Annotated in this window: 66 protein-coding genes, 1 tRNA gene, 2 pseudogenes and 2 riboswitches (1 of these 71 only partly in view); of the genes and pseudogenes, 29 read left to right on the forward strand and 40 right to left on the reverse strand. The window is 32.8% G+C overall.

Features of this window, described 5'->3' with window-relative positions; all coding sequences use genetic code 11:
- Window positions 1-67: 67 nt before the first annotated feature.
- The 5 genes from AC2YJL_RS24255 to AC2YJL_RS24275 form a co-directional block, all read right to left on the reverse strand.
- Window positions 68-187, reverse strand: coding sequence for a class III lanthipeptide (locus AC2YJL_RS24255; RefSeq protein WP_205413786.1), 120 nt, complete (start codon window positions 185-187; stop codon window positions 68-70).
- Between the two features lie 42 nt (window positions 188-229).
- A complete protein-coding gene (gene lanKC, locus AC2YJL_RS24260) occupies window positions 230-2,827 on the reverse strand; it encodes a class III lanthionine synthetase LanKC (protein ID WP_230932239.1) in 2,598 nt (865 codons plus the stop codon).
- A 234-nt stretch (window positions 2,828-3,061) separates the two neighbouring features.
- Complete coding sequence (locus AC2YJL_RS24265) at window positions 3,062-3,208, reverse strand: class III lanthipeptide (protein ID WP_205413787.1); 147 nt, start codon at window positions 3,206-3,208, stop codon at window positions 3,062-3,064.
- A gap of 39 nt (window positions 3,209-3,247) precedes the next feature.
- A complete protein-coding gene (locus tag AC2YJL_RS24270) occupies window positions 3,248-3,394 on the reverse strand; it encodes a class III lanthipeptide (protein ID WP_205413788.1) in 147 nt (48 codons plus the stop codon).
- Between the two features lie 32 nt (window positions 3,395-3,426).
- Window positions 3,427-4,122: a trypsin-like serine peptidase gene (locus AC2YJL_RS24275; protein ID WP_098791399.1), complete on the reverse strand. Its 696-nt coding sequence runs from the start codon at window positions 4,120-4,122 to the stop codon at window positions 3,427-3,429.
- A gap of 353 nt (window positions 4,123-4,475) precedes the next feature.
- Here AC2YJL_RS24275 and AC2YJL_RS24280 point away from each other — a divergent pair, with 353 nt between their 5' ends.
- Window positions 4,476-6,251, forward strand: a complete 1,776-nt coding sequence (locus AC2YJL_RS24280) for an ABC transporter ATP-binding protein (RefSeq protein WP_230932238.1) — start codon at window positions 4,476-4,478, stop codon at window positions 6,249-6,251.
- A 309-nt stretch (window positions 6,252-6,560) separates the two neighbouring features.
- On the opposite strand, the gene AC2YJL_RS24285 is transcribed toward AC2YJL_RS24280, so the two are convergent.
- Entirely contained in the window at window positions 6,561-7,025 is a 465-nt protein-coding gene (locus AC2YJL_RS24285; RefSeq protein ID WP_098792416.1) for a hypothetical protein, read from the reverse strand.
- A 550-nt stretch (window positions 7,026-7,575) separates the two neighbouring features.
- Here AC2YJL_RS24285 and AC2YJL_RS24290 point away from each other — a divergent pair.
- Window positions 7,576-7,743 carry a hypothetical protein gene (locus AC2YJL_RS24290; RefSeq protein ID WP_162871454.1) on the forward strand — a complete coding sequence of 56 codons (168 nt, stop codon included), beginning with the start codon at window positions 7,576-7,578 and terminating at the stop codon, window positions 7,741-7,743.
- A gap of 174 nt (window positions 7,744-7,917) precedes the next feature.
- Here the strand turns inward: AC2YJL_RS24290 and AC2YJL_RS24295 are convergent, their stop codons facing one another.
- The 4 genes from AC2YJL_RS24295 to AC2YJL_RS24310 all read right to left on the reverse strand — a co-directional run bounded on the left by AC2YJL_RS24295 (window position 7,918) and on the right by AC2YJL_RS24310 (window position 9,419).
- A complete protein-coding gene (locus tag AC2YJL_RS24295) occupies window positions 7,918-8,151 on the reverse strand; it encodes a hypothetical protein (RefSeq protein WP_230932237.1) in 234 nt (77 codons plus the stop codon).
- Window positions 8,152-8,257: 106 nt separating this feature from the next.
- Window positions 8,258-8,689 carry a branched-chain amino acid ABC transporter substrate-binding protein gene (locus tag AC2YJL_RS24300; protein WP_230932236.1) on the reverse strand — a complete coding sequence of 144 codons (432 nt, stop codon included), beginning with the start codon at window positions 8,687-8,689 and terminating at the stop codon, window positions 8,258-8,260.
- Window positions 8,690-8,893, reverse strand: a complete 204-nt coding sequence (locus AC2YJL_RS24305) for a helix-turn-helix transcriptional regulator (RefSeq protein WP_116372640.1) — start codon at window positions 8,891-8,893, stop codon at window positions 8,690-8,692.
- A gap of 172 nt (window positions 8,894-9,065) precedes the next feature.
- Window positions 9,066-9,419 (reverse strand): hypothetical protein, encoded by a 354-nt coding sequence (locus AC2YJL_RS24310; protein WP_487375001.1) that lies wholly within the window; start codon window positions 9,417-9,419, stop codon window positions 9,066-9,068.
- A gap of 543 nt (window positions 9,420-9,962) precedes the next feature.
- Between AC2YJL_RS24310 and AC2YJL_RS24315 the strand changes: the two genes are divergently transcribed.
- Window positions 9,963-10,196 carry a hypothetical protein gene (locus AC2YJL_RS24315; protein WP_144635544.1) on the forward strand — a complete coding sequence of 78 codons (234 nt, stop codon included), beginning with the start codon at window positions 9,963-9,965 and terminating at the stop codon, window positions 10,194-10,196.
- Window positions 10,197-11,136: 940 nt separating this feature from the next.
- Here AC2YJL_RS24315 and AC2YJL_RS24320 read toward each other — a convergent pair.
- Window positions 11,137-11,213 (reverse strand) — tRNA-Ile (locus AC2YJL_RS24320).
- Window positions 11,214-11,579: 366 nt separating this feature from the next.
- Between AC2YJL_RS24320 and AC2YJL_RS24325 the strand changes: the two genes are divergently transcribed.
- Both AC2YJL_RS24325 and AC2YJL_RS24330 read left to right on the forward strand, forming a co-directional pair.
- Window positions 11,580-12,158 carry a cell wall hydrolase gene (locus tag AC2YJL_RS24325; RefSeq protein ID WP_251569184.1) on the forward strand — a complete coding sequence of 193 codons (579 nt, stop codon included), beginning with the start codon at window positions 11,580-11,582 and terminating at the stop codon, window positions 12,156-12,158.
- Between the two features lie 600 nt (window positions 12,159-12,758).
- A riboswitch (cyclic di-GMP riboswitch) is annotated at window positions 12,759-12,843 on the forward strand.
- A gap of 19 nt (window positions 12,844-12,862) precedes the next feature.
- Entirely contained in the window at window positions 12,863-12,994 is a 132-nt protein-coding gene (locus tag AC2YJL_RS24330) for an anti-repressor SinI family protein (RefSeq protein ID WP_080963448.1), read from the forward strand.
- Between the two features lie 16 nt (window positions 12,995-13,010).
- Here AC2YJL_RS24330 and AC2YJL_RS24335 read toward each other — a convergent pair whose 3' ends face one another.
- Window positions 13,011-13,163, reverse strand: coding sequence for an anti-repressor SinI family protein (locus AC2YJL_RS24335; RefSeq protein WP_251569183.1), 153 nt, complete (start codon window positions 13,161-13,163; stop codon window positions 13,011-13,013).
- A gap of 251 nt (window positions 13,164-13,414) precedes the next feature.
- Here AC2YJL_RS24335 and AC2YJL_RS24340 point away from each other — a divergent pair, with 251 nt between their 5' ends.
- Window positions 13,415-14,125, forward strand: a complete 711-nt coding sequence (locus tag AC2YJL_RS24340; protein WP_251569182.1) for an AbrB/MazE/SpoVT family DNA-binding domain-containing protein — start codon at window positions 13,415-13,417, stop codon at window positions 14,123-14,125.
- A 434-nt stretch (window positions 14,126-14,559) separates the two neighbouring features.
- Here the strand turns inward: AC2YJL_RS24340 and AC2YJL_RS24345 are convergent, their stop codons facing one another.
- Entirely contained in the window at window positions 14,560-14,742 is a 183-nt protein-coding gene (locus tag AC2YJL_RS24345) for an aspartyl-phosphate phosphatase Spo0E family protein (protein ID WP_224980759.1), read from the reverse strand.
- Between the two features lie 595 nt (window positions 14,743-15,337).
- Here AC2YJL_RS24345 and AC2YJL_RS24350 point away from each other — a divergent pair.
- The 4 genes from AC2YJL_RS24350 (at window position 15,338) to AC2YJL_RS24365 (ending at window position 19,246) form a co-directional block, all read left to right on the forward strand.
- Entirely contained in the window at window positions 15,338-16,519 is a 1,182-nt protein-coding gene (locus AC2YJL_RS24350) for an Alp7A family actin-like protein (protein WP_047751994.1), read from the forward strand.
- Window positions 16,520-16,536: 17 nt separating this feature from the next.
- Window positions 16,537-16,911 carry a hypothetical protein gene (locus AC2YJL_RS24355; RefSeq protein ID WP_251569181.1) on the forward strand — a complete coding sequence of 125 codons (375 nt, stop codon included), beginning with the start codon at window positions 16,537-16,539 and terminating at the stop codon, window positions 16,909-16,911.
- A 319-nt stretch (window positions 16,912-17,230) separates the two neighbouring features.
- Window positions 17,231-18,133, forward strand: coding sequence for an Rpn family recombination-promoting nuclease/putative transposase (locus tag AC2YJL_RS24360; protein WP_025751495.1), 903 nt, complete (start codon window positions 17,231-17,233; stop codon window positions 18,131-18,133).
- A 468-nt stretch (window positions 18,134-18,601) separates the two neighbouring features.
- Window positions 18,602-19,246 carry a hypothetical protein gene (locus AC2YJL_RS24365; protein WP_251569180.1) on the forward strand — a complete coding sequence of 215 codons (645 nt, stop codon included), beginning with the start codon at window positions 18,602-18,604 and terminating at the stop codon, window positions 19,244-19,246.
- A gap of 23 nt (window positions 19,247-19,269) precedes the next feature.
- Here the strand turns inward: AC2YJL_RS24365 and AC2YJL_RS24370 are convergent, their stop codons facing one another.
- Window positions 19,270-19,554: an AbrB/MazE/SpoVT family DNA-binding domain-containing protein gene (locus AC2YJL_RS24370; RefSeq protein WP_251569179.1), complete on the reverse strand. Its 285-nt coding sequence runs from the start codon at window positions 19,552-19,554 to the stop codon at window positions 19,270-19,272.
- Between the two features lie 104 nt (window positions 19,555-19,658).
- The gene (locus AC2YJL_RS24375; RefSeq protein WP_251569177.1) at window positions 19,659-19,871 is read right to left on the reverse strand and encodes a hypothetical protein; all 213 of its coding nucleotides are present in this window, start codon (window positions 19,869-19,871) and stop codon (window positions 19,659-19,661) included.
- Window positions 19,872-20,558: 687 nt separating this feature from the next.
- Between AC2YJL_RS24375 and gntB the strand changes: the two genes are divergently transcribed.
- From gntB to AC2YJL_RS24395, 4 genes are all read left to right on the forward strand, one after another.
- Window positions 20,559-21,545 (forward strand): guanitoxin biosynthesis L-arginine gamma (S) hydroxylase, encoded by a 987-nt coding sequence (gene gntB, locus AC2YJL_RS24380; RefSeq protein WP_251569176.1) that lies wholly within the window; start codon window positions 20,559-20,561, stop codon window positions 21,543-21,545.
- Window positions 21,542-22,447 carry a DMT family transporter gene (locus AC2YJL_RS24385; protein WP_251569175.1) on the forward strand — a complete coding sequence of 302 codons (906 nt, stop codon included), beginning with the start codon at window positions 21,542-21,544 and terminating at the stop codon, window positions 22,445-22,447. Before gntB ends, AC2YJL_RS24385 begins: the two co-directional genes overlap by 4 nt.
- Window positions 22,448-23,068: 621 nt before the next feature.
- Window positions 23,069-24,469 carry an alkaline phosphatase family protein gene (locus AC2YJL_RS24390; RefSeq protein ID WP_285852995.1) on the forward strand — a complete coding sequence of 467 codons (1,401 nt, stop codon included), beginning with the start codon at window positions 23,069-23,071 and terminating at the stop codon, window positions 24,467-24,469.
- Between the two features lie 91 nt (window positions 24,470-24,560).
- Window positions 24,561-25,313, forward strand: a complete 753-nt coding sequence (locus tag AC2YJL_RS24395; protein ID WP_251569173.1) for a hypothetical protein — start codon at window positions 24,561-24,563, stop codon at window positions 25,311-25,313.
- A gap of 159 nt (window positions 25,314-25,472) precedes the next feature.
- Here the strand turns inward: AC2YJL_RS24395 and AC2YJL_RS24400 are convergent, their stop codons facing one another.
- From AC2YJL_RS24400 to AC2YJL_RS24415, 4 genes are all read right to left on the reverse strand, one after another.
- Window positions 25,473-25,808 (reverse strand): hypothetical protein, encoded by a 336-nt coding sequence (locus AC2YJL_RS24400; protein ID WP_251569172.1) that lies wholly within the window; start codon window positions 25,806-25,808, stop codon window positions 25,473-25,475.
- Window positions 25,809-26,211: 403 nt separating this feature from the next.
- On the reverse strand, window positions 26,212-26,559 hold the full coding sequence (locus AC2YJL_RS24405; protein WP_153252725.1) for a YrdB family protein: 348 nt from the start codon (window positions 26,557-26,559) through the stop codon (window positions 26,212-26,214).
- Between the two features lie 6 nt (window positions 26,560-26,565).
- Complete coding sequence (locus AC2YJL_RS24410; protein ID WP_061860265.1) at window positions 26,566-27,159, reverse strand: TetR/AcrR family transcriptional regulator; 594 nt, start codon at window positions 27,157-27,159, stop codon at window positions 26,566-26,568.
- 25 nt (window positions 27,160-27,184) lie between these two features.
- Window positions 27,185-27,898, reverse strand: coding sequence for an MBL fold metallo-hydrolase (locus tag AC2YJL_RS24415; protein ID WP_061860266.1), 714 nt, complete (start codon window positions 27,896-27,898; stop codon window positions 27,185-27,187).
- Between the two features lie 336 nt (window positions 27,899-28,234).
- Between AC2YJL_RS24415 and AC2YJL_RS24420 the strand changes: the two genes are divergently transcribed.
- Window positions 28,235-28,417: an aspartyl-phosphate phosphatase Spo0E family protein gene (locus AC2YJL_RS24420; protein ID WP_061860267.1), complete on the forward strand. Its 183-nt coding sequence runs from the start codon at window positions 28,235-28,237 to the stop codon at window positions 28,415-28,417.
- A 299-nt stretch (window positions 28,418-28,716) separates the two neighbouring features.
- On the opposite strand, the gene AC2YJL_RS24425 is transcribed toward AC2YJL_RS24420, so the two are convergent.
- The 3 genes from AC2YJL_RS24425 to AC2YJL_RS24435 all read right to left on the reverse strand — a co-directional run bounded on the left by AC2YJL_RS24425 (window position 28,717) and on the right by AC2YJL_RS24435 (window position 31,711).
- Window positions 28,717-29,873 (reverse strand): IS3 family transposase gene (locus tag AC2YJL_RS24425; RefSeq protein WP_230932234.1). Its coding sequence is split into 2 segments (ribosomal slippage): window positions 28,717-29,603 and window positions 29,603-29,873, totalling 1,158 coding nucleotides; the frame shifts between segments, so codons are not numbered across the junction.
- A 507-nt stretch (window positions 29,874-30,380) separates the two neighbouring features.
- Complete coding sequence (locus AC2YJL_RS24430; protein ID WP_230932233.1) at window positions 30,381-31,352, reverse strand: HD domain-containing protein; 972 nt, start codon at window positions 31,350-31,352, stop codon at window positions 30,381-30,383.
- A 38-nt stretch (window positions 31,353-31,390) separates the two neighbouring features.
- Window positions 31,391-31,711: a MazG nucleotide pyrophosphohydrolase domain-containing protein gene (locus tag AC2YJL_RS24435; protein ID WP_098598822.1), complete on the reverse strand. Its 321-nt coding sequence runs from the start codon at window positions 31,709-31,711 to the stop codon at window positions 31,391-31,393.
- 99 nt (window positions 31,712-31,810) lie between these two features.
- Between AC2YJL_RS24435 and AC2YJL_RS24440 the strand changes: the two genes are divergently transcribed.
- Complete coding sequence (locus AC2YJL_RS24440; RefSeq protein WP_162213444.1) at window positions 31,811-32,392, forward strand: LOG family protein; 582 nt, start codon at window positions 31,811-31,813, stop codon at window positions 32,390-32,392.
- Window positions 32,393-32,438: 46 nt separating this feature from the next.
- Here AC2YJL_RS24440 and AC2YJL_RS24445 read toward each other — a convergent pair whose 3' ends face one another.
- The 3 genes from AC2YJL_RS24445 to AC2YJL_RS24455 all read right to left on the reverse strand — a co-directional run bounded on the left by AC2YJL_RS24445 (window position 32,439) and on the right by AC2YJL_RS24455 (window position 34,223).
- On the reverse strand, window positions 32,439-32,975 hold the full coding sequence (locus AC2YJL_RS24445) for a cysteine hydrolase family protein (protein ID WP_230932232.1): 537 nt from the start codon (window positions 32,973-32,975) through the stop codon (window positions 32,439-32,441).
- 229 nt (window positions 32,976-33,204) lie between these two features.
- Window positions 33,205-33,552 carry a cupin domain-containing protein gene (locus tag AC2YJL_RS24450; protein WP_230932231.1) on the reverse strand — a complete coding sequence of 116 codons (348 nt, stop codon included), beginning with the start codon at window positions 33,550-33,552 and terminating at the stop codon, window positions 33,205-33,207.
- Window positions 33,553-33,587: 35 nt separating this feature from the next.
- Window positions 33,588-34,223: a class I SAM-dependent methyltransferase gene (locus tag AC2YJL_RS24455; protein ID WP_230932230.1), complete on the reverse strand. Its 636-nt coding sequence runs from the start codon at window positions 34,221-34,223 to the stop codon at window positions 33,588-33,590.
- Between the two features lie 108 nt (window positions 34,224-34,331).
- Here AC2YJL_RS24455 and yeiL point away from each other — a divergent pair, with 108 nt between their 5' ends.
- Window positions 34,332-34,994 (forward strand): transcriptional regulator YeiL, encoded by a 663-nt coding sequence (yeiL, locus tag AC2YJL_RS24460; RefSeq protein WP_230932229.1) that lies wholly within the window; start codon window positions 34,332-34,334, stop codon window positions 34,992-34,994.
- Window positions 34,995-35,149: 155 nt separating this feature from the next.
- On the opposite strand, the gene AC2YJL_RS24465 is transcribed toward yeiL, so the two are convergent.
- From AC2YJL_RS24465 to AC2YJL_RS24495, 7 genes are all read right to left on the reverse strand, one after another.
- Window positions 35,150-36,316: a phosphoribosylaminoimidazolecarboxamide formyltransferase gene (locus AC2YJL_RS24465; RefSeq protein ID WP_230932228.1), complete on the reverse strand. Its 1,167-nt coding sequence runs from the start codon at window positions 36,314-36,316 to the stop codon at window positions 35,150-35,152.
- Window positions 36,317-36,364: 48 nt separating this feature from the next.
- Window positions 36,365-36,443: riboswitch (ZMP/ZTP riboswitch) on the reverse strand.
- 162 nt (window positions 36,444-36,605) lie between these two features.
- Window positions 36,606-37,517, reverse strand: coding sequence for a DMT family transporter (locus tag AC2YJL_RS24470; RefSeq protein ID WP_230932227.1), 912 nt, complete (start codon window positions 37,515-37,517; stop codon window positions 36,606-36,608).
- The gene (locus tag AC2YJL_RS24475) at window positions 37,507-37,911 is read right to left on the reverse strand and encodes a MerR family transcriptional regulator (protein WP_372586398.1); all 405 of its coding nucleotides are present in this window, start codon (window positions 37,909-37,911) and stop codon (window positions 37,507-37,509) included. The genes AC2YJL_RS24470 and AC2YJL_RS24475 overlap by 11 nt, the downstream gene beginning before the upstream one ends.
- A gap of 484 nt (window positions 37,912-38,395) precedes the next feature.
- Window positions 38,396-38,530 (reverse strand): hypothetical protein, encoded by a 135-nt coding sequence (locus AC2YJL_RS24480; RefSeq protein ID WP_269067566.1) that lies wholly within the window; start codon window positions 38,528-38,530, stop codon window positions 38,396-38,398.
- A 161-nt stretch (window positions 38,531-38,691) separates the two neighbouring features.
- On the reverse strand, window positions 38,692-39,285 hold the full coding sequence (locus AC2YJL_RS24485; RefSeq protein WP_230932225.1) for a hypothetical protein: 594 nt from the start codon (window positions 39,283-39,285) through the stop codon (window positions 38,692-38,694).
- Window positions 39,286-39,943: 658 nt separating this feature from the next.
- Window positions 39,944-40,654: a CPBP family glutamic-type intramembrane protease gene (locus AC2YJL_RS24490; RefSeq protein ID WP_407818445.1), complete on the reverse strand. Its 711-nt coding sequence runs from the start codon at window positions 40,652-40,654 to the stop codon at window positions 39,944-39,946.
- A 320-nt stretch (window positions 40,655-40,974) separates the two neighbouring features.
- Window positions 40,975-41,133 (reverse strand): hypothetical protein, encoded by a 159-nt coding sequence (locus AC2YJL_RS24495; protein ID WP_179212638.1) that lies wholly within the window; start codon window positions 41,131-41,133, stop codon window positions 40,975-40,977.
- Between the two features lie 1,127 nt (window positions 41,134-42,260).
- On the opposite strand from AC2YJL_RS24495, the gene AC2YJL_RS24500 reads away from it, so the two are divergent.
- Window positions 42,261-42,701, forward strand: coding sequence for a YaiI/YqxD family protein (locus AC2YJL_RS24500; protein ID WP_028409936.1), 441 nt, complete (start codon window positions 42,261-42,263; stop codon window positions 42,699-42,701).
- A 189-nt stretch (window positions 42,702-42,890) separates the two neighbouring features.
- On the opposite strand, the gene AC2YJL_RS24505 is transcribed toward AC2YJL_RS24500, so the two are convergent.
- A complete protein-coding gene (locus tag AC2YJL_RS24505; protein WP_230932223.1) occupies window positions 42,891-43,031 on the reverse strand; it encodes a hypothetical protein in 141 nt (46 codons plus the stop codon).
- A 431-nt stretch (window positions 43,032-43,462) separates the two neighbouring features.
- On the opposite strand from AC2YJL_RS24505, the gene AC2YJL_RS24510 reads away from it, so the two are divergent.
- Window positions 43,463-43,735, forward strand: a complete 273-nt coding sequence (locus tag AC2YJL_RS24510) for an HU family DNA-binding protein (protein ID WP_230932222.1) — start codon at window positions 43,463-43,465, stop codon at window positions 43,733-43,735.
- A 107-nt stretch (window positions 43,736-43,842) separates the two neighbouring features.
- Here the strand turns inward: AC2YJL_RS24510 and AC2YJL_RS24515 are convergent, their stop codons facing one another.
- Both AC2YJL_RS24515 and AC2YJL_RS24520 read right to left on the reverse strand, forming a co-directional pair.
- Window positions 43,843-44,124 carry an AbrB/MazE/SpoVT family DNA-binding domain-containing protein gene (locus AC2YJL_RS24515; protein WP_230932221.1) on the reverse strand — a complete coding sequence of 94 codons (282 nt, stop codon included), beginning with the start codon at window positions 44,122-44,124 and terminating at the stop codon, window positions 43,843-43,845.
- Window positions 44,125-44,305: 181 nt separating this feature from the next.
- Entirely contained in the window at window positions 44,306-44,524 is a 219-nt protein-coding gene (locus tag AC2YJL_RS24520) for a hypothetical protein (RefSeq protein WP_230932220.1), read from the reverse strand.
- A gap of 437 nt (window positions 44,525-44,961) precedes the next feature.
- Between AC2YJL_RS24520 and AC2YJL_RS24525 the strand changes: the two genes are divergently transcribed.
- The 3 genes from AC2YJL_RS24525 to AC2YJL_RS24535 all read left to right on the forward strand — a co-directional run bounded on the left by AC2YJL_RS24525 (window position 44,962) and on the right by AC2YJL_RS24535 (window position 46,107).
- Window positions 44,962-45,438: a DUF2975 domain-containing protein gene (locus AC2YJL_RS24525; RefSeq protein WP_230932219.1), complete on the forward strand. Its 477-nt coding sequence runs from the start codon at window positions 44,962-44,964 to the stop codon at window positions 45,436-45,438.
- 10 nt (window positions 45,439-45,448) lie between these two features.
- Complete coding sequence (locus tag AC2YJL_RS24530; RefSeq protein WP_098315267.1) at window positions 45,449-45,664, forward strand: helix-turn-helix domain-containing protein; 216 nt, start codon at window positions 45,449-45,451, stop codon at window positions 45,662-45,664.
- A gap of 98 nt (window positions 45,665-45,762) precedes the next feature.
- Complete coding sequence (locus AC2YJL_RS24535; protein ID WP_230932218.1) at window positions 45,763-46,107, forward strand: hypothetical protein; 345 nt, start codon at window positions 45,763-45,765, stop codon at window positions 46,105-46,107.
- Between the two features lie 94 nt (window positions 46,108-46,201).
- Here the strand turns inward: AC2YJL_RS24535 and AC2YJL_RS24540 are convergent.
- A pseudogene (locus AC2YJL_RS24540) lies at window positions 46,202-46,679 on the reverse strand (L,D-transpeptidase); the annotation flags it as partial.
- A 2,329-nt stretch (window positions 46,680-49,008) separates the two neighbouring features.
- Between AC2YJL_RS24540 and AC2YJL_RS24545 the strand changes: the two are divergent.
- Window positions 49,009-49,584, forward strand: a complete 576-nt coding sequence (locus tag AC2YJL_RS24545) for a MerR family transcriptional regulator (protein WP_230932216.1) — start codon at window positions 49,009-49,011, stop codon at window positions 49,582-49,584.
- A 482-nt stretch (window positions 49,585-50,066) separates the two neighbouring features.
- A complete protein-coding gene (locus AC2YJL_RS24550; RefSeq protein ID WP_230932215.1) occupies window positions 50,067-51,368 on the forward strand; it encodes a replication protein in 1,302 nt (433 codons plus the stop codon).
- Between the two features lie 66 nt (window positions 51,369-51,434).
- Here the strand turns inward: AC2YJL_RS24550 and AC2YJL_RS24555 are convergent.
- A pseudogene (locus AC2YJL_RS24555) lies at window positions 51,435-51,519 on the reverse strand.
- A gap of 160 nt (window positions 51,520-51,679) precedes the next feature.
- Here AC2YJL_RS24555 and AC2YJL_RS24560 point away from each other — a divergent pair.
- The 4 genes from AC2YJL_RS24560 to AC2YJL_RS24575 all read left to right on the forward strand — a co-directional run bounded on the left by AC2YJL_RS24560 (window position 51,680) and on the right by AC2YJL_RS24575 (window position 54,134).
- Complete coding sequence (locus tag AC2YJL_RS24560) at window positions 51,680-52,462, forward strand: ParB N-terminal domain-containing protein (protein ID WP_230932214.1); 783 nt, start codon at window positions 51,680-51,682, stop codon at window positions 52,460-52,462.
- A gap of 43 nt (window positions 52,463-52,505) precedes the next feature.
- Window positions 52,506-53,000: an SMI1/KNR4 family protein gene (locus AC2YJL_RS24565; protein ID WP_230932213.1), complete on the forward strand. Its 495-nt coding sequence runs from the start codon at window positions 52,506-52,508 to the stop codon at window positions 52,998-53,000.
- A 71-nt stretch (window positions 53,001-53,071) separates the two neighbouring features.
- Entirely contained in the window at window positions 53,072-53,491 is a 420-nt protein-coding gene (locus AC2YJL_RS24570) for a hypothetical protein (RefSeq protein WP_230932212.1), read from the forward strand.
- A gap of 196 nt (window positions 53,492-53,687) precedes the next feature.
- Window positions 53,688-54,134, forward strand: a complete 447-nt coding sequence (locus AC2YJL_RS24575) for an RDD family protein (RefSeq protein WP_230932211.1) — start codon at window positions 53,688-53,690, stop codon at window positions 54,132-54,134.
- A 163-nt stretch (window positions 54,135-54,297) separates the two neighbouring features.
- On the opposite strand, the gene AC2YJL_RS24580 is transcribed toward AC2YJL_RS24575, so the two are convergent.
- The 3 genes from AC2YJL_RS24580 to AC2YJL_RS24590 form a co-directional block, all read right to left on the reverse strand.
- Complete coding sequence (locus AC2YJL_RS24580; RefSeq protein WP_269067565.1) at window positions 54,298-54,429, reverse strand: hypothetical protein; 132 nt, start codon at window positions 54,427-54,429, stop codon at window positions 54,298-54,300.
- Between the two features lie 194 nt (window positions 54,430-54,623).
- Window positions 54,624-54,788: a hypothetical protein gene (locus tag AC2YJL_RS24585; protein ID WP_176526189.1), complete on the reverse strand. Its 165-nt coding sequence runs from the start codon at window positions 54,786-54,788 to the stop codon at window positions 54,624-54,626.
- A complete protein-coding gene (locus tag AC2YJL_RS24590; protein ID WP_230932210.1) occupies window positions 54,775-55,296 on the reverse strand; it encodes a hypothetical protein in 522 nt (173 codons plus the stop codon). The genes AC2YJL_RS24585 and AC2YJL_RS24590 overlap by 14 nt, the downstream gene beginning before the upstream one ends.
- A gap of 259 nt (window positions 55,297-55,555) precedes the next feature.
- Here AC2YJL_RS24590 and AC2YJL_RS24595 point away from each other — a divergent pair, with 259 nt between their 5' ends.
- Window positions 55,556-55,743, forward strand: partial view of a helix-turn-helix domain-containing protein gene (locus AC2YJL_RS24595; protein WP_230932240.1) — the 5' portion only. The gene runs 40 nt beyond the window's last position; only the first 188 of its 228 coding nucleotides appear in the window; the start codon lies at window positions 55,556-55,558; its stop codon lies beyond the right edge, outside the window.

The following is a 55,743-nucleotide window of genomic DNA, read 5'->3' on the forward strand; positions in this document are numbered from 1 at the left end:
AATTTCTATAATCTATGGTAGGATACCGAATAATATTATTCAGTAATCTTTAATAGAAAATATAAAATTAGCAAACCGCAAAACTAATTGTGCTTACTACTTTGCAGTTAACACTTAAAGATGAACCTGCACGTAGCTCTACATCCTTCTTTGAATCTAAAACTTGAAGAGATAATACCTTTTTCACAAAAATCACCTCCTTTTAGTTAATAACTTTCCATTAAAGCTATTACGCCAATACATTTAACTTTTGGCTACTCAATGAAGAAATGATTTTTGTAATTTCTGGTATAGGTAACCAAGAGTACATTCCTTTTGATTTGGTATCATGTAAGGCGAGTAACATACCAGCAGAACCAGAGAAAATATCTCCAGAAATTCTATAGCTGTAATCTCCTGGCACATAATACCTTCCTTCATTTTCAAGAAGGTAAAGGTTTAACGTTTCTAATGCCTTGTCTATACGATTCTCTTTTCCCTGAAGATTAAATTCGATATCAATAGCATTTGCGGTAACTATAAGCCCTGTCAATCCTCTAAATAGACCTGAACTATAGAAACATTTTGATTGAGTTAGAAGACCAATACCACTAAGTTCTCTTTCCCATTTTTTCTCATGAAGTAAATTTCTTAATTCAATCATTGCTAAGCCAATTCCAGCGCTTCCTCCTGCAAGATAAGGTACAAATCTTGAGGCATCTTTCACTTGATATAATCCCGATTCCTCAAGAACACACTGTTCCATATCTTTATCGATAGCTAAAATAGACAGATTTAACCATTGTTTATCATTTGTAACATTATATAAAGAGCTAAAGAACAATGAAACTCCAGACCATCCATCGATCAATCCAATTGGTACTGCATCAAAATCACTTGGTCTTATTTTAATATCCTGTGCAAGAAGATTTTCTATTCGATAAGCAATAGCTAATGCTTTATCAAATAGGTACTCCAAATCCGTTAAGGTCGATGCTGATAAGAATGCTAAGCCTATACCTGCTAATCCAGTTGAAAGCGAGATGTCTTCTAAATCTAAATGATTTTCAATGGAGTCGTATATTTCTTTAGCTTCAGCTTTCATTCCTATTTCATAAAGGATGCCAGCAATACCAGCTTTTCCAGAGAAAAGTCCATCATCCAATTGTTCTATATATTCATTTTGCCCGAACTTTCTAGCCCACTCTCTAGCTTTATCAGGTAAATTACCTGTACGTGCTAGAGCCATTATTACCCCAAATCCACCTGTTAAGACGTTAAGTAACCCACTAGATGTCTCAAACTGGCGAATATCTCCTGGTAAAAGTCGCTTTTCCTTACTTAGATCATGAACAATAGCATCTCTAATCTTTGAGATTATCTTTGGAAGATCGCTTTTTTCAAGATAGTTATTAGGGGAGCTAAGAACACTATCCATTGGTCTCGCGTCCCTTTTGTTACACTCATACTGAATTTCGGTAATCAAATTGATAGCCTCTTGTCCGAATTTCTTAATGATCCATTTATCATGTTGAATAAGTATATTCTCAGCTAAATCTTGCACAGGTCCAATAGGAAGAAAAGCATGTCTAGCTATACGTAGAAGCGCAAACCAATCGGCTTGTTCCCTAGTTGATTTTGTTGATCCCGTAAACCCTGGTGTCATAAGTCCTGAATGCTTAGCATCTGTTAAATCACTTGCCGATTCAAAGTCAATAATCTTCACATCTTCAGATTCTGATATAATGATATTAGATGGCTGTAAATCTCCCATTCCAATTCCACGTGAATGAATATCTTTAACTGCCTGTTTCAGCTGGTTTAGAATGTTAATGACCGTTTTACAATATGATTCTGAATCCTGTTCATCAGAAAAAGGATAATACGCAGCTAACCATGTGTTTAAAGTTGTTCCTGGTAAATATTCTTCTACTAGAAAAGTGTGTTCCCAAGCTTGGAATATTCCCTCGTATTTTGCAACACAATTCAATCCTTTTAAACGTTCTAATACGATTGCTTCTTGTTGCAATCTTGCGACGGCATCTCTATTCTGTCCATCAAGACCAGACCCGGGGCGACCTTCTTTAAGCACAAACTTCTCATTGTTTTCTCTATGGTTAGCCAGGTATACTCCACCACCATTACTAAAGTGAAGAGCTGATTCAATATCATAGTTATCTAGTTGAGAATGTTCTGCTAGAACCTTTTCTTGCGCTTCTGTCATCTCACGAATTACTTTTGGCTCTTGCACAAAATCAGGTACGACATAGTAAGCACCTCGAGAATCTGGAATATATCCTCCATCTGGCGTCCTAATAGCCGGAATCTTGGCTGCACCTTCCTGAATATACATTTCTCCAAATGCTCCATATCTAAAATAAACATTCCCATCAAGCCATCGCTTATCACTTAGAATATAAGGTCCTTGAGGTGTATCTTTTAAAATTCTATGTAATTGGTTTAATAGGAAGATAAATTGCTCTTCATCTTTAGGATAAACTGTAATAAATTTACCTGAACTTCCTCTATCACCATATTTCGAATTTTTAAGGACTAATTCCCAAATGTTAGATACGTGTTTAAAAGGTATACACTCACTAAAAAGAAAATTAGAAGTTAAATCTAATGTATTCTGGGCTTCATTAGAGACTGTAGTAATATGAATTTTCCAACCTTGAATAGGAAGTATAGTATTACTAGGAAAATAATAAGTCCAATGATCATCTTTCTTTTCTTTCCAAGATGTCGGTATATTAGAAACCTTTAAAACTGATTCATTTGCTTTTTTTTCAGGAGGTTGATAATATTTTTCTCCAGGTGTAACATACCTTAGATATCTCATGTCCATTTTTTCTACCTCCAATGATTAACCAAAAAATATTAATTTAAATTAACAAACTGCAATACTCAGTGTGCTTGCTATTGTATTTGGCCAACATGCAAATGCACTTGAAGTTGACATAGCAGGGTTAGTTAGTGAATTTCTTGTAATATCCATACTTTGTAATTGAAGAACGTTAGACATTTGTTTGTTATAAGACATTTTCTCTTCTCCTTTGTAGTTGAAAGTTTTCAATCAAAATTATTGTCCATTAGGTAAGCACAGGAAAAAACTAATAGTACTCTTTTCTTTGCATACTACACTTAAATTTGAAGTAAGATCTAATGAAGATGAATTCTTCATTTTTTGCAATTGAAGAACATTAGACATTTGCTTGTTATAAGACATTTCCTTCCCTCCTTTGTAGTTGAAAGTTTTCAATCAAAATTATTGCTCATTAGGTAAACACAGAAAAAAACTAATGGTGCTTTTTTCTTTGCATACTACACTCAAGTTTGAAGTAAGGTCTAATGAGGATGAGTTCTTCATTTTTTGCAATTGAAGAATATTAGACATTTGTTTGTGATATGACATTTTTTTCTCTCCCTTTTATCCCATAGAATTAATTAATACTTGTGCACTAGTACCGTAGAATCCCCACTTAACTCTCCAGAAGCCACTTGATAAGCAGCCTCAATAGTTTCCCCCCAGTAAGGGCCCCAAAGCGTATTTTTTACGGATTTCATGCTAAGGCTAGAATTAGAGTTTTGTACATATCTCCCCTCGATTTCTGTAAACCAGGGCCCCCCAGACATACCACTCTTCCCTTTGCTTGGTACTCCTTGTAGGGAAGAATGCTTGAAGGAATCTGCACAAGCTACCCCTCTACTAAAAAGTGGTTTTTTAGATGGTAGTAATACATTCTGGAAACCTGATATGACGTATTCCAAGTTGCGAGACATATTAAAAGCGACTGGAATTCCTTTTTCCTCAAAATTAATTACATTTGAAGCTTCTGGCTCAAGTACCAAAAATCCAGTATCGTAATCTACTACTCCATTTTTAGCCCATTCCTTAGGAATGGACGCTAACACTGGCTTAAATGCAACCTTGAAACCTTCCGAATATGGCAGGAATCTTATGTGTTCATAAAACTGTTTAGATTCCCAATCATATACACAATGAGCTGCAGTTGCGATAATTGGAGCATTTACAGATTTTAAAATACTTGCACTTCCTAAAGATCGCTTTCCATTAACCCAAAACTCTACCTTACCTAATTTACTTAGTAAATTATTATCATATTTGTCTAATTTACCCAACAAAAGACACCGCCATTCACTCTCTAAATTACCTAAATAAGGATAAAAAAGATATTTAGAACTAATATGGCAAAATTAAACAAGTTATTAATTTACAAATAAAGTATAATATACCTAAAAAATAAGTCAACAGATTTTTCGGAAAATATTATAAAATATATAAAATTGTATTATTTTGTAGATTTTTGGTTCGATTAACCTTATAATACAATATTAGGAATTATAATTGGAAAATTAAGTAACTTTTTTAGACTAAAGATATAGTCAAAACAACTATGAAATTCAAACTATTTAATTATCCATTATTGTTTTTCTTACCTATAATTCGTAGTTTTTTAGAAAGGAGAAAGAAGTTGAGTAACAACAATAAAAAGAAAATAGGAATTAAAAGCTTTTTAAAATTTATTCATACCTTCTTGCCAGAAAAGTCGATTCTAATATTAGCTGTTATACTCATTCTGATAGAAACAGCCTTCTCTTTAATAGTTCCTCTTCTTACTAAAGATTTTGTAGATAAGATGAACTTTCATGGTCTCAGTACAAAGACCATAATACTTCTATCGATTGTTTTCTTAGGACAATTAGTTATGTCGGGGTTGGCTGTTTATACAATGACATACATAGGTCAACGTGTGGTACTTACTTTACGTAAAATTATGTGGAAACAAATTTTACATTTACCAATATCATTTTTTGATCAGAATTCCTCTGGAGAAACGATGAGTCGAATGACTAATGACACATTGGTCATTAAAGACTTCATTACGTCACATTTAATTCCCTTTGTCACTGGCATCATTTCTATTGTTGGGTCTGTGGTTTTACTAGTAATTATTGATTGGAAAATGACAATATTAATGGTTTCAGCCGTGCCAATTGCAATTCTTTTAATGGCACCTTTAGGCAGAAACATGTATAAAGTATCAAGATCTCTTCAAGATGAAACAGCACTATTTCAAGGAGATTTAGGTAGGGTACTATCAGATATTCGTCTTGTAAAGTCATCTTTAGCAGAAGAACATGAAAAGAAGACAGGCTTACATAGAATGACTTTACTTTTTCAATATGGGCTAAAAGAGGGGAAAATTCTCGCTGTTATTCAGCCCTTAACAATGACCATAATGCTATTGTTATTGGTAGCAATATTCGGTTACGGAAGTAGTCGAGTTGCTTCAGGAGAAATATCTGCAGGTGCCTTAGTAGCTATTATTTTTTATTTGTTCCAAATTTCTGTTCCTTGTTCACAATTGGCTAATTTCTTTACTCACTTTCAAAAAGCTTTGGGAGCAAGTGAACGTTTAAATGAAATTCTATTAGCAGACTTAGAACCAGATATTTTTAACTCAGTTAGTATTGATGAGCAAGATTATTTATTATCGTTTCAAAATGTATCTTTCTCCTACTCTGAAGAAAAGGAAACTTTGAAAGTAATTAATTTCAATGCACCTATAGGTCAAACCACTGCTTTTGTAGGTCCAAGTGGTGCTGGAAAAACAACACTTTTTTCTCTTCTCGAACGATTTTATGAACCTACTGAAGGATCGATTGTATACAAAGGGCAATCGATTGAAAATATAAAATTAGCTGAGTGGAGAAAAAAGATAGCGTATGTATCACAAGATTCCCCAATCATGTCAGGTACTATTATTTCAAATCTAACTTATGGTTTGGATGAATTTTCGCAAGAAAAAGTGAAGCAAGCCGTAGCTGACGCAAATTTAGAAAGCTTTATAGAATCGTTACCGAACCAATATGAAACAGAGGTAGGAGAAAGAGGAGTTAGATTATCAGGCGGGCAACGTCAGAGGTTGGCTATTGCGAGGGCTATGATTCGTGATCCAGAAATTTTATTATTGGATGAGGCTACTGCACATTTAGATAGTAATTCAGAGAAACTTGTCCAAGAAGCATTAGAATCTCTAATGACAGGAAGAACAACATTAGTAATTGCCCACCGTTTAGCAACTATTAAAAATGCAGATAAACTAATAATCTTGGAAGATGGTAAAGTAACAGGAATGGGTACGCATCGAGAGCTGTTAGAGTCTCATAATCTTTACAATGATCTTGTTAAACAACAACTCTCTCTGGAATGGCAAACTAATGAGCTCCAATTAGCTAGCAAATAAAAAGAATGGTTGGCATAATAGCCAACCATTCTTTTTATTTTTGTAAGGAATGTATTAATTATTAAAGTAATAATTAGCCAAGCTCCAAACAGTTTAAGAAGGAGCTTATTAGGATGAAATTAGTGTAAAGAAGATGGTGTAAAAATATTTACTCTTCATGGCTTCATAAATCTGAACTACTTTAATTCTATATATCAAAATTATTTGATAGACATAAAACCTCTATTAGAAAATCCTAAATTCAATTTTTAAAAAACAAACGAATGAATACAATAATTAGCTATAACTTCACCACTTATGTATGGTTAATCATTTCAAATGACTTTGATTAGAAAGATATTCAGCTACATCTTGTGGAACTTTAAGATTAAAGTTTAAACCTTTCGTTTGAAAACTAACATATGAACTATTTTTATAAGTTGTAATTGTACCTACTTTTTGGAGTTTCTGTTCACCTTTATTTGATTTATCTCCTAATTTTATTGTTTCTTTTTGATATAACTTGTAAATATCTTTTTTATTAGCATTTGAAGGGATTTCAGCAGTATTCCATTTGTTCACTCTCAACTTTTTTATAAACGTATTTACATCTTCTTTTTTATCAATAACGGCTAAAACTGAATTTGGATCTTTTACTGATGTAACTTCAATTCTCTGAGCTTGATCAATTCCTATATCCAGATTATTCTTCATGTCTTTTTCCTTTTGACTGCATCCAAACAGAAATGTAGACATACTTAAGATTACTATAAGTACAAAGTAAAACCTTTTCATGAATATTCCTCCTATTTAAAACCATTAATTTACATAGAAAATTTTAACATCTAATTCTGTGAATTTCTATACGTCTAGAGTCTTATATTAAAACATTTTATTCTATATATTATTAATACTGTATACAGGTAAATCATCTTTTATTAAAGAAATGAAAAGCAAAAAATAAAAACAATGAAAAATAATAAACATTATAAGAAATTAGAAAAACATTATAGTTGTCGTCACTTGGTTTAAATAGTAAAACATTAATGATACATAAAGCACTTTAGTATTTACTTAACGAATGGTGAAACATAGGTGAAAGAGAAAGGTTACTCTTTTCTAAGTAGAATCAATTACAATATTTATTTTTAAACTTATATGTATATAAATCTATAAATCTGGCCAGACTATTAACGTATTCCCCCCCTATTCCAATAAATTTGAAAATCCTTTGCTGATATGGGCAAAGGATTACTTTTTTTGGGGTGATTTTCCTGTTATTGGTTGTTGATATAGATAAACGGGAATTAGGTATATTAATAGCACACAAAGGAGATATGCATTGGTGATAAATTACGGGTACTCTACTGGATCCCTGTTCGTGAGGGAATTAGAACGTTTAAAAGAAGAATATATTCAACTTGAGCTCGGCGAGATGAAAGTAATGATGAAAGAAGACATTTTACTTTTAGAAAAAGAAATGGATATGTTGTCTAGGAATAAAGTGTATTAAATTGAGCAAACTACCCAAGACGCCGTGAGGTATTTACTACTAAAACCATATTCGTATTCCCAACAGAACAACCTACTGTACAGGAGCAGTAGGTTGTTCTGTCTTATAGCTATATTTTTTATGCTTGTTTAGTTAACATATAACGAATTATCGGTAGAAATAAAAAACAGACCTTTAATTAAAGATCTGCTTTTTTTCTTTAGCAAAAACTAAGTAAGTTCTCACTATAAGCATAATGCCCAAAGCTATGCAAATTAACCAGTACGTTAAAGGGAAACTATATGAAACTGTCATAACTCTAGTATTTCTATCCAATACTCTAACGATAAAAGGAGTATAAATCATCTTAATAGTTAAGTACGTTAATACAGCTTGAGCAATAAGAAATATCCCTATTGCACGTTTCATAACCTTGCCTCCAGACTCATACATGTTTCTATGTACACTGTAACATAAATAGGCTTACTTATTAATTTTAGTTACCACAATGTTCCTTATGGGAAGTATTTATAATTTATTCTTCCTCGTCTTTAGAACGTTTTTTTATTAAAAAATAACCAAATGAAAAAGTTCCTAAAAAACATAAAAATATAACTGAACCAATTATTATACTATCAGCCAAGCTACTATTAGATGTTATCTTTGTTAGTAGACCAAAGAAAACTCCGGCAGCTAAACAACATAATACTAATAAGTAATAGGGCATTTTTCTAATTCGTTTCTCATTTTCATAGGAGTCAACAGAAATACTTAAGTTCAAATACCCTAATATAACACTGGTAAGTATCAAAACTAGCCATATAGGATTATTGGTAATATTATTGAATCCTTTCGTAATACCGTCATATATTACAATCCCCACAAGTGCTAAAGTTTGAAAAGCAAACGCAAAACGAATATTTTTTAAATTTTTTATAACAAGTCTTTCGTCTGTTATTACTTTCATTTAAATCTCCTCCTGACCAACCCAAAAAATCTCATCTAAGGTTTTATTGACTGCATAACATATTTCTAAGCAAAGTTTTAATGTAGGATTATATTTTCCTTTTTCAATTAAACTAATGGTTTGACGAGTAACACCAACTTTTTCAGCCAATTGATGCTGAGTTAAATCAGCCTGTACACGAAATATTTTTACATTGTTTTTCAATATAAACCAATTCCTTCCTGGTCCCAGTGTAACATATACATTACATTATTCAATATATATATTACATTATCCTTGAATTTAATTTACTTAATACGGCTTATTGCCACTAAAAAAGGATCTTTCGTTAGAAGATCCTTATAACTGCTTATTTACTTTAAGTGTTTTTTAGAAATTAAAGATAAAGTGTTGATACAACTAAATAAGTTAATGAGAATAAACTTAATAGAAAAACAAAAGAGGCAAAAAGTAAAACCTTTGACTTTTTATTAATTGTTATACCATTTTTGAATAAGTTAGAGAACCCTAATAACAAGCCTCCCAAAATTGCTACTAATCCAAACAATTGGTTAACTGTACTTCCCATCCATACCCCTATAACAAGAATTATTAAAGCAAAGAATGGATTAAAAATAACATTCACCGTCACATTAATCAGCCTCTTTCTAATTCGGTTACTATTAATTACTATTTTATCAGAAAATGGATCAAAGAAACGGTGTATATCATATATATCTTTAGTCAACATAATGTCTCTTTCCGGAAAATAGCATAAAAAAGAACCCTTGATGCAGGACGGTTCTGCCAAGGGCCCTTTTTCTGGAGTATGCAGCTTTTTATACATCGTTTGTTTTTCAATGTTTTCTTAGTAGGTGGTTGAGAAACTAATGTATAAGAGGTGCACTTTGTATACAGATTCTCGCCCCTATAAAAATAGTATTTTTGGGAAAAATATGATATTGTTTACATGCGGTTATATTTTGGTACTTTATAATTGTGAATCCTGATAAAAAGCTACCTCGCTTGCCAATGCTGGGGGAGCTTTTTATTTTTGCTACCTTTCTTAGAAAGGAGTATTTGATGTTATTAAAACGCTAGTTACAGCAATAATTTGAAGTTTTTAACAATTTTAGTGAAATTATTCACTTGATAGAAAACTGACAAAGAAAATACAAACCATGTTATACATAGCTTTTCCTATTCTATTATCCTCTTTATCATACTTCTAGTTATTAAGACCTTCACTTAAGAAAATAAAAACAGCTAATATTTTTAAATAAGGAGTTTTTAAATGAGTAATTACAAAAAAACTAAGACTAAAAAAAATATAATTTTAGGTATTATATATGCTCTAATTATAATATCTGTATATGCATTTAACTTACCTCTACAGATAGCTTTCTCTATACTTACTCTTGTCATAATATTTGAACTTGTAACTTCTATAAAAGAAGATGACAAAGCTAAGAATGTTATAAACATTATTACCCTATGTTTATTTATACTTGGAATTGTTCTTCTCTAACTAATACTTACTTACAAATAACAATACAAAAAAGAGCAAAGGCTTCTTTATTTTCAAATCAATCAAGAAAGTACCATTTTAAATTCTTCAAACACGACCCATTCATATTTTCCTGATATATCCAATATATAGAATATCATTCATCAAGAAGACCGGTCTAAAGCCATATTAATGCTCTCACAGAGTACTAATTCTTATCCCCTAACACAACATCTGATTTTACAAACAAGTAACAACTTATTCGGGAATTTCAAATGTACGATCCAATGGAAAGATGGTATAGGTCACCTGGTATGTACGGAAGCCAAAAGTATTAAGGCTTCAACTATTGCACTTTCATCGGTTAAAAAATCTTTAATAAACACCCAAAAATGGTTAGAAAAATCAGAAAAATATTTAGACAATGTTGCTAAAATAATAAATATAAGAAAACACTAATTTTTTGTTTTTCTTACATAATTTTTTCTACCTGGAGTAAACTAAACAAGACGCCGTGAGGCCTCTATCCAATACTTTAAAATCCTTGTTGTTTTAAACAGAAAAACCTACTGGTGCCGGATGAACCAATAGGTTTTTCTGTTTTATAACTTTATATCTCATAAACGTTTAATTAACATAAAACGTATTATCAAATGCTTTTCTTATCTCCATTCTAATAACATTTAAATTAGTTTCACATAATGGATTGAAGCAATTCTCTTATACAATAAAAAGGCAGCTTGCTTTATCAGCAAACTGCCTTTTTGTAACGACCCGTTCGGGATTCGAACCCCTAACCTTTTGATCCGTAGTCAAACGCTCTATCCAATTGAGCTACGGGCGCTTCCTAAAATGGCGCAGATGAAGGGACTTGAACCCCCGCGGACTTTGACACCTTTGTCGGTTTTCAAGACCGATCCCTTCAGCCAGACTTGGGTATTCCTCCATATTTCAGGGTCACTGGTGGACCTTGTAGGACTCGAACCTACGACCGGACGGTTATGAGCCGTCTGCTCTAACCAGCTGAGCTAAAGGTCCTTTCTAAGGCATATCCGGTGTATTTTCTGCCGTTTATTACGATTCTGTCTTTGGGTGTCTTCACTCAAATAGGACTTTTTACACTGTTCTAAATTAATATTAGCGTTAAAATTAATCACTTAGTTACTAATATTAGGATGTTTCCTAAAAAACGGTTTCAAACTCTTTACTTTAAGTAAGTAAATATACTACCCAGTTTTTACCCTATAACGATCTATCCTCTAAATATAAACAGTCTTCTATAATGTAGTACAAACATTTGCATTTTTTAGTATGAAGACCTGTTTTTAATAATCATTCAAATAAAGGAGAATTTACATGCATTTTTTAAAGAAACTAACAATGGGATCTTTGGGTATCTTCCTCGTGGGTACTTTATACACTCAGACTTCTGCATACGCTTCTGATTCGTTACAATCAACCAGCCATAAACAAGAAATAACTTCATTGCAAACACAGCTAGTCAATATGGGATATTTACACGTGAATCCAACGGGACAATACGGCTCGTTAACTCGAGAAGCCGTTAAGAATTTCCAGCACGATGTGGGCCTTATGCAAGACGGACTTGTAGGTCCCGGTACATATACACAAATAAATAACGTAGAAAAAATGGCACACGTGGTTTATGGAGAGGCACGAGGTGAGGTCTATGAGGGGCAAGTAGCTGTGGCAGCTGTCATTCTAAACCGTGCTAAAAGCCCAGATTTCCCACAAAGTATACTTGGTGTTATTAGTCAACCAAATGCGTTTACGGCTTTAAATGACGGACAATACGCTTTGACACCAAATCAATCTGCTTATCGAGCAGTAACGGATGCTTTTAAAGGATGGGATCCTACTAATGGAGCAGTCTATTATTATAATCCTACAACTGCAACAAATAAATGGATTTATACACGTAAAGCATATAAGAAAATTGGTAGTCACGTTTTTGCTTATTAATCCAACTAGTTAGAGTATGAATAATATAACGTACTTTCAGCTATGTTATAATCCTTATTTACCAGCATTCCTGCTTCCCTAAGAATGATGAAATGCTAAATTAATATTCTGTTTTCTATACATATATTTCAAATTGAAAACACTATATAATTGGTTCACCCTCGATTTTAATACATTTTATACATATGAATCGTGACAAAAAGCTACTTCGCTGCTATTGCTGAAGTAGCTTTTTATTTTGCTATTATTAAGAATAATTCAGTATGGACACTTTAAAATTTAAATATGTTTAGTTTAAGCAAAACCAAATAGCTAAATACTGTACATTAGATTTCCTTCTAGTTAACACAATGATAGTTTTTAATAGTTAGACATTCAAAACTATAAAAAACCTTTTAGAGGCTTATTTAGAATGCCTATTATAGAACCAACCGCAAGATTAATGTAAGGGTAAATATATATTATCTTAAAGGAGAATTTAATTAGTTCGGAGGTTGGAAAAAGAAAATCTTTGTCAAAGGAATTAAAAAATAAATAATAATCCTTATTTTTACATGATTTTAAATCCATTATATAGTAATATATTTATAAAATTACATATTATGATAAAGGCAAACTAGTTGAAAAACTAGGACGCAAAGCTACAGGTCTAAGGTTAAATAGCTATGGCAGCTGAGCTCCCTGAATATCTGGAGGTAATTTTCATGGATGGTAAACAACAATTGATAGAAAAAGAATTAGATCAAGAATGGGTTAAACTTATAACAGAAGCTAAGGAATTGGGATTAACTATTGAAGAACTTAAAAAGTTCTTCAAAAAACAAATAACCCCCTAATCACAAGCAACACTAGTCATATTTGGTCTTGTTTATAATCATTCAATTTCTGGGATTTCCTATTTAAAAACTCTTTAAACTCCTCTTTGGTAACGCTAGAATTCATGGCTTCTTGGACTAAAACTAGCCATTTATAGGAAAGAGTAGTTTCATAATTTGAATTATTCATTATAATCTTCCTCCTTTACAACTTGTCCTATTATAAAGCAAATTGATTTGTAATATAAGCTATAATGATAAAATTATTACTTTTTATCCGTTTTTTTACATAAACTGTTATTCATAGGGTCTTATTCAGTTGTTTAGCTTATGAAGATCGAATTTAATAGCCTAGGTAAAGTGTAAACTCATGAAGATATAAAATGAATATAAGTAAATTTATCCTTTGTTTATAAAAGTGCATTTGAAAGGATTTTATTAGTGAAAGAGAAAGAATCATCCAAAGATTACTTAATAATTGATAATATGGGGAGAGTAAAGGTACCTTCCCAGCTTCTAGAGCATGCCAATATTCACTCATCTGCTGCAATACAATTCTTCAACTACAAAAATTACATTGTCATGAAGCAGGTTGAATTTTCACCGGTTCTTTTGGAAGAAAATAAAGATAAGCACTTAATTAGGACTATTGATAATTTAGGCTACATTGTAATTCCGAAGATACTTCGTGAAATACATGATATAGATCTACATGATGAAATAGAAGCGAAAGTCCTTAACGAGAGCATTATTTTTGAAAAGAAAAGAGAGCCTAATAAATCTCGAGCTCTAATAAAGAAAGATATAGAACCTGAATTAAGTGAGTTATCTTTACTTGAAATAAAAGCAGGGAGAATAAAACTTCCTGCTTCTGTATTAAAATCCTTGGATTTAGAAGGACATATGCAATTACAGTTCTTTATCAAAGGACGAGATACTATTGTTGCAAAAAAACATAGCTATAAATTTCTTACAGAAGGAAACCTTTTTTTTACTGGACAATCACGCGTGATAAAGAAAGATAACTACTTAAACATTCCTAAAAAGCTAAGAATTCATCTAAACATTCATAGTGGCGACATCCTAGAAATCAAAACAATAGGCGACAAATTAATTATAAAAAAAGCAATTGAGAATGATATTCTTGTTTAAAATAAGTAAGCGCAGTTGAAATAATTAGCTGCACTTACTTATTCGCTGTCACTGAGAGTCATTTTGTAAAAGAACTAATCTTTAGAGATACATCTTTCAAGGAATTTCACATCAGTGTCTCTTTTATTTTAAGAGTGCCCGAAAACCTAGACACCTTTTCTTTAAGCGAGTGGGTTTATTTAATCTAATAATCCTTTTTTCTATTTTATCCTTGAAATATCATTGATTATTGTACATTTTTACCACTTCTAGCTTAAACGAGATTGTAAAAGATTGTCCTTAGTGACCCATTAATCCCCTCCAAGTATAGTGTAATTCTCTTTTTATTTACTCCATCCACTTAATCGGGCGCATTACATATAAATAAACCCCTACAAAAGACGCTTTAATTACTAATATCCAAGTGTATTATACTTTCTTCGTAAAAATAAGAACTAATCAGTCATAGAGGCCTCTTCTAATTGGTTTAGAAGTTGATCAACGAATTGACTGATTACAATGGTGTTCTTACTGGTGAATCCTTCTTCTAAACCAACTTGAATCATGAGTTCTCTTCCTGTCTCTATATCTACAAGTAAAGCTTTTATTAAAGAATCGTTCTTTATATATACTTGCACTTATCTAATCACCTATTTCTCTAATTTGCTACTTTTTATTTAACACTAACTATATTTTGGCTTTCTAACAATATTTTTTCCTGTAAAATCCAATTAAAAGCTCGGAATCCCCTTTTTAGGGTTTGAATAGCTCATTTTTTATATCTAAGGCGTGTTACAATACGTTTTGTAGATGCAAATAGAAATTCCATTCCTAATTTCATAGTTAAGAAAAGTCCTCAATTCATGAGGACTTTTTTTATAATTAACACAGAGATACTTAATTTTCAAATTAGAAATTAAATATTTACCCTTCCATTAGAATGACAAAAAGGACAAACATTATGACTTGTTTGTCCTTTTCATATCGAGAAGAGTCTTATATTTCTTACGCATTCTTTCTTATTATCATCTACTTGTGACCTTCATCTTCTCTAACCAGAACTCTCATAGTACTGTTTTTTTACTCCTTAATAAGTTCAACTAGATGAAAAATAATTGTTGATATATGTAAGTTTTTGAAGATAAATTAGTTGAACTAAAGGATTGAATTCCCACCCTTTTTCTTGTATAATAAGTTCAACAGAAGTTCAACTTAAAAATGAGGTGTATAAACATGAAAATTTCACGTTTTAATAAAGACTGTGGAAACTCCGTTGATATGAACATCATTGATGGATATCTATTTGATTTCCCAACCAACGTTGTAGAACTACAAAAAGATGTGGCTGATTCATTCTTTACAGATGCTGTGACAGCACCAGAAGAATTTAAAAAGCGTATCTTACTATCTACAACAATCGGTGACGAAGAAAAAGAACGTTATTTCTTAGTAGGTGACATCGCAGCAAGCCAACAACTTGCGAACAATCACATCAATCGTTTACATAACAAAATTACAAGCCATATTCCTTATGTAACATTTTTAGCTGCTATTGCATACTACCATGCGTTGCATGCGAAAGATCAAAAAGATAATAGCATCGAGATTGACTATTTCTCTACGATGTTGCCAATTTGGTTACTGAAAAAAGAAAGTACGTTTGGCGAAGCGCAAAAAGCCATGGCTACTCGCTTCCTAGGTGACCATACATTCCGTATTCATACTCCAGGGTTTGAAAAAGAATTAAAGGTAGCTGTGGACGAAAGTGCTTGCCTGAAAGAAGGCGAAATCGCGCGCTTTGCGTTGAAGAAAGACCTAACACTTCAAGATCGTGAAGATGCCAATGAATATGTGGAATGTGAAACCGTAATGGTTGATATCGGTGGTGGCTCGATTGATGTCGTCATTTTACCGGAAGGATTAAAGGCTGCGAATAGCCGTGAATCCTTCCAAAGTATCGAGGGTATTCCCTATTTAGCTCATATTGATAAGTTACGTAAAGAGAAGTTCCCAGAGCTGTTTACCGATTTACGTGCTTTTGACCAATTTATTTTAGATAACTATAGTAAACAAAAATTCGAGTTAAAAAATGAAAACACAGGCGCAGCCATTGATTTAACAGCTCAAATTACATCTTCTTTAAAAGAGTATGTGGAAATTTTACTAGCGAAGTTAAATGATGTGGCTCCACCACCGGCAAATAAAATCCGTAAATACGTATATAGTGGTGGTGTCGCTCCAACACTAGAAGTAGCGATTATGACAAGCATGAATGAAAAGATTGGTGAAGAACGTACAGAGAAATATCATAAAGTACCAGCAGATAGCCGTCACTTAAACTTATTTGGCCTAGAAATCCGAAGCATCGGTTATCTTCAAAAGAAACAAGCTGAGAAGAAAGCCGTTAAATCCTAACAGCGTAGGTGATAACCATGTCAGAGCGTCAAAATGCCTTTACGATTAAAACCAACCAGTTGAGTGATGAAGTCTATGGCGTACTTGCAAAATATGCGAAGTCTCGAAAATTAGGAGACTATATTTCATCTTTAATTGTTCGGGACCTTCATCGTTCATCTAACGATCAAGTAGACTCATGTCATAGAACAGAAGAACTTCTTGAACATATCAATTCAGAACTGAAGGAATTAAAACAATTGGCTAAGGCTAATGGCTTTGTAGTCAAGCAAGAGGAGTTAGAAGACAAACCTTCAGAAAGTCAAACCTTAAAAGAAGGTAAGATTGCAGATTTAGAGCAAGTATCTGGTTCTTTAGACGACGATGATTTGGAAGAGTATAGCGATTTTTAAAACACTAAGCCACTAGGATATCTAGTGGCTTTTTTGCTTTACATGTTTTATTAATTTTTAATGTATTTCCATATGTATAAAGAACCTGATTGGACTAAAAGAATCATCATAATGAAGATTTTATTTATGAGCAATAACAATCAGCACGAGTACTTCTATTTATTCTAAATCCCCTCCTTACTTCTTTGTCTGAAGAACATTAATAATTAGGTGTAACAGATACTGTATTGATAATAAAATTGCTCCTAAAGTGTTAGATAGAAGGAATCGGTACAGTCATGGTATACTAATAACAAACATGGAAATGATGGAGGATATTATGACAAAACGATTAGATTTGCGTGTCGACTTTGCATTTAAATCACTATTTGGCACACATGGAAATGAATCTATTTTAGCTGCTTTTTTGAACGCAGCACTCCGTTTTCCAGATGATAAAAAAATTCAGACGGTGCAGTTATTAGATCCGCATTTCAATAAAGAAAACCAAGAAGATAAACGCTCTATTTTAGACGTACACGCACAGTTAGAGGATGGAAGCCGCGTTAATATTGAAATTCAGCTTAATAACAAACATGACATGGAAAAACGAACACTCTATTACTGGTCTAAAATGTACAGTAGTCAAATGAAAGAAGGCATGGACTACGGAGAGCTTTGTAAAACGATTACCATTAACATTGTGAACTTCCGTTATTTATCTCATATTCATGATTATCACTCTACCTTTCAGTTATATGAGCGAGAGCAGAAATTACTCTTAACGGATATGCTGGAGATTCACTTTATGGAGCTACCTAAGTTATTAATAAAATGGCGTAACAGAGAGGTAGATCCACGGGAAGATCAACTTGTGCGATGGTTATTATTACTTGAAGCATCCGAAGATGAAGAAATCACTCAGGTATTGGAGGAGATTGCGATGCAAGAAGATCAAGTATTAAAGAAAGCGATGGACGAGTGGGAACGTGTTAGCCAAGATCCGGAAGTGCTATTAGCATATGAAGCACGAAGAAAAGCACTATTAGATGAAAAGTCAGCCTTAAGAAGAGCTGAAAAACTTGGAGAAGAAAAAGGAAAACAAATTGGTGAAGAAATAGGCGAAAAGAAAGGTATCATAAAGGTGGCTTTAAGTATGATCCAAAAGGGTTTAGATAACCAAACAATCGCTGAATTTACAAACCTTACACCAGAAGAAATTGATAAACTACGTCACCAATAATCATATTTTAAAAAGAGACTGCCTAATAAATTAATTTATTAGGCAGTCTCTTTTTAAAATTCTTCGTTATCAACTCATCTAATTTGAAGTCTATTGTAAGTGAGTTAGTTTATATTTATTTTATCTTTATTACGCAGCGTACTATAGTAGAAAAATATAAGTCTTATATTTTTTGTTAAATTGAAGACCTTTTCTTATATATTCCCTTTTAGGTTGCACTAGCATTTTTCTTTTTTTTCACAGGCAATCCGTACTTATTAGAGTTTTCTTTTATTTTTTTTACGATTTCTTGTGCTTCTTCTTTCGTCATTTTCATACAAAAGACTCCTCTCATGTTCTACTATTATAAGTTTTTTCCACTATCACAAAAAAATATACATGCTCCTCCCTCCCCTGCCATATACATGTTTTAGGTATGTACAAAAAGTCATTGTCCTAGAGGTAATTTTAGATTTTAGGAGTGATTATGTGAGAGTAGAAGAGAAGAAAAGAAAAATTCGAAGTGACAAAAAACGAGATGTAAAACCATCACTTCCCGTTGATCTTAAAGAATGTGTTTATCGATTGTCTTACATTACAAATACACCTGTGAAAAATGTAGTTGAGTCCATTTGTATATCAGGCCTTGCTTCTTCAAAAGTAATGGACTACCTATCAAATTATTTTAGAAGAGGATTTAGCTTTGGCAGCACTGTGTATATGGGGGATATGTCCAATGAGCCAATTAGACACCTATACAAAAATATTGAGAAAGAGCGTGTCTCTACACGCTTAAAAGATGGGCATGGAGAAACGTATGATATCCTGAAACGCTTAGCTTATGCTTTAGATTGCTCTCCTGCATTAGCAGCATCTTTTTTAATTGAAGCGAGCATAAGAAATTCTGATTTTGTTGATGACTATATGACTCGGCATTTAGAAGAAGAATTGGATCAGGGAAGAATAAAGGAGCTAAAAGAGGTGTTAAAATTCATTAATAAAAATAACCCTTATAAGGAAGAGTACAGTTTACACAATTTAATTTCTTATATTATGGATGAACTAAAGGTAGGAGCAACTAGCTTAGGTTCTTCTGTACAAAGCTGGTTAGAAAGTATACAGGATAAAAAATAGTTTGATCTAAAAAACCTTTGAATTTACGATTCAAAGGTTTTTTGTTTGTCCTTTATTTCGTTATATAAGATTTTTGCTCCTAATGGACTTAGAACTAGATTATTTGCATATCTATGGTTTTGAGATGTTATCTCACCTGTAATCAGACATTCATTAGATTCTTTATATTTTTTTATCTCTATATGATCATCTTCCAATAAAATCTCTACTTCATCAGCTTTATCTATATCCAGTATCTTTCTTAGCTCAATAGGAATTACTATACGCCCCACTGCATCTATCTTTCTTAACGTACTTAGTCCCTTCATGCTGACTCTCCTTTTATATGTTCATAAGCACAACTTTCATATTATACTATAAATGTATAAATTGACCAATATTAATTTTACAAACTAGGTTTTAAGATACAGGTTTAGAACTTTTTCTTAGGTTGCTCTTGTACGTAAGTACACGTACGTGCATGTTCATGTGAAAAGAAATGATCTTGTTTATGATAAACTTTCACTCCGCAAGAGGGGCAAGCAAAGAAACCCACTTTAGGACCTTGAGTCACTTCATGTGCATAAAACTCACCAGCTGTTTCAAACATCACTACATGGTTCGCTTTCTCAATCTTAGCTCTCATACAAGCATCTCCCACCTTATTTTGAGTTTAATTCCATAATAAGGTTTAATATGGTGAATTGTAAAAGAAAATGTATAAGTATATACCTATATCTGCAGAAAAAAGCAGCATTCCCCTGCCATTTACACATGAGAATGCTGCTTTTCTCCATCTATTTCTTTTGGTAGTTAGTTTTCTCTCTATAAATAAAAGAGCTGCTTACAAATGAGGTGTTCTTTAAAGTTCCTATGCTGTATTAAAAGCTACTTTTTCCTTCTTCACATGACGGGATGCATAATCGTTTGCATATCGTTTTCATTACGTATATGTGCGGTATACTTGTTTATTTGTATGCAAGGCTTCAATTAAGGTGAAATTCATCTGTTTCATTTGCTCTTCTATTAAAGTAGCTGCTTAATTATAAATTTCTGTAATTCTATATACTACTTAGCGTTTCAACTCATTCAAAGTTCTTTATAAGTATAAATAAACAACTTCCTACACTATTTATTGGTTATTTACAGTTATGAGTGACAAAGAAAAGAATTGTAAAAAAAACCTTTACTTCTAGATTTATAATATGTTTAATTTTTATCTCTTTATTATTAATGAATAAATAACCACAAAGAGGAATTTTTATTATAGACAAAAATGCAAAAATTATATAATATTAGTAAATGTGTTAAAATTTATCAGGGAGGTTTTAAATTGGCTAGTTACGAATACCACAATTTCTCTAAAGAAGTAAGAGATGAATTAAGGCCATTGTATAAGTCAAATAACTACAGGGGTATAATTGGTATTTTGTATGATTACCTTATCATTAGTGCATCTATATTATTAGGTCAGTACAATATATGGCTTTATTTAATTGCTGTACTTATAATTGGCTCAAGACAAAGGGCTTTAGCAACAATACTTCATGATGCATCCCACCTATGTTTAGCCAAAAATCGAAAGCTAAATTACATATTAGGAACGTATTTTTCAGGTTATCTTATTGGACAAGAATTTAATATATACAAGGATTCTCACGTTAAGGGTCATCATACTTATTTAGGAGACCCCGATAAAGATCCTGATTATCAGTATCATATAGAAGCAGGCTTATATAAGTTAAAAAACAGCAATCATTTTCTTATTAAATATGTATTAAGGCCTCTCTTTCTACTAAATATCTTAAGCTACGCTTATTATGTTTTTAAATACAGAATGCTACAGCTTAAACAGTACCCTAAACAATTCACTGCTATGATTGTAATGTGGATTCTAATTGCTGGTGTACTTGCATACTTTGATTCTTTAAAATATCTTCTTCTATATTGGATTATTCCATATTTCACGTCTTTTATGGTGATTGGATGGTTTATAGAAATGGCAGAGCATTATCCATTAGTACTAAATAATAAAAAAAGTATTAAGATGACCCGTAATAGATATAGCCATTGGATTGAAGCATTCTTTTTGAGTATACATGCAGAGAATTACCATTTAACCCATCATCTTCAAGCTAGTATACCTTATTGGAATATCTCTAAAGCACATACTATTATGATGAAAGATAAAATGTATAGAGACCTGAATGAAAAAATGGGAGGAGTTTTTATATCTTCTAACTCTAATTCACCCTTAATTTTTGATTTGATAAAAAATAATAAATTACCCATTATAAAAAAATCGAGGAAAAGCGCATGAAAAATACATACACTCTAGGGATCATTTTGGCTTTAGGAGCAGCTATTTTAAATGGTACCGTAGGAATATTAAGTAAGGGTTTATTTTCAAGTAGCTTAACGCCAGCAGCTGTCTCATTTTATAAATGTTTTATTGCTTTTGCTGTCCTTTCTACATTTGCTATTTTAAACTCTAATTTCAGAAAAAATATTATTATGTTGACGAAAAACGTTAAGGCTATTTCCCTTTGTTCCTTCTTAGGAATATTTGTTTTATACTTTTTCGAAACAACTGCTTATAAATATGCTGTTGTACCTTTTGTTGTATTCATTTTACTAGGTTCATCTGTTCTAACAACGTTTGTATTTAGTTCGTTATTATTAAAGGAAAAAAAGAATAAATTAAAATATGTAGGACTAATCTTATTGATAATAGGTTTAATAATAATGGCTCTTGCACAAGGTGCTACTGGAGGGCTTTCAACGGGAGCAATACTTGCTGGAATTGCAGGTATTGGCTATGGTTTATTCCTAGTATTAACCAAAAAATTCTCCTTAGAGGGCGGTTTATCATTAATTTGGTACTTCATGTTATTTGGAGTCATTTACTTATTCGTTCCCTTCTATAAAGAAGGCATAGTAATGCCAGAATTTAGTTCAATGCCATCTTTAATAGCTTTGGCAATCTTTCCTACTATAGGGGGATTTTATTGCACAACAAGAGCTCTTAACTACTTAGAAGCTAATAAGGTTCAATTTTTAGAGTTAAGTGAACCAATATTCGCTACTGTATTTGCTTTTATTGTCCTTAAGGAAACTGTCCAAGGAATAGAATGGTTAGGTGCCTTTTTCATCTTAATTGCAATTTATATATCGGAGTATTCACCCAAACCCAAAGAGAATTTTGGGCATCTAGACAAATAGTTATACTATTTTGAAGCAAAATAAAAAAGGAACCCTAATTCCTTGGGACTGACCCCTTTTATCCTCTTAGGTACTGTTTTAGAAAGGCTACTCAAATGAGTAGCCTTTCCTTGTCAAATTTGGAGAAAAATCACTCGTACTTTCTCGTTGTTTCCAAGTTAGACAAATTGTACATCGAAGAGCTGACTTAAACTGATTTTATTCTTTAACTTAGATAAGTTATCAATGAAAATAAATGAATCCCCAAGAGAATCAACAAACTGAATGAAGCCTGTCTCTGTAATGCATTGGCCTCTCTTATAATAGGTAAGGTACACTTGTTTATTTGTATGTAAGGTTTCAATATAGAAGATTAATAAATTAGGAATTACAAAAAATACGTAACTATAAAATTCATAATCGTGATAATCGGTTTCTAAAACACAGCAAATTGATACTCTTTACAACAACTCAATATGAAAATTAACCCTTATTTGTTAACATAGGGATTTTTTTCGTTTTGTAAAGGGCATTATTTCTATTTTTAACACTTAGTTTACAATTTATCAAAAAACTATTAATAAACTTTCTCTATAATTCTCTTTAGTACATAAATCGCGATAACAAATGGAGGTAACAACATTGTTTAAAAAGAAGTTAAAGAAAAAGTTATTACCGGTAGCTGTTCTTTCAACAGTTGCTTTTAGCAGTTTACTTGTTGGTTTCTCCCCTGCAAGCGCAGAGGAATCTACTAAGAAAAAAGGGACTAATAATGGGAAAATTAAAAATGTCATTGTTTTAATTGGTGATGGCATGGGAGTTTCTTATACTTCTGCTCATCGTTATCTCAAAGACGATCCATCAACAAAAGTTGTTGAACCAACAACTTTTGATCAGTACCTTGTAGGTCAACAAACAACTTATCCAGAAGACCCTGAACAAAATGTAACGGACTCTGCTTCTGCAGCAACTGCTATGTCTGCAGGTATTAAAACATATAACAGCGCGATTGCCGTTGATAATGACGGATCAGAAGCAAAAACAGTTCTTGAAGCTGCTAGAGAAGAAGGAAAAGCAACAGGTCTTGTTGCGACTTCGGAAATTACACACGCAACACCTGCTTCTTTCGGATCACATGATCACAGCCGTAAAAACATGAACTCAATTGCCGATGACTATTTTGACGAAATGGTAAATGGTCAACATAAAATCGATGTTCTTCTTGGTGGAGGTAAAAGCAACTTTGATCGAAAAGATCGTAATTTAACAGAAGAATTCAAAAAAGCTGGATACAGCTATGTGGAAAATCGTGAAGATATGTTAAACGATAAAAACAGTAAAGTACTTGGTTTATTTGCTGATGGTGGACTTCCAAAGAAAATTGACCGTACAGAAGGAGTTCCTTCATTAAAAGACATGACAAACACGGCTCTTTCAAAATTAAACAAAGATAAAGATGGGTTCTTCCTAATGGTAGAAGGAAGCCAGATTGACTGGGCAGGGCATGACAACGATATCGTTGGAGCTATGAGTGAAATGGATGACTTTGAACAAGCATATAAAGCAGCCATTGAGTTTGCAAAAAAAGACAAACATACCTTAGTAGTAGCAACAGCTGACCACTCAACTGGTGGATACTCAATTGGTTCAGACGGTATTTATAACTGGTTCAGTGAACCAATCAAAGCTGCAAAGCGCACGCCTGATTTCATGGCTGAAGAGATTGCTAAAGGAGCAGGCGTTGAAGAAACATTAAAGAAATACATTGATCAAAATACCCTTGCCTTAACAGAACAAGAAATTAAATCTGTTGAAGCAGCAGCTAAGACAAAGAAAGTTCTTGATATCGATAATGCCATTGAGAATATTTTCAACAAGCGTTCTCACACAGGCTGGACAACAGGTGGACATACAGGTGAAGATGTTCCTGTATATGCATTCGGACCATCAAGTGAAAAATTTTCTGGATCAAATGATAACACTGATATTGCAAAAAATATTTTTGATGTCTTAGATTATAATATTAAAATTCAAGATAAGTAAGAAATAATTAGATAAGATAAAGTGTATCCCGTTGCTTTAGTTCAAGTAACGGGAACTTTTTTAGAATATAGAATCATACGGAGGCATCATCATGAAAAAGACTCTTTCTATATTATTTTTAATCATGCTGCTTGTTGGCTGTTCATCCAATACCAGTCCTGAAAACAATCAAACAAATGCAGCGAACAAAAATCAAACAGAAAATAATGATGACGAAAAAAATGATGAAACGAAACAGGAAAAGAATCAGAAACAAACTGAGAGCAAAATTGACAAATATCAGCCTAATTCTCAAGTAACAGATGACCGTTCATTGCAAAAAGTCGGTCAGACATATGCAGATGAAAAAGGTGAGACTACATTAAAAGCAATCAAGCCTATAAATAAAACTTATAAACTTGGTGAAATCGAGTTAACAGTAAAAGAAATGAAACTGATTCACTTAAGACCTGATTATAGTATGATCGATTATTTTCATGTCTTAACACATGACGAAGAGTTTGATTTTGTTAAAGTTTTCATTGAGATCAAAAACAATTCTTCAGAGAAAGTGAATTTTGCACCAATTGCCTTACTGAAAACGAGTACTGGTGAAACATTTGATTGGCAAAAAGATATTTACCTTGAAGAGTTAAATGGTGAAATTGAAGGTAATGGTACGAAGTTTGGAAACATTGGTTTTATTGTGAATACAACAGGTGGTCATGCCCACAAAGAGGGGCAAAACGAGTCGGATCACAAGGAAGAAAAGGATATTAAGTGGATTGAAATAACCACAAGTGATGTATTTGATAGAAACGAGAAAAAAATCAGCGAAGCACAAAAAATTAAAATAGAATTTTAACAAGAAAGGTAACAAAACAGGATATGTTATCCCCCTTTTGTTACCTTTTTTAATAATTGTTTTTTTATTACCTTTATTTTCAACAGTAATGTATTCTTCTGTTCCTTTGACTGAATAAATTTTTGTACCAACTTCATGATAGGTTGATTGATTATTTTCTCACACATCATTCGCTTTTGTTTTCTTTTCTACCGTACCAATCTGTTCTCCTATTTCTTTACTTTTATCTAATTTATCTTCAGTTCCGTTATATTTATTATTTTGAACCACAACAATTACAGCGGAACTTCCTTTATCAGTACCTGTACTTTCCTGATTACATGCAGTTAATATAACTAAATAAGCTATTGATAAGAAAATAATAATTTTTTTATATTGGCCTCTAAAGATTATTTTATGCACAATTATCTTTTGAATATTAAATAAATTAATATCCCTAATAAATTGTTCTTCACCTATATAAAATGAGATTTTGTATAGTAAACCTTCATTCATTTCCTAAATTAATAATTTCTACGATTAAAAGGTCTTTCCGTAGCAAACGAGATCCCCCAAAAATCTTCCCTTGAATGCAAGGCTTCAGGTATAAAGTTAAAAATCTAATGAAAGAGGACTGGAATTAGTCCTCTTATATGTGTTTTACTCCTTATTATTCCATAAAAAACGTTCGCAAAAGTGCGTGTTCTTAAAAAGACGTTCGTAATTCTTTTTTAACTTAAATGAACTTTAAAAATAATAAATTTTCTATCCAAAAGAAAAGTCCGTAAAAGTATACCTTTGCGAACTAATTAAAAGCTACCTTATGTAACACATAGGGTGTAAAAGAAATTTACCAAAAAACGATTACTCTAATCTGAGTAATCGTTTTTTTGATTTTAACTATCTATACATTTTAGTATCATTGTTGCTGCCAGATATACATTAAAATGCGATTTATTATAGCAATTGTAATATAAATAAGTGCCAGAGAATGCTTACCACTAGTGTATAGAGCAACAGAAGGAAGCCCGAATACAAGCAGTTCAAGCAATATATGCATAGGGGTAGATAGTTGAACGTAAGAACGAGGAGAACCAAAAATCCCCCAAACTACTGCAATTATTAACGGAGCACCTATTGTTAACAATACTCTCATTGACCCTTTTCCAGTTTGGAATCCCCAGTAAGCTAGTGAGCCAAGTGCGAACAATTCCAAAGAAAATCGCAACATTAAATTTAAAGTTTTGATGAAAGAAAGAAGATTCATATTAAATTAATCGTCTTCATTGTTTTTACTCTCTTGTTTCATCGCATTTATTCCTCTTAAAAAAATATCTACTAACATGAGAAGACTTACATCAAGATCATGGGGGAGACCAAATCCTTTTTTCTGCTCAAGTGAAGCAAAGCCGTGCAAAATACTTCGTAGCCCTCGTGCGGCGTGTAAAGTTTGCTCCTCCCCTAAGCCATATTCATTAAGTACTCGAATAACAATATTAATGGTTTCGTTTTGTATGTGCTTAAGTTCTAGGTCATCAGAATTAGGAGAACGAAGCATTGCTTCATACAACCCTGGATGATTACGAACAAAAACTATGTAAGCTTCCCCTAGTGCACGAACTGCATTATCTTGTGAACGTCCTACCGTTGCATGTATTAACGCTTTATAAAGTTTTTCGTAACCATAAACAGCAAGTTTTTTCCTTAATGCTGGTAATCCATTTACATGGTTATATAGAGAAGGTGGACGGATATTGAGTTTTTTAGCAAGTGAAGCTAATGTTACTTCGTCTAACCCTTGTGTATTTGCCATTTCTGTGGAGGCTTTTAAAATAGTGTCTAAATCAATTCCTGGTCTTGTGGCCATAGTTAGACCCCTTTCTTACTATAGGTTAAATGTGTTTTAAATTTAATCTAGCTTTTGTAATAGCGTTATTTATAGCTTTTTCTGGTTGTATTATCATTTTCCCATGCCCTACAGCAAGCAATGAAGGCTTGTAATCCAATAACTTGTGAGCGCTATGAAGTGCAACTTCCTTATTCCATGTAGCCATTGCTGGAAAGGGAAATAAAGGCTGAAGCTGGCCAGTTACTGCCATACCACCCCTTGTCTGAAAGGCATCACCAGCAATTAAGGTATTATTGCGGGTATCAAAAAATGCCATTGAACCTGGCGTATGTCCAGGAGCAGCTATCGCAATTAGTGAACCAATTTGATCACCATCTTGTAGTAAAACATCTGCTCGGGTTTCTAAATTTTTAGGTACTCCGCCACGGATAGGAGTATTCGGTTCATTAGGATCTAATGTAGTATCTCCACCCATTAAACGGGCCTCTCTACTTGAAATATATACAGGAACATTAGGAAGTAATAGCTTTATTCTATCAAGTGCTCCTACATGATCGTCGTGTGCATGAGTTAGGAGAATATGCTTAATAGGTTTGTTAATCTTTCTAGCAACTTTTAATATTTTTTTAGCACTGTAAGGAAGCGCAGCATCAACTAATGTTAAACTATGCTCCTCTTCAACTAGGTAACAATTTACTGGGAAAAACCCCGGTAGAAAAGTTAATTGATGTAAGTGTGCTTTATGAATAACCCTCATAAGAACATCTCCTTCGTATATTAGCTTAAAAACTATTTGTATTTACATATTAACTAATAACATTAGTTTAGACAAGGTTATATGTATAAATTTGTTTAATTTATATAAATAACCAATTGATTAGAAGAAGATTTTAAACGTTAAAACGAAAGAAAACTGCAAATACATCTACTTTTATGTACTCCTCTACGTTCTATAAATTGGGGAATTCAATCCCTAAAAGACGCATTTCATACTCTTAATTAGATTTTACAGGAACAATTATTGTTATAGGGTAAAAATCCAGTTACTGTTAAATAAAGACTTAACAACTTAGAGGGATAGGTGACTATATAATTGCAAAGATACAGATATAACAGTACTTTAAGAAAGGCTTTACTCGTAGATATAGAGGCAGCAAGAGAACTTATGATTAAAGTGGGATTAGAAGAAGGATTTACTAGCCGTGATACCATTATAATCAGTCAATTTATTGATCAATTGTTAAACCGATTAGAAAAGATTACTTCAACTGATTAGTTTTTGTTTTTAACGAAAATAAAAGCAACCTCATTCTCTAATGGCATTGGAGTGAGGTTGCTTTTTAAGGTAACTCTATAACTGTAGATAAATAGTAACATATTTTTTCTATATAGACTATATTTTCCGTACGAGCATATGTATAAAAGACAGCTTTTTTATACCTTCTTTCTTTATTTATTCCTCTGAGAAAGCCTTTCATATCAAGGATGTATAAAAAGCTGTATAAACGATAAAGAGGACCTCTTGAAGAATCCTGGGACTGCACCCTGTTTGTGAGACAGGACTCAAAGCACCTTTTAAACAGCCAGCTGCCGGTATTGTACTGGTGACTGGTTGTTTAGTTTCGTTTGAATACGGGCATTGTTGTAATAAGTAATATAGTTTTCGACGATTTGTTCGACGATGGTGGTCGTCGTATATGTTAACTCGTCGAGGTAGAACGTTTCAGACTTTAGCGAGGAATGAAACGATTCAATGGAGGCATTATCTGCGGGTGTCCCTTTACGGGACATACTCATAGTAATGCCTCTTTCTTTAATTTTTTGTTGATAGAGATGCGAGGTGTACACAGATCCTTGGTCACTATGCAACGTACATCCTTTAGGTAAAAAAGGAAGTTGGCTTAACGTATCTAAGACAAATTCTACATTTTGGTGATCACCAATCGAATATGCAATGATTTCCCCATTAAATAAATCTTGAATACTTGAAAGATACAACTGCTTAGGTCCAAAAGGCAAGTAGGTAATATCCGTTACTAATTTCTGAAGAGGGCGATCAGCTTGAAACTCACGATTTAATACATTCTCTGCAACCTGATAAGGTTGCCCTGTTTGCTTTCGTTTTTTTCGTTTTACGCGACATTGCCAACCGTATTTCTGCATGACACGTTGTACAAATTTATGGTTAATTTTCATCGTTCGATTGAGTAATGCTGTAATTTTTCGATAGCCATATCGAAACTTATGTTTTTGACATTGATCACCGATCTGTTGTTCCATCCATTTCTTTTTCTTTGTCCGTTCTGATTGTTCCTGTTTCCTCCGGCGATAATAAGTCGATCGAGGGATATCAAGGTGCTGACAGATTTGATAGACTGGCATCTTATCTTTTAACTCTTCTACTACGTTCACTACGATTTCTGGGACCACTTCCTCTCCAATTCCTTGTACTTTTTTAAGACCTCAATCTGTTGTGTTAAATACCGGTTTTCTGCTTTCAATTTGGACATTTCGTCTTTAAAGCCAGGTCCCTTTCCGTATGAATACTGCTTGCCTACAGGCTGTTCAAATCGATGCATTTCTCCATTTTTATACCATTTCATCCACCTTTTTAATTGGGTGTAACTGCGAATATTTAATTGGGAAAGCACTTCTTTGACAGGTAGACCAGCTAATCTCATCTCAATAGCTTTTATTTTTATCTCTGCTGGATAACTAACTCTTGTCCCCATAGAAAAAACACCTCCAAGTGATTGTTAGGTAGTATATACCCGTTTTTTAACTTAAAGGTGTTTTTTATTTGTCTCACTATTAGGGGTCAGTCCCAATGGTTCTTGATGAGGCCTTGTTTCTGCTTTATGCAGCTTTTTATACATCCTTGATCTAACAGGTTTTTCTCCTCAGGTGATTGGAGATAAGATGTATAAAAAGTGCACGCTTTATAATATGAAAAATAAGAAAAATATAGTAATTATGGTAAATATATGATATTATTTACTTGCGGTGCTATGCATTCTTCAACGAGTATGAATGACAAAAAGCAACCTCCTTCCAATGCCATGGGATATGAGGTTGCTTTTTATTTTGCTTACCTTTTGACTGGACAAATTATAACCTAATCCTATATTTTAAATATGTACATGTATATTTCACTTTTATCAACTATTAAAAGCAGCTATGATCAACCACACATGTAAGAAAAGCACCTTATTTAACTAAATAAGGTGCTTTTCTCTTTACTAAGTATTAAGAACTCTTATGAATGTTCCTTTTAAAGACTTTTCTAGAGCATACTGATTTAATTCTCTTACTTTGGTGGAGAGCTCTGTTGCTTTCTTCATTCGGACGTTCCCTACTAACACAAAGGGATCAATAATCCGTACCTTTTTCTTTTGGTGTATGTCATAATCTACCTCATCATTTATTACTTTTTTGCTCATATCTTTCATTTTTTGTAGCACTTCATGGTCTTTGCTGTCAATTAACTTTCTCCAAACTGTTTCATCATCCGATAATAAGTCATCAAAATGAATAATCTCCTTGGCCATTGCGATCTTTAATATATCCGTTAGTATAGCATACCCATATACATTTGATGGATGAAGAAAGAAGTCAATGACCTCCGTATAATAAGCTTTAACAAACCATTCTGCAGCCTCAATTGTTTTTAAAAAAATTTTGCCGTCAACCACTCTTAATTCATCTACAAATTTACAAGCATTGTCTGAAGAAATCATATTATAGGTAGATAAATCACGAAGCGTATAATCGATGCGGTCTGCACACAGCAAAGGAAGAGGTTGTTCTAATAAGGACCATTTCTCAATAGGCAATATAGACAAAATATTAAATCCATGCTTTTGTAAAACAGAAGGGATTTCTGATGATTGAATTATTTTGTCAAATATTTGATCGTGAAAATCCTGTTCTGGATTATTTAAAACAAAATCTATGACATGAGAAAAAGCTGTATGAGAAACGTCATGTAATAAGCCAGCTATTTGTTCTTCTATAGATCCACCTAACCTTCTAATCAATAGCATGACACCTACAGAGTGTTCAAATCGTGTTACATTCCACTTTGGATTCACTAAATAACTTGCGCCACCTTGGTGAATCTTTTTCAGCCTCTGAAGGGGCTCAGTATGTATTAATTCTGCTAGGACTGGTTCTAAGTGAAAAGATCCATAAATGAAATCATGAATTTTCATAAAACGACTTCACTTTCCCTTCTTTTGTCACATCTATATCATTTAGTAGAATAACGCTCTGCAAGCTTCTCTTTATGCGAACTGAATATTTCTTCTAAAGAAATATCATATTTGTTAGCAATAACAATCAAGTTACCTAACACATCTCCTAGTTCTTCCGTTAATTCTTTCTTATTTTCTTCCAAAGTTCCAGTTACTTCATCTGGTCGATCCCTTCCGATTTCTAAAGCCCTAATAGCTCGTGCTACTTCACCTGTTTCCTCGGCAAGAAAACCAATTCGAATAAAGATATCTAAATCTGACCAACCTCTCATTTTGTAGTAGTCCTTTACCCATTGTTGAAATTCTGTTACGTTCATTAAATGGTTCCACCTTCCTTTTTTAACTTCAACTAAGTTTACCAAATCATCCATTATTATGTATAATCAATAACGGTGATTACATAGGAGGGGATCTTTATGAAAAGAATAGCTGTATTTTGTGGATCAAGTAATGGAGCATCTGACCTTTATATTCAAGGTGCAAAGGACCTGGGAAAAGAACTTGCTAAACGTAATATTTCGCTCGTATATGGTGGAGCAAGTGTTGGAGTAATGGGTGCTGTGGCTGATGCCGTGTTGGAAGCTGGCGGACATGTCATTGGCGTCATGCCTACTTTCCTTGAAGAAAGAGAAATTTCTCATAAAAACCTGTCAGAGCTTATCGTTGTTAAATCTATGCACGAGAGAAAAGCCAAGATGGCTGAACTTGTAGATGGATTCATTACATTACCAGGTGGTCCAGGTACACTAGAGGAATTCTTTGAGATTTTCACATGGGCTCAGTTAGGGTTACATCAGAAGCCTTGCGGATTATTAAATATTAATGATTATTACACACCACTTATTTCTTTATTTAATCACATGACAGAAGAACAATTTCTACAGGAAAAATATCGTTCTATGGCTCTTGTAGATACAGAACCACAAGGTTTATTAGATCAATTCAATACATATCAACCTCCTTCAGTTAAAACATATATCACAAAAGCACAAAGCTAACAAAAAAACAGGATTAGACACTATCTAATCCTGTTTTTTTGTTAGCTTAAAATATAATTTCGTTTACTTCTTTTAATGTAACGAATCTGCCACCTAGCATATTATTATGATGTTCTACTATTTTAGAAGCTGAAAGCACAGCCGTATCAAATGTGCTATGGGCATCTTTTACTAAGATATTCTCTTTATACCCTAAGCTATATGCTCTCCTACAAGTAGTATCCAAACAAAATTCAGTTTGCATACCTGCAATGACTAATTTTCCGATTTCAAGTTCCTGAAGTTTTTTGTATAAAGTTGTTTGATAAAATGCGTCCCAAGAAGATTTTTGAATAACTATATCCGTTGGTATGGGGCCGACATCCTGATGGATTTCCCATGTGACTTTTCCTTCACTAAGCATACTATCCGAACTGGGGTCTGTATGCTGTATATAGATAATTGGCACATTAGATTTGTGTGCTTTTTCCCTTAGAGAAGTAATATTTTTAAGTACTTGTTGTTCATTACATAAAGATCCACCTTCATAAGAAAACATGATGTTTTGAACATCGATAAGCAACAAAGCTGTTTTTTCACTCATTTAATTGTATCCCCCTATTGAGTTTTGTGGTAAAAAATTCAAAATAATATTATATCAAATTAAAATCTCATATTATATAGCTTGATCCTGCAAAATCTAGCTTTCTTTGAAATGTACATAGTATATAAATGTAGTTACCATAATGTTTTTATCGGGATTTATCTGTATATACGTAAAAGCCATTTAAGACCTATCTTAAATGGCTTTTACAGTGGTTATGTTATTTTATTTACTCATCAATAATTATCGTATCAGCATTTATATCTTCAAAACAAAGGTTTACTGTTCTTTGCTTCGCTCTGGTTCTATGTACGGTTCCAGCTGGTATAAGTAACGTATCATTAGGTTTTAAAACAGCAGTATCCTTACCTTTAAAATCAATTAAAAGTTCTCCCTCTAAAACCATAAAAAGCTCATCCGAATTAGAATGATAGTGCCATTTGTATTCGCCTGAAAATACAGCTATACGAAGGCAGTGATTATTAATATTCGATACAGGAAAATTCACGTGTTGATCTTTAATATCTTTTGTAATTTCTTGAAGATTAATCTTTTCTAGCTCTAATTTCTCTACCATTACAATTCTCCCTTTATATTTTCTTTGTAATAAATTCAATTTAATTTCCCCATATACACTAAACCATTTGAACGATTTCTATTCATAGTTGTATATTCTAATTTCTTATATGCTAAGGTTTCAAATTGATCTATCCATTCTTTCACGCGTTCTTCGCTATGATGACGTAAAATAGCCCCATCTGGTAACTCAAAAACCCCATATGTATGATACTTAGTGAGTCCCTTTTCATAACGTAATTTATTTCTTTCATCGCTATTTAGTAGAAAATCGTTGATGTAAATAATACCTCCTGGCTTTAGTACCCGTTTAATCTCATTTAAAATAGCGTTTTGTTCCTCATTTTTATGAACACATGTTAAAACTGCAAAAAGTAAGACAGCATCCAAAGAATCATTAGGAAAAGGAAGCTTCCCACTTTGAATAACTTGAAAATCGATTTCTGAGTTATGAAACTTAGCTCTTTTAATCATTTCTTCTGAAAAGTCTACACCATGTAAATTGTTATAATCGTAGCTTCTTAATTCCAATAAAGTCCGTCCATACCCACAACCATAATCTAATATGACAGCATTGTGATTAACATGTGTTAGGAATAATTCAGGTTGAAAAGGCGTAGTAAATTCTTTTTTATTAGCTACTTCATTCCAATATTCATCTTGTTTGATCATCTTTATGAAACATCTCCCTATTGATCTATCAACTTTGATTGCATCATAGCATGTAAAAACATAAAATAATGTGAGATATCTCATATTTTTATAATAGTAGGAGAAAAAATGAAATTTTTAAACGACCCTATGCAAAGTTACTATGTCGAGAAATACTCTATTCAATCACTTTTTTCCTTTCCAATTACTCCATTTATTCAGGTCTGCGAATTTGAACGTGGTGAATTTATTTATAAGGAAGGATCCTATCCTCAATATATTTATTATCTTGTTGAAGGTAAGGCAAAACTCTATGTTACACACGAAAATGGGAAAGTGTCCTTGATTAATTTTTTACAAGCTCCAACATTTATGGGGGAAGTGGAACTATTAAATTCACAACGATATGCTAAAGCCATACAAACTATCACAAAAACCATTTGTTTGGCTATTCCTATTGATACCTGTAAAAATAAGCTCTTAACAGATGTTATATTTCTCAGATATTTATGCAGTTTTTTAAGCGAGAAAGCAACTAGAATTTCAGCAAAGTATACACAAAATCAGGCCTATCCACTTGAGAACCGTCTTGCTGCTTTTATAATGTTGTCGGCTGATGATAACTTTTATAAAGAAAAACATACTGAAGTATGCGAATACCTGGGTGTATCATATCGCCATCTACTCCATGTACTAGCCCAACTATGTAAATCAAATACTATTGAAAAGCAGTCACGAGGCTACATTATTAGAGACAAAGAACGTTTGAAAAAATTAGCTGAATTAAATTAAAGACACTCATAATAACCTCGTTTCATAAGAAAGATAATTATATGTATATGATATAAAAGGTAGTTACCATAATCATATGTATCGAAAACAGTTTAAAAGAGCCAGTCCCTTTATAAGTCTTGGCTCTTTTGGACTAATTATATTTAATTCATAGCTCAATGATGGAATACACGTATACCTGAATGTGCCATGATCATCCCGTATTCATTTGCTGCCTGTGTAACTTGTTCATCTCGTAAAGAATTACCTGTTTGAACCACATATTTAACGCCACTTTGAGCCGCACGATCGATATTATCACGGAAAGGTAAAAAAGCGTCGGATGCATAGGAAACGCCTTTTAACCTTTTTAGCCATTCTCGTTTTTCACTCTTACTTAGCCTAGCAGGGACCTCCTCAAAACATTGTTTCCAGTGCTCATTTTCTACCTCAGTAATATCATCATTAAGCCATCCATCAATTGCATTATTCACTTCTACACGAGAAATGCCTTCTCTGAACTTCATGTTAAGGGCCCTTGGATGTTGTCTTAGCCACCATTTATCAGCTTTTTCAGCAGCCAACCTCGTACAATGAATACGGGACTGCTGTCCAGCACCAATTCCAATTGTTTGGCCATCTAATGCGAAACAAATGGAGTTTGATTGTGTATATTTTAATGTAATAAGAGCAACAAGAAGATCTCTCTTTGCATTTTTAGGAATATTACATTGAGTAGTAACAATACGATTAAAAACTTCTTTCCCAATCTGTACATCATTTCTTTGTTGTTCTAGAGTAATTCCAAATACCATTCTTTTTTCAATTGGGTCAGGCACATAGTTTGAATCAATCTCTAAAATTAGATATTTTCCTTTCTTTTTCTGTTTCAAAGCCTCTAATGCTTCTTGAGTGTAGCTTGGTGCAACAATCATATCAGAAACCTCTGTTTTGAGGAGAGTAGCTACAGTTATATCCACTTCATCACTAAAAGCAGCACAATCTCCAAACGATGACATCCTATCTGTCCCACGCGCTCTTGCATAAGCAATCGCTAAAGGAGACAGGCCTAGGCCTTCAACAAAATAGGATCCAGTAAGTGTCTCATTTAGTGGAGAGTACACAGCTGCACCTGCTGGACTTACGTGTTTAAAAGATGCAGCTGCAGGTTGACCAGTCGCCTGTCGAAGCTCTCGGACCAGTTGAAAAGCATTTAATGCATCTAGGAAGTTAATATAACTCGCCTCTCCATTTAAGATTTTAATAGGCGTGTTCTCAGCATTCTGAACGTTAGCTTTACTTTGATTTGGATTCATCCCATATCGTAAACAAATTTCTTTCACTTAAAAATCTCCTTTCTAAATAAAAAAAGTATTTGAACTCATGTTCAAATACTTTGCCCAGGCGTACGGCCGTTATCTATGTGCTTCCTCATGGTCCTCCATGTTTACGCCAGTAACACATAGTCTGTTTTATAAGAAAATTTTACATAATAAAAATAATTTTAACAATACCTTTATCCAAATTTTTCTTTTTTAATTATATATCATATACAAATCTAATTTACACAACAGGTATTACCGGTAGTAATAAAGTCTATATATTTTCTATATAGACTTTACCAATTTATTCTTATACTGAGGCTGAAATCTTTTGTTTTTTTCGTAAGCGTAAAAAGCCAGAAGCTGTTAAAACACCTACAATAACTAAACACGTACCTATCACTTGAGGTAATGTAATAAGGGCACCCGTTAAAATAGAAAGCATCATGGTGACGACTGGAACTAAATTAAAAAATAAAGACGTATTACTTGCACCAATCGTAGCCATTCCTTTATTCCACCACAAATAGCCTAATACACTTGTAAATAGAGCCATAAAGAGAATAGCTCCCCAAGCTGACCACGTAACGTGAGACAAGGGCTGAGGGCTTGGTGAAAAAGCTCCTAAGATTAAAAGACAAAGAGAACCAACAATCATTGTATAAGTAGTGGTCTCCATCGAAGAACTACCATTCAAATATTTTCTTCCTAATACACCATATAAAGCCCAACATAGATTCCCTGCTAAGATAAGTAAATCACCTTTAGAAATGGATAATGTTTGAATAATTTCTAACGAACCTTGCGTAAGGACAAGAATAACACCTACTAAAGCAAAAGAGATACCTACCATCTGTTGTTTTGTAATAGAATTCTTTAAAATAAAATAAGCAAAAATTGCAGTTACCAAAGGGTTAGTTCCCATGATGAGAGCCCCGTTTAAAGGAGACGTATATTGCATTCCTAAAAAGAAAAAAGCATTGAACCCAAAAATCCCTATGATGCCAAGTAAGATATACATTTTCCAATGAACCTTAATAGTTTTTGACTTTATTTGTTTCTGTAATCCTAATATAAGAACCATAACGAGTGCAGCAATGCCAAATCGCCATGCCGCAGCACTTGCAGGGGAGAAATACTGAACAGCATACTTAGCCAGGTTGAATGTAGCACCTGTAAATATAGCGAAACCTATCAACATAAGGTATATTCTACTTTTCATTTTTCAAGTCTCCAATCATTGTTTCATACGTCCCTAATTTCTCTTTTGTTACGTTCATAACTGTTTCAATCTCTTGTTTTTGTTTTTCTAGAAGAAGTAAATGTTTGTTTAAAATATCTGCCCTCGTTTGAATTTTTTTTAATTGAATGGCAGAAGAACCAATATTTTCTAGGAGACATCCATCCTTTAAAAATTCTTGAATATCCTCTAGAGACATTCCTGTTTGTTTTAATATTTTCATAAATTTGAGTAGACGAATTTCACCTTCCGTATATCTTCTTTTTCCACCTTTTCTTAATGGTGAAGACAATAACCCAATCTTTTCATAATAACGTAGCGTATGAGCTGTAAAACCTGTTTTCGTAGCAACTTCAGATATACTATACAATTCTATTTCCTCCTTTATTTAGATGTTACAACTTAGAGTTAGCTCTAAGTCAATGGTTAATTTGCAAACAATAAAAAAAGACTCAGATTTTTTCTAAGCCTCTTCGTTTAATTAACATAATGTGCCTTATCGGAAACCAATAATAAAAAGCCTTTAGATACTTATTTCTAAAGGCTTAAAGATACGTTTTTTATTTTTAACTTACTACCATGTTGTTTCTTCTTTATCTGTTAGTTTTACAAGAAACGGAAAAAAAACAATAAAGAGTATAGCAACTACTCCACTTAAATAGCCTAGTCCTATTAAAGGACTAGCACCTTTAAAAGAAACAAATTGTCTTTTATTACATTTAGGACACTTCTTACCATTCTTAGAAAAACCCAGTAACCATACGCTCTTGGCATTCCATTTGTGTTTACAATGATTGCAACAAGCCATCTAGATGTACCACCATTCTCTTAAAATCACATTCCTATGTACAAAGATCTTATCAGTTTTTATTAAAACGCTTATTTTGTTTTCTAACATTAATAACTTTCCAGACAAACAAGCCCATAGAAACTAATAAAATTAACCAAAAAATTTGGAAAGATATATCTGCCCAATTAATACTCGATGTATTCATATTATCCCCTCCTGATAATATATACGAATGAATTCCATAAAAGTTACATATTTTCATTATTTATACAAATGCATCTTTGAAAACCTATTGTATACGACATTATTGTTAACATAATCCACATTCTAGGAAGTGAAAAGAGGAGCTAAAGCTCCTCTTTATTTTTATAAATCTTGATTAAAAGTCTCAGCAATAAACATAAATTCTACATCGTCTTTATGAATAAAAAATGTAGTACATCCATCAATATCCGTGGTCCTGTTTGATTGAGAACATATAACGTCTACCTCAACTAGTTCAAAATTAACAGCATCAGTACTTTCAGTATCCAAACCAGTTGTTAAATAGTGAACACTATCTCCAAAAGACTTGAAAACAAGCCTTCTTCCTTTTAGTTCCTCATCGTTCACCTCAAAATAATCGTTATTCAGTATGCCTTTAAAGGATGCCATTTTTGGAAAGCATTCAATATGATGGATACCTTCATAACACCTTAAGCTAAACATATAAGCGTGTGTTTCATTTGGCTCAATCTCAATACCGTATTTATAAGTAAACGTCTTATAAACCATTTCATAAAATAATGGAATGACAATATCGTCCCAAGCATCATAAGCATGAGCATGTATGGGAATTAGATGAGGGTATAAGCTCGTAATTGCTTGTTGGAAATTCAACAAAATGTCTGTGTCAGTAAGTTCACTCAAAGCAGCATCTACTTCATGATTCTTAATCTTAGATAATCTATTATCAATCATTAAGCCATCCCTCCTTATAAGAAAAGTGTTACTCTTTAATTATACCTTTATCGGGATTAATAACTGTATACCATATACATTGCTAGTTTACATAAACACTCTTCTCAGCACAAAAGGAGCACCTGATTACTTATTGATGCTCCTTTTCTTTCTATTAGTTATTAACAAAATTTATCTATGAGATTATCCTTTTATAATGGTTTTCTATTCTTTTTAAGGAGATAAGAATATGAGGTTGTTCGGAGGGTGTAAAGAATTTTAAGTCTTCCTGATAGTCATCAGGAGAGAAATACAATTTACCCCACTTTTTTAAGACCCATCCTTTAACCCCTTTAGGAATAATTCCATATTGATCTGATTTTAGATTGTTTATATCTAAAATACTAGAGTTTCTAAATCTCATTAGTGAATTACTCTCATATATCCGACAAGGCTTTATAAATTCAATTCTGTATAATTTTTTCTCTTGTAGTAGCATGTTATCCCAACCCTTGATGTCAATATTTATCTTAAATTTTGCATTGAAGTAATACTAATTAATACTCTTTCCTTTAATCCACTATAACTAGAATTCTATTGAGCTTGATTTGTAGTTAACGTAATTTGCCTTTTAGGAGGTATTTATAATTTATTCGAGTATTTCTCGACAATAATGATTTTAATTTTCTTTAATTATACTTGAAGGGCTCTTTTTGTTAGGCAAAAAGACAAACTTCGAATCAATAATGAAATGTAGTCCGATAGGAACCCATAAAGAGCCTGTCCCCACAAAAAGAAAAAACATAATACCACCTAAATAGGAAGTGAATAGCACTCCTTTCCAGCCTTGGTACAGATGAACAATTCCAAATAACAGACTTGAAATAATTCCAATCGCAACGATAGATAAATCAAAAGGTAAGTGGTCGAAATAATGAAACATTGCACCACGAAAAATAATCTCCTCGCAAATTCCTGCTGTAACTGCTATCAAAAGGAAAAACAGCCTTTCCTTGAAGTTTGATGGCAACAAGAATTGAATACTCTCATCACTTAATCCTTCGGAAATTTTCTCTCTAGCCTTCTTGGAAAAAGAAATCATAAAAACAATTATTGCAATACTAATTCCTGCCCCCACTCCCGCAGACAGTAAAAAATCTTTATCTAAAGAAAATAAAGGTTTTTTAATAAAAAATAAGTTGTTAAACGCGTGTTTAGTCAAAAGCCAATAGACTAAAAATATGATGACCAATATCCATTGGGTAATAACAATTTCTCCGTACATTCGCCACTTGTTTAGTTGGTTACTTTTTATTTTCTTTAAATAAAAATAGTCCCATACTGGATACCCTACAATAATTAATAATAAAAACAGAGTAAGAAATATCATGTTTATCACCTCTTAGTTGTTAATTATTTTCAAACCCAATTTATTATAACATTGTTATTTTTAGTAATTAGAATAAATTATGTTTTATTTTCCAATTGTAAACAATTAATACTGTAACCATTTTTGTATTGGACACTAACAAAAGAGAGGTGTTAACGTTGAGACATCTATCTAGGATCCTTATTCGATGAGCAAGAAAGCGCCCTCCTCTTCCAAAAGGTAATTTCTTTTATTTTTAAGTTTTGTTTAAACTTTTTCATACCTCTAGTTTTCATAAAACGAATTCTAGGAAACAAATAAAGACAGCAGCCAATATAGAATTAGCTGCTGTCTTTATTTGTAGGTTTAGTTTTCATAAAAATCCCTGCTAATCCAATGAAAATAGCAGATACAAGTAATGCAGTTACTCCCTGCTTTAAAATAAAGCTAAAGACCATTACAGAAAGTAAGCTTAACAAAAACATTGATTTAACTAACATATTTCTCTTATCCATTTATAATCATCTCAATTCTGCGTACGGATAACATATAAAATTAGTGGCGTTTCTCTCTTTGTCCAACGATCCAAGCTAATACTAAAATAGAAGCTGTTACTACAAAAGCTGTAAGCATAACTATATTCACCTCTTATTCCTTATAATTACATTTTAACACATTATAAAGAGGGCGAAATAAATGAATACGATATACAAAGCTAGTTTACATAAACACTCTTCCGGAATACATCATAAAAAGGAACCCTTCTGGGAGTAAGGGTTCGAAAGAGGTCTCAATTATGAGTTATGCAGCTTTTTATACATCCTTGATTTATTAGGCTTTTTATTAGAAGGACCAACTAAATCGATGAATAAAAAGCGCACCTTTTATTCATATACTTCAGACCCCAAAAATAGCATTTGATACCATAATATGCCACACTACGGGTCAGACTATTTTTACAAATTTCAACGTAGCAAAAGAGCAACCTCTGCAGTGGACGAGAGGTTGCTCTTTTATTTTGTATATGTAGCAACACATTCAAATTAGTGCTTAATTACAGAACATGGTAATCTACTTATGTTTCATACTTCGGATACGTATGGACAAACCCTTACAAAAAAAGCAACCTCGTTCATTGGCCAATGCCGAGGTTGCTTTTTATTTTGCTTACCTTTCAGGACGCTTAGTTACGTATATTTTATATGTATAAGGTATTTAATTCTCCCTCTTAAAACTCATGATTCATACTCCTTTTCTTCATCAATCCATCTATCTTCAGTCAATAGTCCACACTTAGGGCATTTATATTTCGTATCTATTTGAGTTGTTATTTCCTCAACATTACAAAGTTCACATAAATGAATTAAAAACAAATATCACCACACTCCTAATAAATAGAAAACACATTATTATTATGGGTTTCATAAGTGATAATAACATCTTTTTCATACTTTAGAAGGTTACGTGAGATAAAATTAGCTTCTCAGTTTAAAAAAGAGAGCATCAAACGCGTGCTTTAATACAACAACTGTTTTTTAATAATTTTAGGTAAAATATCTTTATCGTTTGACAAAGGATAAGTCTTCCATTATCATCAACTCAAACTTATTTACGGGGAGAGTTAAAGATGAAAATTTATGTTGATGCAGATGCTTGTCCGGTAAAAGATATCATTATTTCTGAAGGTACGAATGCTGAAATTCCTGTTATCCTTGTTACTAGCTTTTCTCATTTTTCTAATGTGGAACAACCATCAGGAGTGGAAACCATTTATGTTGACTCTGGGGCAGATGCTGCGGATTATCGGATTATGGGGTTAGTAGAAAAAGGAGATATAATTGTTACGCAAGATTATGGTCTTGCTTCGCTAGGTTTAGCAAAAGGGTGTGTGGTACTTCACCATAATGGGTCTAGCTATACAAATGAAAACATTGACCAATTATTACAAACGCGTTATTTGAGTGCAATGGCTCGAAAAAGTGGAAAGCGTACAAAGGGGCCAAAACCATTTACACCCGAAGACAGAGAGAAATTTAAGGGGCTTTTTAAAAGAGCAATTTCACGCTGAAAAAGAACCATCTATTTTCAAAAAAAAAAACCAGAAAAACAAATTGTCCAAATATTAAACTAACCTGCTCTGTTAGCTTAAGTAGAAATACCAATAGGCGACCTATTCTTTCTGCTCAGAAAGATAAAGTCACCTACACGATTTTTCCGTTCATTATTATTTACCCTTTCTTTTTTCCTATTTATACATTTATTGTTTTACATATTTCTGTTCTAACTGATTTACTACATCTTCCTGACATTCATTGATAAATAAATAAGTAAGGTATGAATGTAAATCAAATCGCTCTTCATTAATAAATGTAGAGAAAACCTGTTTATATTCGCTCAATAGTTTGACCTCCTTTATGCAAGTCCCTATTTTTTATTATTGACAAACTAACAATCTCTTATACATACAAATTAACAAAATATTTAATAGGATAAGCTGTTTTCATCTTGTACTGGCCCCGCCTACGTTATATACAATGATAGCAAGCTTATTTCCATTGTACATGTAATCGCTTACAAAATAAATTAAAATAATTGAATACTCTGTTTTTAAATCGATATTAGGGGCAGTATGGAAAATTCTATATGTAGCTAAAAATTAAAGAAAAGTCCGCAAAAGTATAACTTTACGGGCGATGCATTTTAGTTATTTTGTATTAAAATATACTATTTCTTTAATAAAGAAGATCTACAAGAACATATGTTTGACTTTTTTAAGGTGGCTATGATATGTTTCTTATCTATACATAGTAGAAAATGAGGTAATTAACTATGAAAAAAGGTGAATTAATTGATGCTGTGGCGTCAAAGGCTGAATTAACAAAACAAGACACGAAAAAAGCCATTGATGGACTATTTGCAACGATTTCTGCCACACTGGCAAAAGAAGAAAAAATCCAAATTGCTGGATTTGGTACATTTGAAGTACGTGAACGTGGAGAGCGTACAGGACGTAACCCACAAACAGGTGAACAAATTGTCATTCCAGCTACAAAGGCTCCAGCCTTCAAGCCAGGTAAAGAATTTAAAGAAGCTGTAAAATAAAAAAATATCTACACGAACTCTCCAGAACCTTGCTCTGGAGAGTTTGCATAGATTCAATCAAAAAAAGATAAGACCTAGCCACCATGCCATACGGAAACACTTATAAATTACGCTTTAATGCCAAATTTAAACTCAATTTCATGCTTTAAAATTTCTGCACCTCGTGGGCTTAATATAATTCCTTTTGCATATTCCCTGTTTTGTGAGGTCACCTCACCGGTAATCATACATTCATTTTTGGGTTTGTATTTCTGAAGAATAATATGATTGCCATCGACAAATATTTCTACAGGATCTTTTTCTTTAATAGTAAGAACCTTCCGTAACTCCACAGGAATTACAATACGCCCCAACTCGTCTACCTTTCGCACAATACCCGTTGTTTTCATACTTTTCTCAACCTCCAAAGATAAAGCAAGGGACATGAAATCTAGACATCCCTTTTATAGAATTAAATTTTTGCTGCATCATTTGTTTATTCTTATAGAAAAACAAAGGGATTTTGTTAACTCTTCTTTTTTAAGAAAGTAATTTAGCACGAGAATAAATAGTTACACAAATTACTTGATACTATCCCCTTGCATTTCTTTTAAATTGTTCTTTCACATACGTACACGTGCGCTCATGATTACGGGAAAAGAAGTGATCCTTTCTATGGTATACTTTTACCCCACAAGATGGACAAGTAAAGAAGCCAATTGTTAGCTCACACGGTACCTCATGTGCGTAAAACTCACCAGTTGCTGTAAACATCACTACATGATTAGCTTTTTCGATTTTGGCTCTCACCCTCATTTCCCCTTATCCATATTTTTCATCTACTTCTATGATAAGGGCTATATGGTAAGAATACAAAAAATAAGCACCCCCCCGTGTGTTGACATAAAACGCTGCTTTTATTGTTGTTCAATATAGACTGTATGTACCATTTTCATTCAATTCTAACCCACGTTTTCCTAATAGGTTGCAAGGAGTACCTCAAAGAATTTGGACTATCGTGCTATAAAAAATTTAAGAATCCCTGTTTACCTTATGGAATTTTCATCTACAGTTTTTATTTTATTGAAGTCCCTATTTATATAAAAGAATGTTTTTTTGCATTTTAAAAATTAAAGTCATTTTGAATAAACAACAATAATAATATGAAATATGATATATTTTTATTGTAAAACGATAAATTATATGTTAAATTCTTATTTGAAATTTATTAAATGAGGTGTTTTATTATGAAACAAAGTTCAACAATATTTTTAAAGATAGCTCTTTTCTTTATGGGAGCTCCAGTTCTTGCTTTAGGTATATATGGATTATTTTATTTAGCTAACAATACAGCAAATGCAGATTACTCCTACATACTATATCCTGCTGTAAGCATTATGTACCTTTCAGTTATCCCTTATTTTCTTACGTTATATCAGGCTTTTCGACTTCTTATCTATATTGACCAGAACGAGGCGTTTTCTAACATTTCTGTAACAGCATTAAAGAAAATAAAGTATTGTGCACTTGTGATTAGTGGCTTGTATGTGATAATGATGCCATTTGTTTTTTTGGCAGCAGACAAAGACGATGCTCCAGGCCTTATAATAGTGGGAATGGTACCTATCTTTGCTTCATTAGTCATTGCAGTATTCGCTGCGGTTCTTAAAAGACTTTTACAACAAGCAATTGATATAAAATCAGAGAACGATTACACAGTTTGAGGTGGATAAAGTGGCAATTATAATTAATATTGATGTCATGTTGGCTAAAAGAAAAATGAGTGTAACGGAACTATCGGAGAAGGTAGGAATAACGATGGCCAATCTTTCTATCTTAAAAAATGGCAAGGCGAAAGCCGTTAGGTTTTCAACTTTAGAAGCTATTTGCAAAGCCTTAGAGTGTCAACCTGGTGATATTTTAGAGTACAAAGATGAAGAAGATGCTTAAAACAGTCACAAATGAAGTAAGGGAAAGAACTTTAACGAGATTGGTTAAGGAGATTAGTTAGTTAAAGAGAAATACACGTTAAACTGAGGAGAAATTTAATGAGTTTTACTGGTCTAATTATGCTCTTTGTTTTATTTCTTATATTAGTTTTTATAGTAGTTGGAGTACTTTCTCGTCGTAGAAATACTCAAAACAAACCATCATTATGGGGAATTGGAGTACTTTTACTACAATTACTACTCATCGTATTATTTTTCACTGAAATTACAGCAAAATTTAATGAACTATTTTTTGATATCCTTTGGTGGACTATAGTTACATCCGGCCTCATCATTGGAATACGTAAATTTAAAAATAATGTAATCCTTTCTATATTAAATATTTTCATCAGTCTTATATTAACAATTTTTATGCTTCTATTATTGTTTATAACATCTATGTAATCATTAAAAATAAATATTTTATCGACCTTAAATAAAAATTCAAAGTAAAAGAGTAGCATTCCACGATAAAAAGACATGGAATGCTGCTCAGATATTAATTATTTTTCATCTTATAGCCTTTGAATTTATAACCGTATACGCTTGTAAGATCAACGAAGCTTTTATAAGAATATGTAATGGCAACCGGTGTGCCTACTTGGACTTTAGCATAAAGCTTTTCGATGTCTGCATTATGCATTCTCACGCAACCTTGACTCACATATTTTCCAATGCTACTTTCATTGTTGTTACCGTGAATGCCGTATGTATCACCATACGTACCGTTTGCATTTAACCCTAACCAACGTTTTCCTAACGGATTGCGAGGATCGCCCCCAGGAATATGTCCTGTATAGTAAGGACGGCTTTTAATTTTGTTCACGACTTTAAAAAAGCCAACCGGTGTTTTATCCCACGTTTTACCCAGTTGCTACTGGATCAACGATTTTAATATAGCCATTGTGAAAATAGGCAAGCTTGTTGTAGTACTTATTAATAATAATCAAATTTTGATTACCTGGTTTTCCTGCTGCTTCTTTCCTCCTTCTATCTTCCGAGTATGAAGAAAGAAAATTTTTCTGCCTTCAAACTTTTGCTTTTTTTTACGTTCCATTTCTTGTGCTGCATTCCTTTTTCCGTAGAATGTGCTCCAATATTCCGTGCAAAAAATTTCGTGAATTCATTTTATAATTTCTCTTTTCTCCCTTTGTCATAATCCTTTATCTCTCTTAGTACATCCCTCCTTTTTAAGCTTACTTTTACAAATCCTCAAGAAGAAATGTTCTTTTCTTTCGCAATTTCATCTATTTTTTTAACGGCAATCAGATTGATATTTTGTAAAAACATATCCATGACATTCGTTCCTCCCCTGTAAATTGTGGTTCCCAACTACAAAAGAGAGAAGAGCATAAGGGGTTTTTGCTATCACAGGGTGTGATAGGCTAGGCAGAGCCTAGCAAAACCGTGATATCAAAGAAAGTCGCTTAATGTCCCCTTTGCGTCCCCTTTTTTTGGTGTACGTCCCTTTCACGTCCCCCTATAAAACCTCAGTGTCCCCTTTATGTCCCCCTGTTTTGGAGCTATGTCCCCTTTGCGTCTCCCTATGTTTTTTCATTTCATGGCTAAATGTTGTTGCTTTTCATTCATTTTTTCATCTTTTCACGTAAAATTTTCTGCTTATATTCATGAAGCAGGATGCTTTTAGCATCAAAGTAAATCTTTGTTTCTGTTTCTCTATTCTTTTGATAAAAACTAAAGACATGTACTTTTCAAATTGAAAACTTTTCATTAATTCACTAAATAACTTTTTAAGATTTTATTATCACCCTACTATATAACTAAACAATTAGATTTTCTTTTTTCTTCTGCAAGAATCTAACTCTAATTTTTTAAAAAAACGAGTTAATTATCACTAATTTAGAATCAATTGAATTAAAATCAACTCAACAAAAAAGAAGTTTAATTTAATTAAAATAGAGCATATCAACTTTTCTAATTAAAAGCTGTCGAATCTATACTTTTTTTATACTCAATTAGTAATTAATTGATTTAAATTAATTTCAATTATGTATACACATACTAAATGCACCAATAAAAGATGATTCTATCAAATTAATGTTCATTCAAATAAGATAACTAATCCAGACTCAATTGAGTCTGGATTAGTTATGACTACTGGATAAAATCAGGAAATGATCATAAGTGGGAGAAAATAAAATGATAACTTAAAAAATTGGTTATGTATTTATACCACGCTAAAAACTTGGTTAAATAATTAAGCCGCGAATATAGTAATTAGAAGTAACAATTTATAACTGCGTGGATGTATTAACATCTTTTAATACATAGGAAAGCTCTCTAATGCCTAGAAAATCAGCTAAGATTCTTCAAAAAAACTCTGGCTAAAATAAGAGATAGATATTCAAAAAAGAGGCTATGGTCATATTGACGAAAAAGCAAAACACATTCTAGCGTTTCAAAAATTTATCAAATCTCTCTAGACAATGGGTGCCTGAAATTAAGTATGTCTCTATGATACGAAGTGGTTCGTTCTGTTTAGCATCTTCATTAAATTCAAATTAAAGAAATTGTGTGCTATTTTTGCTCGTTTAATCACATCAGAATTAATCATTGAAGTGCTTCAAAAAGCTTACACTGTCCAAAAACCTTAAAAGGGTTTACCTATTCGTAACGATTTCTATTCACAATAAATAAACAATCAGTTTACTCAGCATGTCCACAAATAAGCTATAAGGCATCTTTTCAGCCAAAAAGACTGCTTTTATGATAATGCCTCCATAGATATGTTTCACATCATATTACAGAAGAAGTATATTATCTAAACAGAATCCACAGTAGCCTTAGCTATTAAACTCCTCAATAGATTGAGGATAAAATGAGAAAAACAACTTTTTTGTTCTAAATTATTAATTCAAACTTGATAGTTCAACTTAAGATTGACTTAAAATCACCTCATTGCACACAACTCTAGTTTAGTTGAACTTAAAATAAAATAAGTTGCACTAAATTAAATAGAAATGAATAAAAGTTTAATTAAAATACATTTAGTTGAACTTAATTGTATTTTAATTAAACTTACTATAATATTTCAAAAAACTATAATGGATTTGTAGTTTTTTGAAGGACTCAGTTCAAATTTAATTGAACTACATAACGTAAAATATAATAAATTTAATTCAGTTAAGTGTAAAATCTGCTAGAATAATAAAGACAAGCTTTAAATTAAGTCTAATTTAATTAGTCAGGACCAATTAAGTTAGACTTAATTGAGTTATTAAAAATATTTCATATAATAAGATACTAACTAAGTTAGATTAATTCGTTTATGAGGGAGGTACAATTATGAGCGAAGAAACAATGGTTATTTCAGAAGTTGCTAGAAAATTTAATATAGAAAATCATCAGTTGCGAGACTGGTGCGAAGTCGGGTTAGTACGACATAAAAGAATTGGAAGAATAAGATACATATTTACTGATGAAGATAAAAAAATTGAGAAGATTATTGAACTAAAAGAAAAGTTCGGAAAACATGCACCAAATGAAATGATTCGTGAAGAATTAATTAAAGCAAATTTAATGAGCGAAGAACAAACAAAAATTATTAACAAAGATTCAGAGGAAGAAGATATAAACGAAAACTCCTTTAAAGAAGCATTTTTATTGCTTGCTAAAAAAATAGAAGAAATGGATAAAAAAATGGAAAAGAAAGAACAACTAACGCTTCCATCTGAAAATTTGGCAGAAAAAAAAGATGTTATAGAAATAAAAGAACAGATGAATAAACTTGAACAAGACAATCAGCGTTTAAAAGAAGTGAATGATCAATTACTTAAAAAACTAGATTCTATCCATTCAGCTATGACCGAAATTCAAAAAGAACAAGGAAAAAGCATATGGAAAAGAATGTTCACAAAATAATAAAACAGCTTCTAATTACTGAGCAGTAATTAGAAGCTGTTTTATTATTTTTGTAGCAGTTGTCAGAGAAAGTTCTCTTAATACCTTCAACAATAAATTCATTTGAATACAGATAGGGTTTTCACTTCATAAAAGGTGCAAATCTAAATCTTTTGAGATATATTACTAATTCTTATTGAATTATGAGATTAATTAACGCTATAATAAAACTAACAAAAATGACCGGAATAGAAAAAAGACTTCAACTGTTTAAGACGTGTTGGTAGCACTCTTAAACCGTTCCCCCTAGATACAGTAGGGAAAACACTTGTCGAAGTCTCTTGTTAATAGAGTTAGTTTTTCTATAAAATAAAACTTATGGTTTTATTTTATATGAAATAGCTATCTATTTCAAGGGCTTAGTTCATCAAAATCACGACATTGTTTTCCTTTTTTCAGGGAAACAGTGTCTTTTTTTGTTCCTTAAAGGAGATAATGAACAAATGACAAAAATATTGACCTGCTATTTAAGAGATGTAGACACCTTCAACGGACGGTTTAAGTGGTTATGGAAGAACAAATCCATACTTCGGAAAAAGAAAGAAGAGTTCTTAGAAATTATTCGTACCCATTACAAACAGAACCAATCAGCCATACATAAAGAATTTCCTAAAAAAAGAATGGAAATGCTCGATCATGTCATCTATAACCTAGTGGCTACAGGCATCCAAGCCATTCGTTCTGAAACGCTCATGAAGAAATTTGAAGTTTCTAAAAGTACGGTTTCTCGTTTTGTACGTTCGTTAAAAGCGACACCGTTTGTGCTTGTAGCACGATACATTAAAGAGGATGCAACAGGTACTCACCCTGATAGCTATGTATTTATTCTTAAAAGCCATAAGAACTTTAATCAGATTTGCGACGAAATCTTTTTTGCCCATGATACAACAGGTATACAAACGGTCCAACAAGAGGAAATGACAACTCCTGTGACGCTTCCTGTGATGTATCCAGGAAGTGTGGAAAACGTTGATACACCAAGCTTAAAGACTGATAAATCACCTGGTGCCTTTATTAACCTTGATTTACCTGTAAATCATATAAATAATCATTTAATGTCTGCTTCACAGTCATTTACTTATATCAAAGGTGTTCCTAAGAAAGTCAATCAAGTCTACGCAGGTAAGTATGGTCATCAATTAAAAGATTTTTATGCTCGCATTCAAAATGCTGCAAAAACGGTCAAACGAGATACAGAGATTGATATTACCAAAGGGCAAATGCATGAAATTGCGTATACATCTATTATTGGATTAGACAAATATGTACATGAAGCTAATCATAAAGGCAAATCTTTGTCCTTAGATAATATGTGCCAATTACTCTATAAAATTGCGAAAAACCAATTCTATCAGTTGGTGGATCCTAAAAACCAGGATTATTCATCAGTATATCCAACTCATGAGAAAGTTATACATAAAGAAGCGTCATCAACAAAATTGTTTATACCAAAACATATTATCCGTAAAGAAATCGTTCCTGATTGGTTACAGGCTGAGCAGGATCAAGGGAAGGGTACAAAGAAAGTAGAAATAGTTTTAGAACAACAGCTTGAAATGATTCAATTAAAGCAAGACCTAGGGCAAGAGCTTACACCAGAAGAAGAATGCTTGCTGCAAGAACACTGCTCTACGTACAGTTCATTAGAAATGGCGGAACTGAAACAAGATTTAGGACAAGCATTAACACCTAAGGAGCAGGAATTATTAGAGCAACATGCTAAATTAAAAGAACCAGCTTCTTAATGTTTAAAAATAGTTAAAGCATAGCAAGGACTTTTACCATTTTTAACGTATTCAGTGTTTTAAGGGAGGACTTGGCAGGATTTGAACCCGCAAGACGCCAAAGTTGTATAGTGTAATACGACTGGCTGCTCTGCTATTGAGCTACAAGTCCATACTCAAAGTATGCGCATCGGCTCTGTTTATATGTACGATAGGAGAAAATGTAAAAAGTAAAGAAATCCCTTATAAGCTGAATTATTATTAGGATATGTTTATTTAGAACACTGTTCTAAATATTAAATAAATCTATATCTACGCAGGAGGAGAACATTATGCCACATAAAATTACCTTAACTGGATCAGCCACAGGACCACTACGAGAATACGATCGCTATGTTGCCTTTGATATGCGTGAAAAAGGGTCACCATCTGCGCCTAAAGGCTTGAAGAAGAGTACGTTTATTACGTACACGGTATTTGTTGCAAAGAAAGCTTTTAACAAAACAGGGCTCACGAAAAAAAGCATTATGCAAGAAAAAATCTTAATTCAAGGAGAACCCACATTAGATATTCCGATTGATGAATGCCCTGGTGAAGTAGGCGTAATCTGCTTCCAGATTACTGTTATCCCGAATAAGAAAGACAAAGAAGGTAATGATTCAAACGATAAAAAAGAGGCCAAACAAGAGGCTTCTGCAGCGCAACAAGAAGTTGCTGCTACCAAACAGGAAGAAAAACCAGTAACTACTTCTCAACCTGCAGCAAAAGAAGAAAAGAAAGAAACAAAAGCTGTTCAGCCAGAAGCAAAGCAAGAGCCTACAGAAGAGAAAAAGGCTGAACCTAAAAAGAATACACTACCGAACCAACCTAAAGGGACACAGGATTTGTTGAACTTTGATGATATTATCGTACCTGAAGAATTCTTAAAGACACGTCCAAATCCTGAAAAAACCCAAAAGGTCATTGATTTTGTGAAACGTACAGGACGCTTAGATGAGCCATTGACGATTGAAAAAGGATCAAATATCTTAAAAGACGGTTACCGTCGTTATGTTGTAGCCAAAACCGTTAAAATGGATAAAGTTCCGGTTATGTATGAATACCAAAAGTCATAATGTATTTCCTTGAAGATGGCCTATTGCAAGGGGACTGATAAAAATGAGATTGGTGAAGGAAAGCGTCATTTATCCATTACCAGAGGAGCAAGATATTGCAAAAATAGAAGTTTCTTTTCGCATCCAATTGCCCAAAGCGTATAAAGAATTCTTGAAACAATATAACGGATGTACAGTAATAGATTCTACACCACTAACAATCATCAATAAGAGATGTCAAATTGAACGTTTTTTAGGCATTATTAAAAACTTTAGTGAGCATCCTTATGGTGTGTATGATATTGGTTGCTGCGAAACTTGCTTAGGAGAACAAGGACGGAATTTTTATGATGAAGATCTCATTGGATCTGAATTAATTCCAATTGCGAAGCTAGCATGGGGAGATTATTTGTGTTTAAATTTTCACTATGATAAGAACAATCCGTCTGTTGATTTCCTAGATTATGAAGAATCATATGAATGTGATCCAGCTACATCAAAAGTGGCTGAGAACTTTCAAGAGTTTTTGAGTATGTTATTATCTAAGGATACGAAATAGCAGAAAATGCTATTTCGCAATGAGATTATCTACTCATTTTGATTTTCAATCATAAAAGAGGAAGTGTCGACATGAAAAAGTGGCTTTGGATCATGTTATCCTTTGGAGTAATTTTTCTCGTATTTATGATGAACTACTTCTTGGATAAATACGAGCAACAGCCAAACATGATACGTAACGTCTCACTTACGACCAGCACATCTCCTAATAAACAAAACATTGTTGAAGTAAAAAAGATATATAAACAAACCACTGATTACTTTGATTATGAGCAAAAACAAAAGGCTGATTCTCTTAGAATGTACTACGGACAACCCGGAAGCACTCTTAACCAATATAAAGAGCTTCAAGGAATTCAACCTTCTATGATTCATGATGTGAATGTGCATTGGAGAAGTGAGCAACATGTCATAATCAACATTATGAAAACGAATCACCAACACAAAAACAAGGTATACAAACGATTTAACTATAACCTTAGCGAAATGTAGGCTGCGGATCTACGGTTTTACGTGTCTTCATCGTGAGTCTTATGTGTGGTCTTACAATAGGAATAATTTCTATTTATTAGTGGATAAATTTAAATCATTTTATATTTTTTACCTTTCTCTTTAATCATATTATCATCGTCTAGGGAGCTATATAGATAGATAAAATGTTAATTTATAAGAAGGGGAGAAATATAAAGTGAATCAAGTCATCAAACCAGCAGGATTTTGGATACGCCTATTAGGAAATCTATTAGATGGTATTATTGTAAGTATTCCTTTGGGGCTTATCGGTTTTCTTATTACAGGAGACTTTGATGGTGACGATCCCATTACATCAATCATAGGTTTCATCTATGCGGTTGCTGTACCTATATTATGGTATGGATATACTATAGGTAAACGAATTGTTGGAGTTAGAATTGTCAAAGTCAATGGAAAGAAACTTGGAGTCGGAGCAATGCTATTAAGAGTTCTTGTAGCCGGCATTGTTTATGGTCTTACATTAGGTATTGCGTTAATTGTAAGTGTGTTCATGGTGGTTTTCCGTAAGGATAAAAGAAGTCTTCATGATATGATGGCAGGCACGTATGTTACATATTCAAAACCAGGTGAAATAGACGATAAACAAGCATTGGTAGATTAATCAACAATGCCGAATACCTTCTATTTCTAATCTACTATTTGGGACTATTCAAACCTCCTACACATTAAGGTGTAGGAGGTTTTTCTGTGTAGCAACTACCGGTTATGGGTAGGATAGCTACACATCAGAGAGTTTTTTGAAATATGAAGAGGTTAACTGTAAATTATTGAACAGACTTATTACTTTCTTTTTTCACTATCCATGCAAGTAATTCTTTTTCTTTGTAATTTAAATGTCGATTTAAACATTTCTCAAAATCAGAAACTAATTCTTCAAAACAAGGGCTATGTTCCATCTACATTCCTCCTATGTCACAAGTCTAAAAAGATACATTTAATATATCTCTATTTCTTTATTTTTCATTTCCCAAACGTTTTTAATCATATTTAGAACAAAGACCGCCCATTATGTATCAGTTTATAAGGCGGTCTTAACTGTATTCATGCTATATGTTTATGACCAAAATATCGACACTATTCTAAAAAGACGTCAGGTGAAAAAGGCAATGGCTAAAATTGCTGCAACACAAGTTAAGTAGATATTTCCACTCCAGTCCCTCTTTTCTTTTTCGTTCACCGCATAGCTATTATAAGAACCTTCAATCGGATCTATTTTTAGTTTTCGTTGTATCTCGAATTCTTCATCTAAAATCAAGTCTAATTCCTCCATTGTTTGATAATTGTAAGGTAGGAATCTCCCTTGTTCGTCTCTTAATCGGTTGCTGACGTCTTGTAACCCGTGCTGTCTTTTCATTGGTGGAAGACTGTCGGTCGGATTGAGCAGTAGTTCCCGACACTGATTGGCCATCTGTTGATGCTCCAAGTAACGTAAAAGCGTTTGTAGACGTTCCTTTTCGCTCAAGGTTATCATGGTTGCCTCCTCCTTTCTCTTCGGTGTTTGGTTCTTGTTCCATCCATAACTGGTAGGAAGAAGGTTGCCATGGAGAGGAAGGAAGAGGGACGTCACTCATTTTATACTGATTCATCAATGCTAAGAAGACAGGGTTGTGCGCTGCTGTAAAGAGCGCACACCTTATAATTTGATTTCGGTCTAACTCGGTAGCCTGAAAAAGGCTATCTACATATGTACGATAAATAGAGTGATACCGTACAGTTGGTCGATAGGTGTCTACTTGATGTTTAGTCTTCTTATTTTTCTTCATACGCGTTTTTTTCTTTCAAAATGACCTCTAATATCTGTTTACCCTCTACCGTTAAATAGACGTCTTTTCGACTTAATAATGAGATTGCTAATTCTTTTGTCACTTGATTCGCTCCATTCCTGCTAGTTTAAGTTGACGTCTCTTTCTGACGTCTTAATTTATGATATGAACTACTGCTTGTCCTATATGTAACTTTTTTTCTAATGATTAAAAAAGTTACATAATGTCCATACTTCTTCTTAAAGGAGATGGCTGTATGATTCTAGGCTTAGGAAAGAAGCGAACAAAGTTTGGAAAATGGTTAGATAAACAAGACGACATTAATCAATTAGAACTCGAAAAGGCAACAAAATTAAGTCGTCCAACTATATCTAGACTTTGCAATGACGAAAACTACATACCCAAATACTCCACAATTTACAGAATAAATAAAGGACTGCAAAAGTT

This window comes from Priestia sp. SRI_019 (assembly GCF_057586255.1).

What these genes read in the sequence shown, in the direction of transcription:
- AC2YJL_RS24515 (WP_230932221.1), bottom strand. Translation starts at nt 44,124, where the DNA reads ATGAAAACAACGGGTATTGTGCGAAAGGTAGACGAGTTGGGGCGTATT.
- AC2YJL_RS24285 (WP_098792416.1), bottom strand. Translation starts at nt 7,025, where the DNA reads ATGAAAAGGTTTTACTTTGTACTTATAGTAATCTTAAGTATGTCTACA.
- AC2YJL_RS24470 (WP_230932227.1), bottom strand. Translation starts at nt 37,517, where the DNA reads ATGAAAAGTAGAATATACCTTATGTTGATAGGTTTCGCTATATTTACA.
- AC2YJL_RS24550 (WP_230932215.1), top strand. Translation starts at nt 50,067, where the DNA reads ATGACAAAAATATTGACCTGCTATTTAAGAGATGTAGACACCTTCAAC.
- AC2YJL_RS24500 (WP_028409936.1), top strand. Translation starts at nt 42,261, where the DNA reads ATGAAAATTTATGTTGATGCAGATGCTTGTCCGGTAAAAGATATCATT.
- AC2YJL_RS24270 (WP_205413788.1), bottom strand. Translation starts at nt 3,394, where the DNA reads ATGTCATATCACAAACAAATGTCTAATATTCTTCAATTGCAAAAAATG.
- AC2YJL_RS24560 (WP_230932214.1), top strand. Translation starts at nt 51,680, where the DNA reads ATGCCACATAAAATTACCTTAACTGGATCAGCCACAGGACCACTACGA.
- AC2YJL_RS24485 (WP_230932225.1), bottom strand. Translation starts at nt 39,285, where the DNA reads ATGATTGATAATAGATTATCTAAGATTAAGAATCATGAAGTAGATGCT.
- AC2YJL_RS24385 (WP_251569175.1), top strand. Translation starts at nt 21,542, where the DNA reads ATGAAAAATACATACACTCTAGGGATCATTTTGGCTTTAGGAGCAGCT.
- AC2YJL_RS24580 (WP_269067565.1), bottom strand. Translation starts at nt 54,429, where the DNA reads ATGGAACATAGCCCTTGTTTTGAAGAATTAGTTTCTGATTTTGAGAAA.
- AC2YJL_RS24455 (WP_230932230.1), bottom strand. Translation starts at nt 34,223, where the DNA reads ATGATCAAACAAGATGAATATTGGAATGAAGTAGCTAATAAAAAAGAA.
- AC2YJL_RS24495 (WP_179212638.1), bottom strand. Translation starts at nt 41,133, where the DNA reads ATGTTAGTTAAATCAATGTTTTTGTTAAGCTTACTTTCTGTAATGGTC.
- AC2YJL_RS24370 (WP_251569179.1), bottom strand. Translation starts at nt 19,554, where the DNA reads ATGAAGGGACTAAGTACGTTAAGAAAGATAGATGCAGTGGGGCGTATA.
- AC2YJL_RS24590 (WP_230932210.1), bottom strand. Translation starts at nt 55,296, where the DNA reads ATGAAGAAAAATAAGAAGACTAAACATCAAGTAGACACCTATCGACCA.
- AC2YJL_RS24570 (WP_230932212.1), top strand. Translation starts at nt 53,072, where the DNA reads ATGAAAAAGTGGCTTTGGATCATGTTATCCTTTGGAGTAATTTTTCTC.
- AC2YJL_RS24410 (WP_061860265.1), bottom strand. Translation starts at nt 27,159, where the DNA reads ATGGCCACAAGACCAGGAATTGATTTAGACACTATTTTAAAAGCCTCC.
- AC2YJL_RS24525 (WP_230932219.1), top strand. Translation starts at nt 44,962, where the DNA reads ATGAAACAAAGTTCAACAATATTTTTAAAGATAGCTCTTTTCTTTATG.
- AC2YJL_RS24315 (WP_144635544.1), top strand. Translation starts at nt 9,963, where the DNA reads ATGAGTAATTACAAAAAAACTAAGACTAAAAAAAATATAATTTTAGGT.
- AC2YJL_RS24265 (WP_205413787.1), bottom strand. Translation starts at nt 3,208, where the DNA reads ATGTCTTATAACAAGCAAATGTCTAATGTTCTTCAATTGCAAAAAATG.
- AC2YJL_RS24545 (WP_230932216.1), top strand. Translation starts at nt 49,009, where the DNA reads ATGAGCGAAGAAACAATGGTTATTTCAGAAGTTGCTAGAAAATTTAAT.
- AC2YJL_RS24300 (WP_230932236.1), bottom strand. Translation starts at nt 8,689, where the DNA reads ATGAAAGTAATAACAGACGAAAGACTTGTTATAAAAAATTTAAAAAAT.
- lanKC (WP_230932239.1), bottom strand. Translation starts at nt 2,827, where the DNA reads ATGGACATGAGATATCTAAGGTATGTTACACCTGGAGAAAAATATTAT.
- AC2YJL_RS24440 (WP_162213444.1), top strand. Translation starts at nt 31,811, where the DNA reads ATGAAAAGAATAGCTGTATTTTGTGGATCAAGTAATGGAGCATCTGAC.
- AC2YJL_RS24375 (WP_251569177.1), bottom strand. Translation starts at nt 19,871, where the DNA reads ATGAGAGCTAAGATTGAGAAAGCGAACCATGTAGTGATGTTTGAAACA.
- AC2YJL_RS24510 (WP_230932222.1), top strand. Translation starts at nt 43,463, where the DNA reads ATGAAAAAAGGTGAATTAATTGATGCTGTGGCGTCAAAGGCTGAATTA.
- AC2YJL_RS24355 (WP_251569181.1), top strand. Translation starts at nt 16,537, where the DNA reads ATGTCAGAGCGTCAAAATGCCTTTACGATTAAAACCAACCAGTTGAGT.
- AC2YJL_RS24350 (WP_047751994.1), top strand. Translation starts at nt 15,338, where the DNA reads ATGAAAATTTCACGTTTTAATAAAGACTGTGGAAACTCCGTTGATATG.
- AC2YJL_RS24435 (WP_098598822.1), bottom strand. Translation starts at nt 31,711, where the DNA reads ATGAACGTAACAGAATTTCAACAATGGGTAAAGGACTACTACAAAATG.
- AC2YJL_RS24450 (WP_230932231.1), bottom strand. Translation starts at nt 33,552, where the DNA reads ATGGTAGAGAAATTAGAGCTAGAAAAGATTAATCTTCAAGAAATTACA.
- AC2YJL_RS24565 (WP_230932213.1), top strand. Translation starts at nt 52,506, where the DNA reads ATGAGATTGGTGAAGGAAAGCGTCATTTATCCATTACCAGAGGAGCAA.
- AC2YJL_RS24445 (WP_230932232.1), bottom strand. Translation starts at nt 32,975, where the DNA reads ATGAGTGAAAAAACAGCTTTGTTGCTTATCGATGTTCAAAACATCATG.
- AC2YJL_RS24415 (WP_061860266.1), bottom strand. Translation starts at nt 27,898, where the DNA reads ATGAGGGTTATTCATAAAGCACACTTACATCAATTAACTTTTCTACCG.
- AC2YJL_RS24395 (WP_251569173.1), top strand. Translation starts at nt 24,561, where the DNA reads ATGAAAAAGACTCTTTCTATATTATTTTTAATCATGCTGCTTGTTGGC.
- AC2YJL_RS24310 (WP_487375001.1), bottom strand. Translation starts at nt 9,419, where the DNA reads ATGTTGACTAAAGATATATATGATATACACCGTTTCTTTGATCCATTT.
- AC2YJL_RS24405 (WP_153252725.1), bottom strand. Translation starts at nt 26,559, where the DNA reads ATGAATCTTCTTTCTTTCATCAAAACTTTAAATTTAATGTTGCGATTT.
- AC2YJL_RS24400 (WP_251569172.1), bottom strand. Translation starts at nt 25,808, where the DNA reads ATGAATGAAGGTTTACTATACAAAATCTCATTTTATATAGGTGAAGAA.
- AC2YJL_RS24335 (WP_251569183.1), bottom strand. Translation starts at nt 13,163, where the DNA reads ATGAATAATTCAAATTATGAAACTACTCTTTCCTATAAATGGCTAGTT.
- AC2YJL_RS24430 (WP_230932233.1), bottom strand. Translation starts at nt 31,352, where the DNA reads ATGAAAATTCATGATTTCATTTATGGATCTTTTCACTTAGAACCAGTC.
- AC2YJL_RS24480 (WP_269067566.1), bottom strand. Translation starts at nt 38,530, where the DNA reads ATGAATACATCGAGTATTAATTGGGCAGATATATCTTTCCAAATTTTT.
- yeiL (WP_230932229.1), top strand. Translation starts at nt 34,332, where the DNA reads ATGAAATTTTTAAACGACCCTATGCAAAGTTACTATGTCGAGAAATAC.
- AC2YJL_RS24535 (WP_230932218.1), top strand. Translation starts at nt 45,763, where the DNA reads ATGAGTTTTACTGGTCTAATTATGCTCTTTGTTTTATTTCTTATATTA.
- AC2YJL_RS24490 (WP_407818445.1), bottom strand. Translation starts at nt 40,654, where the DNA reads ATGATATTTCTTACTCTGTTTTTATTATTAATTATTGTAGGGTATCCA.
- AC2YJL_RS24295 (WP_230932237.1), bottom strand. Translation starts at nt 8,151, where the DNA reads ATGAAACGTGCAATAGGGATATTTCTTATTGCTCAAGCTGTATTAACG.
- AC2YJL_RS24330 (WP_080963448.1), top strand. Translation starts at nt 12,863, where the DNA reads ATGGATGGTAAACAACAATTGATAGAAAAAGAATTAGATCAAGAATGG.
- AC2YJL_RS24360 (WP_025751495.1), top strand. Translation starts at nt 17,231, where the DNA reads ATGACAAAACGATTAGATTTGCGTGTCGACTTTGCATTTAAATCACTA.